This window comes from Jujubicoccus corallicola (genome assembly GCF_047345645.1).
GTDB lineage: Bacteria > Pseudomonadota > Alphaproteobacteria > Rhodobacterales > Rhodobacteraceae > JBLEFH01.
The window spans coordinates 1-56,526 of record NZ_JBLEFH010000008.1; the positions used below are offsets into that span (position 1 = coordinate 1).

Here is a 56,526-nt window from a genome sequence, read left to right on the forward strand (position 1 = left end):
GGACAATCTGCTGACCGGCGAAGGCTATCTCGCGGTCTGTATCGATCCCGAGGGCGATCTCTTCACCGTCGAGGACTCGCCGCGTCCCGAGGATGCGCTGGTCTATTGCGTCGATGAGGCGCTGCCGAGCTTCATCACCGATGTGCTCGACCAGAGCCGTCTCGACGAGGCGACCTGGCTGCTCAATCAGGCCGAAGGCCTGCTCGGCAGCACGGTCGACACTGATGGCGATGGCATCGATGAGACGACCCTCGATTTCCAGGATCTCTTCTACGCCACCTGGCAGCTCGTCAACGAAGACACGCTCAAGCCGGGTCAGATGGACACGATCGATGGCTATCCGGGGGCCGGCTACATGGTCGATCTCGCGCTGGCCAATGGCGATGGCTTCGTGCCGGGCGAGGGCGATCTCGTCGGCGTGGTGGTTGCGCCGATGATCGAAAGCAATGGCGACGGGCTCATTGACGAGACCGATGCCAATGTCGGTCAGATCATGCTGATCGGTGTGCCGTGGGATGAGCTCGCACAGGATTGCGTCTGCGGCTGATTGCCACGGGCTTGAGAGAAGGGACGGCCAAGGCGTTGTTTTGCCGTCCCAAACTCCCTCCCTTGGCGTTGATGCAGCGCAAAAATACCTTGGGGCGGATTTCCGCTTATGTTAGTTAAGAAATCGTTGACGCGGCGGCCTGCGATGAGCGCAAGGCCAAGGCGCAACGGGTGAGGAAAGAGGACATCATGTTCAAACAGTTTATCGCAACCGCTGCTGTGATCGCCGCTCTGCCGGCCGCAGCTCTGGCCGCGACCGAAGAGGCGACCCTGGTGGGGGATGCATCGCTCAGCACAACGTCGATCGACGCGCTCGACCGCACGTTTACCTTCAACAAATTCGACGAGCAGGGCGGCGATCGCACCCTGACCGGCGCGACATTTACCTTCGAATTCGACTATTCGGCGCAGCTCCAGATCACCAACACCTCGCGGGTCACGCTGAAGACCGACAAGGCGCAGGACTGGAATTTCGGCCGCACGGTGTACCCGGATTTCGATGCGAAAACCTATGCGACCGGCGAGAGCGTCATCACCGGCTCGGAAGGCGGGGAAGAGACCGCGTTCACCTTCAACAACTATGATGAGCTGGTGATCACCGGCCTCGACCAGATCGGCATCGGCGAAACCGCCAATGCCAGCACGTCCATCGGCGGCACGGCGACCGTGACCTTCGAGATCGATGCGGCGGATCTGGCCAGCTACATTGCCGCGAGCGGCGATGACAGCGTGTCCTTCGACGTGCTGAGCACCGCGGATCTGCAGAACCCGCCGATCCGTTGGGCCGCGGGCGGCACCGCCTCCTATGGCTGGCTGGAATCGGCGCTGGTCTCCGGCTCGGGCACCTACACCTACACCTCGAACGTGGCCCCCGTGCCGCTGCCCGGCGGCCTCGCGCTCCTCGGCCTCGGCATCGCCGGCCTCGGCCTCGCCCGCCGCAAACGCAGCGCGTAAGCGAGACGGCCAAAGGCGCGCGCAAACCGCGCCTTAACCAACACAGAGAGACCGCCCAAGGGCGGTCTTTTCTTTTTTGGTTTTTACTTTCCTTTTCTTCCCAATCACTCCGCGACACAGGAATCGCAAAGGTGATTCGTATTCTGGTTTTTGGACGCCACTCATCACCCTTTATTTTCTGATGTTTGGTCAGACACCCTCGGACATATATAAATTATTACGCGCGATCCATATCCATTTAGTTATAATATCACAGTTTTGCCTAATTTTTCACCATAAATGCTTAATATTCATGCAGGTTTGATACCAGATACCAATTGTGTGGCAGGCAATCCGATCTATACTCAGGTTTATGCGAATAGTGACCATTACATCGGGTAAACGTGGTATGTTAATGATATTTACATCCAGATACTGCGTTTCCATGATTTTTAACAAGTAAATATCGGCGCCACCCCACCCGGCGCCGATACCTAGTATAATATAACAAGGACCCATCTTATGGCGGTAATCAAGGGAGATGGCGGCAACAACGCTGTTGCACCCGGAACGAATAATAACGACGTCATGACCGGCGGCGGCGGCAATGATCAGGTTTGGGGCAATGCCGGTGACGACTATATCGGCGGCGATTATATCGGCACCCATATCCCGACACGCACAGGGGGAGCCGGCTATAGCGTCGCAAATGCGGTGGATTCTCAGCTTGGCTCCGCCGCGACCAGCACCTCAGGCAGTACCACTTCATTCTATACCTTCAGCAACACGACGTCAGGTGCGCAGGCTGTCAATTATGACATCTATTATGTCGAACCGGATGGCACAATCACCTGGATGACACAGGTCATCGCTGGTGCGACACGCAGCATCGCGGTCCGGTCTGCCGAAGGCAATTTCATCGCTGTGGACACCAGTTCCGGCGAGATCCATCATCATTTTTCCGCCACCGCAAGCTCATCGACCCCGCTGGACGCGGTTGTTAGCGGCGATGACAATCTTGCAGGCTATGCCGGAAACGATACCATTTTCGGCAATGAAGGCGATGATACGATTTATGGCGAGCGCTTTCAGGCGAATGACAATACCCTTACGGGTGACGACTATCTCGACGGCGGCGAAGGCAACGACACCATCTATGGCGGCGGCGGCAACGACAAGATCGGCGGCGGCACGGGTGATGACACAATTTACGGCGAGAACGGCGCAGACAACATTGTCGGTGGGGCAGGGCAGGACACCATCTTCGGCGGTGCCGGCAATGACACGATCCGCGGCGATGGCTACATAATCATCGACCGCAATGCCACCGCCGGCACCTATAGCAAGGTTTTCGGAACAGGTCTCTCCGCCGCCAACTCTCAGAGCAACACGAACACCGTCACATATAATTTCACCCATCAGGCGTCGGGCGGGTTTGAAGTCTATTATGTTGAACCAAACGGCGATCTTCGTTTTCTGGCGAGCGTCACGACGGGCAACGTCACCACGCTTCAGCTACCAGCAGATACGACCTTCGCCATTGTCAAAGACAACGCCATTGTCGGGCTGATTGACCGCAGTGAAACAGGCACAGGCGGCACATTCAACATCGCCAATTATGCCGATCCCGAGTTTGGATCCACCGCACCGGGCGCCGCCGCCGATATCATTGATGGCGGCGCGGGCAATGACACGATCTATTCCGAAGGCGGCGATGATCGCGTCGACGGTGGCACCGGGGCAGATTTTATACATACCAGCACGGGCAATGACACGGTCATTGGCGGGGAGGGGGCTGACACGATCCAGACAGGCACGGGCGATGATATCATCTATGGCGAGTCCGAAAGTGGCGCGCCGGTCGCGGGCAGCAGCTTCAACGATCACATCACCGCCGGCGAGGGCAATGACACCGTCTATGGCCAGCAGGGCGATGATGCGATTTCGGGCGGCACCGGGGCGGACCAGCTTTATGGCGGGGAGGGTGCGGACACCATCATCGGTGGCGGTGATGCGGATTATATGGAAGGCGGCACCGGCGATGATGTAATGATCGGCGACGGACTCGGTCTCGTTCCCTTGCGCACGACGGCCAGCCAGACCGTCGCAAACTTTATCGGCAGCGACGCAGGGTCTGCGACCGCCTTCACCGGCCCGTCGAACGGTGCGGGGAAAACCGCCGTCACCTTCACCAACAACAACACCGGCGGCCAGGGCATCACGGTGTATTACATTGAGCCGGATGGCACACTTCAAACCGCATCCATGGGTGTCCCGCTCAACCAGTCCCGCACCTTCTATTTTCCGGATAATTCCAATGTGCTGCTTGCCGAGAGCGGCACCGGGCGCGTGCTCGGCTATTACGAAAATGTCGAGGATCAGGGCAGCATCACGCTAACCACCGGTAATGACGACGCGCTGCAATTCGCGCCGCCGGGCGGTGCTGACGAGATGTATGGCGGTGATGGCGACGACATGATGATGGGCCGCGATGGCAATGATCTCATCTATGGCGACGCCGGCGCGGACACGATCGACGGCGGCGCGGCAGATGATACCATTTATGGCGGCGCGGATGACGACACCGTGCGCGGTGGCACGGGTGCGGACACCATCGAGGGCAATGCCGGCCAGGACACGCTGCTCGGGGAAGCGGGAACCGATACGATCTCCGGCGGGGCCGGGGACGACATCATTGATGGCGGGGAAGGGGCTGACACCGTTTCCGGCGGAAGCGGCAATGACGACATCACCGTCGGCGGCGGCGACATCGCCTCGGGCAATGACGACCGGGATGCGTTCATCATAGACCGCGACCAGCTCGCGCCCGGTGACAGCATCACCATTGACGGCGGCACCGGCTCGACCGCCGCGGGCGATGTGGATGATTATGACAGCATTGATCTGTCGGGGCTTACCATCACCGATTACAGCCTGACACGGGATGCCGACGGCAATTCATGGTCCGGTATCGTCAATGTCAGCGATGGCACCAACAGCTACAGGCTGGATATAGTCGAGATTGAGGAGCCGATCTGCTTCACGCCCGGTGTGCTGATCGAGACGGATCAGGGGCCGCGCGCGGTGGAAACGCTTCAGATCGGTGATCTGGTGCTGACCAAGGATCACGGGCTGAAACCTGTGCGCTGGATCGGGCGCAATCGCCTGAGCGCGACCATGCTTGACGAGAACGAAAACTACCGGCCGATCCGCATCCGTGCCGGGGCGCTCGCACCGGGCTATCCGGCGGCGGATCTGATCGTGTCGCCGCAGCATCGCATCCTGATCCGCTCACGCATCGCGGCACGGATGTTCGGCGCGGATGAAGTGCTGGTGGCGGCCAAACAGCTTTTGCAGATCGACGGCGTCGAGCAAGTCAACCACAGCGATGGCGTTGACTATATTCACTTCCTGCTCGACCAGCACGAGATCGTTTACGCCAACGGCGCGGAAAGCGAGTCGCTCTATACCGGCCCGCAAGCGCTCAAATCCGTCGGCGCCGAGGCCCGCGCGGAAATCCTGTCGCTGTTCCCGGAACTCAGGGATATCGACTACCGCGCCATCTCTGCGCGCCAACTGCCATCCGGCAAACTCGCCCGCAAACTCGTCACGCGCCATCAGCGCAACAGCAAGCCGCTGGTGATGTGAAACGCGCGGAAACTCTCCCTTGGAACCTCAGGGGAGAGCTACCTCCATTATTCCAATAATCAGTATTATGTAAATTAAGGAGATGGATCAGGACGACAGTTTCTCGAATTGTGCCTTGTCCTTCTCGGTCCACGACACGTTGAGAACGCTGCGCTCGCCGTCGTGGCGCTCGTCGGTCACGAGATGATGCGCGTAAAGCCAGGCGCGTTTCGCACCTTCAGTCGGCCCGAGTTTCAGCTCATCCTCACTGCGCACGCCCATCAGTTGCTCTTCCATCGCCTCGACCAGCGTATCGAGACCGGCGCCCGTGGACGCGGAAATCGCGACGACATTCTCGTCACGCTCGGCCACCGCTTCGTGGGCTTGCCGCGCGGCGTCGTCCAGAAGATCGATTTTGTTCCAGACTTCGAGCATCGGCCGCGTCTCATCGACGCCAAGCGCGGTCAGGATCGCCTCGACATCCGCCTTTTGCTCCTCGGTCTCGGGATGCGCCACGTCGCGGACATGGAGGATGAGATCAGCGTCGAGCACTTCCTCCAGCGTCGCGCGGAACGCGGCGACAAGCTGTGTAGGCAGATCGGAAATGAAACCCACCGTGTCCGACATGATCACTTTACGGCCATTTTCGAGCTCAATCGCGCGCATCGTCGGGTCCAGCGTGGCAAAGAGCATGTCCTTGGCCAGCACATCCGCACCGGAGAGACGGTTGAACAGGCTCGATTTGCCCGCGTTGGTATAGCCAACCAGCGCGACAATCGGAAATGGTACTTTTTTCCGGGCCTTACGGTGAAGTGTGCGAGTTCGCACGACCTTCTCAAGCTGGCGTTTCAGCCGCGTGATCTGCTCGTCCAGCGCACGCCGGTCGGCCTCGATCTGGGTCTCACCAGGGCCGCCCATGAAGCCGACACCGCCTCGCTGGCGCTCAAGGTGGGTCCAACTGCGCACAAGGCGCGATTTTTGGTAACTCAGATGCGCAAGCTGCACCTGCAATACACCCTCACGGGTGGCCGCTCGGTCGCCGAAAATCTCCAAAATCAGCCCCGTCCGGTCGAGAACCTTCACCTTCCATTCACGCTCCAGATTGCGCTGCTGGATCGGCGACAGCGGCCCGTCCACGATCACGAGGCCGATCTCGTCAGCTTCGATTTTCTCGTGAATTTCCGCGAGCTTGCCGGTGCCAATTAAAGTCGCTGCACGAATAGAGTTAAGGGTGACAACCTCCGCGCCCATGATCTCCAGATCCAGCGCGTCGGCCAGCGCAACAGCCTCGTCGAGCGCGTTTTCAGGCGCCCGGCGGGTGTCGCGGTCGTTAAAATGCGGGTGTAGGACGAGTGTGCGCAAGCGGCTTAGCTATCCCCGTCGCCTTCGTAAAGCTGCACAGGCTGCGACGGCATAATCGTCGAAATGGCATGTTTATAGACAAGCTGGCTCTGGCCATCACGGCGCAAGAGCACGCAAAAATTGTCAAACCAAGTGATAACGCCTTGAAGTTTCACGCCATTTACCAAGAACACCGTCACCGGAATCTTGGCTTTGCGGGTTGCGTTAAGGAAAGCGTCCTGGAGGTTCTGTTTATCAGCCATTTTGTGCCTTTTTGTCGCGCCTCTGACGGGCCGTTACGTTATTGACATCATAATAATCAGGAATGTCGGAATTTAAAGGGTCAACGCCAAGACATTGGGTTGAGAAGTGCGATCAATGCAAGAGATTCGACCCGTCCCATCACCATCGCGATGGCAAGAACGGCTTTTACCTCACTGGAAAGATAGCCGTAATCGGTAACGTCGGTGCCCATGGCGGGCACCAGTTGGCCCGTGGTGGCGAGCGCCGCGATGGCATGGGCGATGGCCTCGACGAAACCGAGCCCGAGGAGGGTTAACACCAGCATCAGGCTGGCGAGCGTCACCAGAAAGAGCATCAGGAAAATCCAGCTAAGATAGGCGCCCTGCCGGCGCATCTGCCGGTGCCCCCTGCCCTCGGACGGCACGGAATGCGGCTCGGCGAGGATCTGCACTTCGCGCAGCCCATGGCGGTAAAGCCCGTAGACTCGCAGCAATTTGATGCCGCCCGCCGTGGTCGCGATCCCGCCGCCGATCACCGAAACGCCCATAAAAATCAAGCCAGTCGTCTCAAGGCCGGACCAGTCCCGCGCAGCCATCCAGTCCGCGCTGACAAAGCCGGTGGTGGTCACGAAGGACAGCACCGTGAAGAACGTCCCCCAGACCGCGCTGGCCATTGCGCCGATATTTTCCTGATCGGCGAAATCGAAACTGGCAAGCCAATGGCGCATGAAGAGGAGTAAGGTCAACGAGCAGACCGCGATGGCCGCGAGGATCAGTTCAGGATCGTTAATGCCGCGATCGCTTTTGATGCGTGTTTGCGGGCGGTAAACGCGATGTGTCAGCGCAAAGATGAAGAAAAACATCACGATGACTTCGCCAACGCGGCCAGAAAGGCCGTTTTCGAGCCCGCCCACAGGAGACGCGCCGGTGGTGGAAATCACCGACATGCCGTGGCAGAGCGCGATCAGTGGCCCCTCCCCGGCGAGGATCAGCAGCAGTGTTAACGTTAATGTGCCGCCGGTATAGATCGGGACGATGATCGGCACGTAGCGCGACCACAAAGTTTCGCCCGCCGAAATCGTTTGGGTAAAAAAGGATTCCGATCCCGGCGCGCCCTTTTGCAAGAGTTCGAACCCGCCGAGATTGAGCGGCTCGAAGATCACGAAGGCGGCGAGAACGATCAGCAGTCCGCCGGACCATCCCGCAAAAGCGCGCCAGAGATGCAGCGTCGCGGAGAGGTCCACCGCCTGCTCGAATTGCGTCGCCCCGGTGGTGGTAAAACAGGAGACCATTTCGAAATAAGCGCCAAAAAATCCGAGACTTGGGACGAGGTGCGCCACCGGTGCGGCCATCATGAGCGGGAGCAGCGCATAGGCCGCAATCAGCGTGATAAGATCGCTCCGCACCTGACTTTGCCGCTTGCGCTGCGGGCCAATCGCGAGGCCGATGGCGTAGCTGCCGAGCCAGAAAATCAGCCCATGGTAGAAGAAGGTCCGCGCCGTTTCCCAATCCTGGTAAACCGCCGCGTTGAGCATGGGCAGCACCATGCCCGCGGAGGTCAGCAGCATCAGGTTCACCGCAAGCGGGAAGCGCCGGACCACCATCATCAGAAAAAGTCGATCCCGACCTGGAACAGCGCCTCGACCTGAGCGATGTCTTCTTTCATGCAGAACACGGCGAGAATGTCGCCCACCTCGATCCGGGTGGAGCCGCGCGGCATGACCAGTTGCTCGCCCTTGAGGATCCCGCCGACGAGCGCGCCTTCGGGAAAATTCACCTCAGACAAGGACTTACCGGCGATTTCGGACGTGGCGAGAACCTGCGCCTCGAAGATCTCCGCCTCGCCATCGCCGATGGAATAGACCTGCCGCACCTTGCCGTGACGAATGTGCCGCAGGATCGAGGACACCGTCACCGCACGAGGGTTAATGGTCGCGTCAATCCCGAGATGGGGCACCAGTTCCTGCATGGACGGATCGTTCACCAAGGCGATCACCATCGGGCACCCAAACGCCTTCGCGCGCGCACAGGACAGCAGGTTCGTTTTGTCGTCATCCGTCACGGCAATAAAGCTGTCCGCGCGGCGAATATTGGCCTCTTCGAGAATGTCGCGGTCGAGCCCGTCGCCATTCAGCACAATCGAGCGCTCCAGAATATCCGCCGCCGCCTCTGCCGTGCGCCGATCTCGCTCGATAACCTTAACGCGGGTGCGCGGTGTGCCATTTTCCAGCTTAATCGCGATCTCGCGACCCACGGCCCCTGCCCCGACGAGGATCGAGCGATCACCGCGGCGCTGCGTTTTGCCGAAAATTTCCAGCGTGCGGTCCACATCGCGGGAATCGACCATGAGGTAAAGCGAGTCGCCGGTATAGATCTGGTCCGACGGCTCCGGCGCGAACAAACGCCCGTCGCGGCGCACGCCAACGACGACCGAGCGCAGCGTTGAGAAGAGTTCCGTCAATTGATTCAGGGGCGTATTAGAAACTGCTGCCCCTTCATCCACCACGATCCCGAGCATCTGGGATTTGCCCTCAAGAAAGGTTTCGGAGTCAAAAGCCGCAGGAATTTTCAGCCGGTCAATTGCCGCCTCGGCGACCTCCTTTTCCGGCGAAATCACCACGTCAATCGGCAGGTGATCGCGGCGATAAAGGTCGGAATAAATCACGTCGAGATAGGAGCGCCCACGCAGACGCGCGATCTTGCGCGGCACGCCGAAGACCGAATGGGCGACCTGACAGGTGACCATATTCACCTCGTCGGACTGCGTCGCGGCGATGATCATGTCCGCGTCGGATGCGCCGGCCTTATCAAGCACATCCGGGTAGCTTGCGAAACCAATTACGCCTTGCACATCAAGGGTTTCCGTCGCGCGGCGCACAAGCGCACCATTATTGTCGATCACGGTGACGTTGTTGCGCTCCTGCGACAAATGCCGCGCAATCTGCGAGCCGACCTGACCCGCGCCGCAGATAATCACCCTCATGAATCATCCTTTTTCTTGCTCGCAACGCCGAGGCTTTTGAGCTTGCGGTGCAGGGCCGAGCGCTCCATGCCGACGAAGCTTGCCGTGCGGGAGACATTGCCGCCATAACGGTTAATCTGCGCGATGAGATAGTCGCGTTCGAAGAGCTCGCGCGCCTCGCGGAGCGGCAGACCAATGAAATGCGGCGCAAGGCCGGTTTCGACCTCGCCGCCCGTCGCATCGCCCGCCAGCTCTTCGGCAGAAATTTCGCCGTTTTCTCCGCCCATTATGAGCGCACGTTCAAGTGTGTTGCGAAGCTGGCGGATATTGCCCGGCCAGTTCATGCTTTGCAGCATCACAATGGCCTCTTCGCTCAAGGATTTTCGCGCAAGCCCTTGGGTTTTAATGATCTCTTCCATGAAATGCTCGGCGAGCAGTGGAATGTCCTCGCGCCGCTGCTCCAGCGACGGCACAGCAATCGGGACCACGTTCAGCCGGTGATACAGTTCTTCCCGGAAACGCCCTTCGGTAATTTCCGTTTTCAAATCGCGGGTTGTGGCCGAAATCACCCGTGCGTCCACGCGAACAGTCTCCGAGCCGCCGGGCCGGGTGAAACTCTGATCCACCAGAACGCGCAGCAGTTTCGACTGCGTCATCAACGGCATATCGGCGACTTCATCTAGGAAAAGAATGCCGCCATGCGCCTGTTCTAAAAGACCTTTTTCGCCGCCCGTCCCGAACAGCACATCCTCCATCCGCTCCGGCGAAATTGTAGCGGAGTTGACCGACACAAACGGCTCCTCCGCCCGGTCGCTCTGCGTATGGATATAGCGCGCCGCGATCTCTTTACCCGCGCCAGACGGCCCTGTGAGCATGATCCGCCCATTGCCACGCGTCACCTTATCGAGCTGCGATTTCAACGACTTGAAGGACGAACTTTCACCGATCATCTCGGTCCTCGTGACCTCGCCGCGCCGCAGTTTCGCGTTCTCCCGCCGCAACCCGCTCGTCTCCAGCGCTCTGGTAATAACCACCATCAACTGGTCGATATTGAACGGTTTTTCGATGAAGTCATAAGCGCCCTGCTTGATCGCCGCGACCGCAATTTCGATATTGCCATGCCCCGAAATGATCACAACCGGCACGTCCGGGTTGTTTTGCTTGCAGTTTTTCAGGATGTCGATTCCATCCATCCGGCTGTCTTTGAGCCAGATATCAAGGATAATCAGATCCGGCGCTTCGGCATTCATCTGCTCGATATAGCTGTCCGCATCCCATCCGAGGCGCACCTCATGCCCCTCATCCTGCAAGATGTCCGCGATCAGGTCGCGAATGTCCTTTTCGTCGTCAATGACCAGAATGTCGCTCATACTACTCGCCTCTTTCCTCCACGGGATATACCGGCAACACGATACGCGCCAGTGCTCCCTGATGGGCGCTGCCTTCAAATTCCGGCGCGTCCATCAAATCGAGCTCACCCCCATGTTCTTCTATGATTTTCTTGACGATGGGCAGGCCGAGGCCCGTCCCACTCGCCCGTGTCGTCACATAGGGCTCGAACAGCCGGGCGCGGTCCTCCGGAAGGCCGATCCCGTTATCACTGATCGCGATAATTGCGCTTTGCCCCTCGGTCTGCAAGCTCACGATCACCCGCGGCGCGTAATCGGCATCCGGATGCTCCTCGCGATAGCTTTGCGTCGCCTCGACGGCGTTTTTTGTCAGGTTTGTCAGCGCTTGGCCAATCATTGTCTCGTCGAGATGGGCGGTCACGATGTGCTCCGGCAGCGCGAGGTCAATCTGCACGTCGCCCTCCCGCTGAAGCGCCACCGTGTCGCGCAGCACCTTGCCGAGATCTACATCCCGCCGCTGCGGCTCGGGCATCCGCGCGAATTTCGAGAACTCATCAACAATCCGGCGCAAGTCATTGGTTTGACGCACGATAACGTCCGAATACTGCTCCAGCGCGTCGCGATCCTCATCGCCGAGCATCTTGCCGAATTTCCGCTTCACCCGCTCCGCCGAAAGCTGGATCGGGGTGAGCGGGTTCTTGATTTCATGGGCAATCCGGCGCGCCACATCACCCCAGGCGGCCATGCGCTGCGCGGCGACGAGATCGGTCACGTCGTCGAATGTCATCACATAGCCCTCAATCGCGCCATCATCGCGATAGCGTCGCGCGAGGCGGGTCAGCAGCGTCTCGCCACCCCCGCTTTGCAGCCGGATTTCCGCTTGAACAGAATTGCCTTTCTTCTCGGAAAGCTTGTCAAAAAGCGGGGCGAACTCCGGGACGACTTCGGCAATCTGCGCGCCTTCCAGCCCGTCGCGATCCAGCATCCGCAGCGCGGACCGGTTCGACAGCTCCACACGGCCCTCCGCATCCAAACCGATGACGCCCGCAGACACACCTGACAGCACAGAGTCGAAAAGCCGCCGCCGCATTTCCGTCTCATCATGAGCGGTGACGAGCGCGTCCCGCTGGTTTTTCACCTGCCGTGTCATGCGGTTAAACATGCGTCCTAACAACGCGATCTCGTCATCGCCCTGCTCTTCAGGCACTTTGGCGTCGAAATCCCCGGCCCCGACCCGCTGCGCCGCGCCCGCAAGCCGACCGACTGGCCCTGCGATCCGCTCCGCCAGCACCAGCGCGAGCCAGACCGAGGCGAGGATCACCACCAGCGCAAAGCCCAGATAAATCAGGCCAAATTCGAAAAAGAGCCGCCCGCGCTCGCGCTCCAGCTCGTTATAGAGGGAGATGGAATCCTTGGTCTCATCGAGCAGGTTCAGGATCTCGCCATCGACCGTGCGCGCGATATAAAGATAGCTGTCCGGCCAGCCCGCCAGTTTCACAAGTGCGCGGAACTCATTGTTATCCCAGTCTTCTATGATCGCGACCCGGCCTGCATTCGCCGCCTCAAAAGCCTCCGGCGACGGCGCATCAAAGTTGAAAAGATAGCTGCGCTCGCCTCGCGCCGTGATCTCGCCCGCGCCGTCGATCACAAACGCCTCTTTCAGCCCGCGCTGCATCTGCGCCTGCCCTTGGCTCAGATACTCACGCAGCTGACCACCCGAGAGCAGCGGATCGCGCCGTTTCCGCTCCTGAAGAAACGCGGCCAGAATGTTGATATCGTCGGACAAATCGACCCGGTGTTCATCCTCATAAGCGGTCGCCGCGGCGAGCGATGTGCCGACCACATTTTTAACCCGGTCGGAAAACCAACCCTCCAGCCCGAGATTGAGCGTCAGCGTGGCAAAAATCGCGAGCAGCACCGTGGGGATCAGCGCCACCATGGCAAACACGGTGACGAGCCGCGTGTGAAGACGTGAACCCGCCGAATGCGCGCGCCGCTGCGCTACGATCTGCACGATCCGCCGCGCGACAAGCGCCGCAACAACAAGTACATAGGCCATATCGAGCAGCAACACGCCGCGCAGCGCAAAGCTGATCGACGCCTCGTCGCCGCGCGCCAGCAGCGTGATCGTGAGCAGCGCCAGCAGCGGGCCGACCGCGAAGAGCACAAGCGTCAGCCGCCCGCGCCAAGGGCTCTCACGCCACCAGCGCCGCAGCGCAAGCTGCATGGTCATGATCGGTGTCTGTGGCAAATCTGCTGCTCGCTGTTGCTCTTTGGCGGCAGGTTACATCATCTTCCGGCTGCGAGTCACGGCTATGTCGTAATTCGTGATCTTCTTTCGCAGCGTATTTCGGTTGAGGCCCAGCAGTTCCGCCGTGCGGATCTGATTCCCGCCGGTCGCATCCAGTGAAAGCTCTATAAGAGGTTGCTCCAACTCGCTGAGAATACGGTGATAAAGGCCGGCCGGCGGCAGCGCTTCGCCATGCAGCGCGAAATAGCGCCGCAGATGCGCCTCGATCGCGCCGCGCAGCGAACCGTTGTCGCGCGACGGCATGGCGGGGGCATCGTCCAGCGCCTCGGCAACCATCGCTTCCGTCACCTCGTTGCCGCCCGCCAGCGCACTCAGCCGGACCACAAGATTTTGTAATTCCCGCAAATTTCCGGGCCAGCTATAAGCCCGCAGCCGGTCAAGCGCCTCATTGCTGAACCCGCCGCTCTCACTCGGCGCGGATTGCAGGAAATGGCGCACAAGATCGGGGATGTCGTCGAGCCGTTCGCGCAGCGGCGGCAGGTCGATCGGCATCACATTGAGGCGGTGAAACACATCCTCGCGGAACACTTTTTCGGCCACCTTCTTGCGCAGGTTCCTCTGGGTCGAGGCAAGGATGCGCGGGCTGTTCTCCGCCGTCAAAATCGCGAGAAGCCGCCCTTGAAGCGCCATCGGCAAGTCCCCGATTTCATCCAAAAAAAGCGTCCCGCCGCGCGCCCTTTCCAGCGCGCCGTTCGGCCCGAACAGCGCTTCGCCCAAACTCTCGGCATCCGCGGCGGCGAGGTTTACGGTGATGAAGGGCGCCGAGCCGCTATCCCCGTAATCATGCAGCGTTTTCGCGACCAGCCCCTTGCCCGTCCCGGACTCGCCCGAAATCAGCACCGGCATATCGAGCTGCATCGTCCGCGCCATCAGCTTGTAGAGCTTTTGCATCGCGTCCGACCGCCCAATGAGTGGCAGATTATCCGGCTGCGTATTCGGCACGGTCTTGGCCGGACGGCGATCCAGCGCGCGCTTCACATGACCGATAAGCGCCCGCAAATCAAAGGGTTTCGGGAGATACTCAAAGGCCCCCTGCTCTTCCGCACGGATCGCGGTCACGATCGTGTTCTGCGCGCTCATCACGATGATCGGCAGATCCGGCCGCGCGGTTTTCAGATCGCCAAGCCGCTCCAGCATGTCGCCATCGGGCATCAGCACATCGGTGATCACCACATCGCCCTCGCCCTCCTCGGCCCAACGAAGCAGCGTCGTGATCGTCGCCGTCGCGCGCACCTTGCAGCCCGCCCGCGTCAGCGCCTGCGTCAGCACCGTGCGAATGGTGCGGTCGTCATCGGCAATGAGGATCGTTCCGTCCATCTCTCCCCCTTAACGCCCCGTCCAGACCGGCAGCAGCACGCGAAACGCCGTCGCGCCCGGTTTGGTCTCCGCCTCGATCCGCCCGCCATGATCGGACACCAATTTGGAGACGAGACTGAGCCCGAGCCCGCTCCCCGCCTGTTTGGTTGTGATAAACGGATCGAACATCGTGCTCATCACCTCATCGGGGATCATCGGCCCGTCATCGAGCACTGAAATCTCCAGCGGCACGGCCTGGCTGGAGCCGTCGCGCATCACCCGCATCCCTGTTCGATAGGCGGTCTTGAGCGTGATCGTCCCGCCCGGCTCCATCGCCTCGGCGGCGTTTTTGATCAGGTTTTGAAGGATTTGCAGAAGCTGGTCACTATGGCTCCGCGCCTCGGGCAACGACGGATCGTAATCAAGCACAAAGCGACAATGTTTGGCAAAACCCGCCTCGGCCATCATCTTGGCGCGGTCCAGCACGTCGTGGATATTGACCGGCTCCATCTCCACCGCGACGCCGCCCGCGAAACTCTCCATCCGGTCCACGAGACGGCCAATCCGCCCGGCCTCCTGCTCGATGAGATTGGCCAGCCCCGCATCATCCTCAGGCAGCCCCATTTCCAGAAGCTGCGCCGCGCCGATAATGCCGGCCAGCGGGTTGCGGATCTCATGGGCCAGCATCGCCGCCATGCCCGAGACCGACCGCGCGGCGCTGGCCTGCGCCCGCCCCTGATCGGTCTGCTCCACCATGCCGCGCGGATGCACCAGCAACAGAACCGCGCCGTCGTTCATCGGCGAAAGGTGATAGCGCGCTTCGCCGCAAATATGCTCACCCCAACTGGCCGATTCGAGATGAAGCGTCATCTGTTGGCCGTCCGCCGCATTGATCAGCGCATGGGAAAGCTTGCTATCCGCCCCTAAATGCACCTCGGCGCGGCGCTTTTTCATCATCTTTTCGGACATGGAAAAGAAGGCTTCGGACTCGTCATTCGCCATGACGATCTGCCCACGCCCATCCACGATGACCGCCGGGTAAGGGATCGCGCTCCACGCCTCTTCGCCCCAAGTCATGCCGCCATCTCCAACGGGTTGCGAATGAGGGCGAGCACCTCTTTCGGATCTTCAGAGCGCAAGAGTTTTGCGCGGGTTAGCGGCTGATCTTCAAAATACCACCCAAGATGCTTGCGCGCGGTGCGCAGGCCCAGTTCCCGCCCGTAAAATGTCAAAATCGCCTCGTAATGCTCGGAAATCACGTCGTCTTTTTCGTCAGCGGTCAGCGATGTGATGGGCCGCCCCGCAAGATCGTCCGCTATCTGCTTCAAAAGCCACGGTGTTCCCTGCGCACCGCGTCCGATCATCACCGCATCGGCACCCGAAGCATCCAGCGCCGCCCGCGCGTCGTGACTGCTGCAAATATCGCCATTCGCGACCAATGGTACCGTGATCGCCTCGCGCACACGCCGGATCGCAGCCCAGTCGGCTATGCCCTTGTAAAACTGACAGCGCGTCCGCCCGTGCACGGTGATCATCTGCACGCCCGCCGCCTCCGCGCGCCGCGCAATCTCCGGCGCATTCAACATGTGGTCGTCCCAGCCGAGCCGCATTTTCAGCGTCACCGGGACGCTTACCGCCTTTACGGTCGCCTCAATGAGCGACAGCGCATGGTCAGGATCGCGCATCAGGGCCGAACCGGACAACCCGTTCGTGACCTTCCGCGCCGGACATCCCATATTGATATCAATGATTTCCGCGCCATTGCTCTCACAAAGCCGCGCCGCCTCGCCCATCCAGTAAGCCTCGCGTCCGGCAAGCTGCACCGCCGTCGCCACCTCGCCAAAGCCAAGCTCCGCCTTCGCCGCGCTGGTCGCATTGCCCTGCACAATCTCGCGGCTGGCCACCATTTCGGACACCACCAGCCCCGCCCCAAATCGCGACACGAGTCGGCGGTAAGGTAAATCAGTGATCCCCGCCATGGGGGCGAGGAAAACGGGATCTCTATGACCTATTTTTGACCAAATTTCGGACAATGCTTAACCTTTGTGCAATCACTCTCTTTTAACGCTTTCAAATTGCGATGACTAGAGGGTTGCGGCAAAAGGTCACCATGAGTTTTGACGCCATGATTGTTGCCGCTGGGCGCGGCACCCGCGCCGGAGATGGGCTGCCCAAACAATACCGTCCGCTTGGCGGTGTCCCCGTGCTGACCCACGCGGCGCAGCACCTGCTGGCCCATCCGGGTTTGAACCGGCTCGTCATCGTGATCCACGCAGAGGATCAGGCGCGTTTCGATGCGCTCGGCTTGCGCGATCCGCGCCTTGCGCCGCCGGTCATTGGTGGGGCAAGCCGTAGCGCCTCCGTCCGTGCCGGTCTCGCAGCGCTTTCGGGCGATCAGCCGATTCTCGTCCACGATGCCGCCCGCCCATTCCTGCCGCCCGAGGTAATCGACCGGCTTCTCATCGCGCTTGACAACGCGGAGGCCGCGATCCCCGTGTTGCCTGTCGTCGATGCCCTCTGGCGCGGCGGCAAGATTGCTGAACGCCCGGAGCCGCGCGATGCCCTCTGGCGCGCGCAAACACCCCAAGCGTTTCACGCAAAGACCCTGCGCCAAGCTCATGAAAAGGCGGGCGAAGCGGCGGATGATGCGGCCCTTGTGCACCAAATGGGCGGCAAAATTGCCCTCGTCACAGGCGATGAACGGCTCTATAAATTGACCTATCCCGCAGATTTTGCCCGCGCCGAGAAGGAGTTGTGAATGGATATTCGCGTTGGAAACGGCTTTGACGTCCACGCCTTCACGGATGGCGACCACGTGGTGCTCTGCGGCGTGAAAATCCCGCATAGCCAAGCGCTTAAAGGCCATTCTGATGCGGATGTCGGGATGCACGCCATCACTGACGCGATTTTCGGCGCACTGGCCGAAGGCGATATCGGCCAATGGTTTCCGCCGTCCGAGCCCGAATGGAAGGGCGCGGCCTCGCATATTTTCCTCGAAAAAGCCGTGGAGCGAAGCGCGGCGCGCGGCTTCACCATCACGCATCTCGATTGCACGCTGATCTGCGAGCGCCCGAAGATCGGCCCGCATGCTTCCGATATGAAACGCAAAATCGCGGAAATCACCCGGCTTGATGAGGACCGTGTGAGCGTCAAAGCCACCACCTCGGAAAAACTCGGCTTCACCGGCCGCGAAGAAGGCATCGCCGCCATCGCCACCGCAACTTTGGTGGCCGCATGAGACAGATCGCGACCCTTTTCGGCATCGGCCATCTCAAGCCCGCGCCGGGCACATGGGGCTCCGCCGCCTCGCTGATCCTCGGCCTGATCGCGCATCTCATCGGCGGCTTCCCCCTTCTCGCCCTGCTGACCCTCGCCGCAACCCTGCTCGGGTTCTGGTCCGTGGCGCAGATCGTCGGCGCAGGCCATGACGATCCGTCGGAAATCGTGATCGACGAAATGGCCGGCCAACTCCTCGCCCTCTGGCCCCTCTCCTTCGGTCTCTGGCACGCGGGTTTCGACACAAGCGTCATCATCTCCGCCTGGCCCGGCTGGGTCGGCGCGTTCCTACTGTTCCGCCTCTTCGACATCTGGAAACCCTTCCCCGTCAGCCGTGCCGACAATCTTCCCGGCGCGCTCGGCGTGATGCTGGACGACCTCGTCGCGGGCGGGATCGCCGCTCTCATCATCGCAATCGGAGCCCGTCTCGCCCATGGTTGACGCCGCCGCCATCCTCGATCTTTGCCGCAAACAGCACTGGAAAATCGTGACGGCGGAAAGCTGCACGGGCGGCCTGATCGCGGCGCGGCTCACCGATATCCCCGGCTCCTCCGACGTGCTCGACAGCGGGATCGTCACCTATAGCTATGAATCAAAAGCAGAACTTTTAGGCGTCTCCAGCGTCACCCTTGGCCAGCATGGCGCGGTGAGCGGCGAAGTCGTCGGCGAAATGGCCCGCGGCGCGCTCCTTCGCCGCCCCGAAGCCGCGCTCTCCATCGCCGTCTCCGGCGTCGCCGGACCGGGCGCTTCCGAGAGCAAGCCCGAGGGCCTCGTCTGGTTCGCCCTCGCCCTGCGCGGCAAGAAACCCACGGTGGTAAAAAAGGAATTCGGCGCGCTTGGCCGGGCGGCCGTTCGGGAAAAATCCGTCGATTTTGCGCTGCGGCTCATCGAACTCGCCGCCAAAAGCCATCAGCCGTAAAGCTCCTTCGCCCGCGTCTCGAAGGCCCTTACGATCCGCTGCATCGCCTCGCCGAAGACGACTCCAATAACGCCCGCCAAGATCCGGTTTTTGAACTCGAAATCGACCGAGAAATCGACATTGCAGCCGCCCTCGGCCGGCGCGAAATCCCAATGGCTGATGAGATATTTGAACGGCCCATCGAGATATTCCGTGTCGATCCGCTTCTGCTCGGGCTTGAGCGTCACCCGGCTGCCAAATTTCTCGCGGAACACCTTGAAGGCAATGACAAGATCCGCCTCGATCACCTCACCCTCGTCGAGCGGTTTACGGTCGCGAATTCGTGCGCCGGCACACCAGGGCAGAAACTCGGGGTAGGATTTGACATCCGCGACCAGATCATAAAGCTGGTCCGGCGTGTAAGGCATAAAACGGGTTTCAGCGTGCTGTGGCATGGGCCATGTCATACAAGACCCACAAGCGAGGGCAAGATGCATTGGCTGTTTCGGATGCGAAGATGGATCGACAATCCGCCGAGCGCGCGGCATGTGCGCTTCGTGTTGATTGTCATCGCCATCGCTGCCGTGATTGTCGCGATTGAGTATTTCGGGTTCTGGCCGGACTCGCTCACGGCGGAGCGCCAGCCGCGGACGCCGCGGCTTTAAGCCTCGTCCTCAATAGCCTGTTTCGGCAGCGGAATCGGACTGTCCTCACGGAAGGTCAGCGTGGTGTAGGGGAATGGAATTTCGATCTCCGCATCATCGAGCGCGCGTTTGATCGCGGCAACCACCTTGTCACGGCTGGAGCGGATGTCGATAGGACGCGAGCCCGTCCACCACGCCACTTCAAAGTCGATGGATGAGGCCCCGAATTCCTTGGCAAAAACCTGCACGTCCCGCACATCGTCGCGGACCATATCGACGGTTTTCACCGCTTCGTAAATGATCCCGCGCGCCTGATCGACATCCTCGGAATAGGCCACGCCGACCGTGATCGTCACCCGCCGCGTGTCGCGATCCGTGCGCACGATCACCGGGTTTTGAAAGAGATGCGCATTCGGCACAACAACCAACTGGCCATCCGTCTGGCGCACCCGCGTGTCGCGAATGGTGATTTCCTCGATATCGCCCTCAATATCGTCGGTCGCGATGAAGTCGCCGAGGCGGAAAGGTTCACGGATCAGAATAAGGATCCCCGCAAGGAAATTCTCGAACACATCCTTGAACGCAAAGCCGATGGCGACCGAACCAAGACCGAGCGCCGTCAGGGCCTTCGCGGGCGTGATCGACGGAAACACCACGGTCATGGCGATCAAAATTCCGGCGAACCAGATCGCCGTGCTGGCGATCATGCTCAGCACCTCGATGAGCGAACGGCGCAGGCGGGCGCGCTTTCCAACGCGGGAGATCACGAAACCGACGATGGCCACGAGGATCCAGATCAAGAGCAGAACGATCAGCGCGCCGAAGAGACGCGGCAGCGATTCCAGAAAGCCGTTCCAATAGGTGAGCATCTGGCTCACGGCGACCTCGGGGACCACCCCGTCGACGGTATCTTGCAACTCTTCCATGGGGTTAGCTGCCGAGCTGCGCCTCGCGGGCGGCGCGCAGACGCGCGAAATCATCCCCCGCATGGTAGGATGACCGGGTCAGCGGCGTCGCCGAAACCATCAAAAAGCCCTTGCCCCAAGCTGCTTTTTCGTAGCCGTTAAATTCTTCCGGCGTCACGAATTTTGCGACCGCGTGGTGCTTCGGCGTCGGCTGGAGATATTGCCCGATGGTCAGGAAATCGACATCCGCGGCGCGCATATCGTCCATCACCTGATGCACCTCGGCGCGCTCTTCGCCAAGGCCGACCATGATGCCCGATTTGGTAAACATCGACGGGTCCAGCTCTTTCACCCGCTGCAAGAGACGCAGCGAATGGAAATAACGCGCGCCAGGCCGCACTTCGGTATAGAGCGCGGGCACGGTTTCGAGGTTGTGGTTGAACACGTCGGGGCGCGCTTCCACCACCTGTTCAAGCACTTCGGGCGCACATTTCAAGAAGTCCGGCGTTAGGATCTCGATGGTTGTGTTCGGCGATTTACGGCGCACGGCCCGGATGGTCATGGCGAAATGCTCCGCCCCGCCATCTTCGAGATCGTCCCGGTCCACCGAGGTGATCACCACATGCTGGAGGCCCAGCTTTTCCACCGCATGGGCCACCCGGCCCGGCTCAAACACATCGAGCGCATCCGGGCGCCCGGTCGAGACGTTGCAGAAGGTGCAGCCGCGCGTGCAGACCTCGCCCATGATCATCATGGTGGCGTGGCCCTGGCTCCAACATTCGCCCACATTCGGACAGCCCGCCTCTTCGCAGACGGTCACGAGATTATGCTCCCGCATAATGTCGCGCGTCTCGAAATATCCCTTGGAGGTCGGGGCCTTGACGCGGATCCAGTCCGGTTTCTTCGGCTGGGCATTATCGGCGCGGTGCGCTTTTTCCGGGTGGCGATGCGGGCGGGCGCTCTTCTCGGTCATGGGCGGTCCTTTTCTTTCCAATGAGATATAGACCGCCCAGACCCTGTTGTCACCCACTCAACCGCTGAAAAGCGGGCTCAGCGGAAGAAGTATCCAAAGAGGCCCGCAAGCCCACTCTGGCGACGCTGAACGCGCGAGTGATAGTCGAAAGCCATCGCGCGGCGTTCTTCGCGCTCACGCTCGCGGGTCTCACGCGCCTCGTCTCGGGCAGAGCGCGTCTCCTGCGCCTCATCTGCGGATTTGGTGTCCTGCGTGTCCTTCGCCGTCGCGGCCGCATCAATCTCACGGAGCTTGGCCTCAACCGTGTTGGGCGCTTCGGGCGTCGTGGACGCAGTTGACGCAGCTTCAGCACTTTCCTCAACAGAAACCGATGGTTTCGCCGCCGCCGCTGCTATCTCTTCAGCCGCATTTGGCGTTGCCACGGCGCTGTTAAAGAGACCAAGCGCCGCCGAGCCATTGCCAAGCTGGGTTTGCGTTTCGCTCTCGCGCGCTGCTGTCACCGACTGCACAGCCGCGCCGCCGCTTTCCTCTGGCTTCGCCGCCGCGCCGGTGGCCCAGCTTAGCTCTTCTTCGGGCTTGTCCTGACGCCCTTCAAGCTCATCTGCACGTTGACGCGCCAGTTCGGCCAAGCGGCCATGCACCCGCGCCTGCAACGTCTCTGTCAGCGTCCCGCCCGTATTGAACAGCGGAAGGATTGCATCATCGTAATTCGAAGACATCTCTCACCTCATAGTTGTGATTTCAACAATGACAAGGATGCGCCTTCACGCTTCACAAAACCTTAACGCGTTCATCTTTCGTAAAATAGAGTTAACGCTCGGGCGTCTCCGCAGAAGGCGCAGGCGTGTCCGCGACCTCAATCTCTTCGGTTTCGGCCTCGACCGGCGTGTCGGCTTTCACTTCAACAGCTTCGGGCGCCTCCGGCTTGGCTTTCTCCGCATCGGAAAAGGACGCCACGAGATTGCCGCGCCCGCGATCATCGCTTTTCGCGACCACCGTCGCCTCGTTAACGATCAGCCCCAATGTGCCCGGAGACACCGCACGATGCGCCGCGAGCTCCGGGTTTTTCCCTGCCGCTTCCGCGCTTTGCCGCGCCCGCTCCGCGATGCGCTCAATGGCGCGCGCCCGCAGGATGTGATCGAGACTGCCCCCACCGGAATGGTGCAGGGAGTCGGCTATGCTTTGTATGTGTTCATTTGACATGACACCCTCCATTACCCACGGAGGCTACCATGCGCGCATTCCGCTAACGTCTTGTAAAAAATGACGGTTAACGACAGGGCTTTGTTGAATTTTTTTCGGCTGTGGCGTCGAGCGCGGCAAATTCACCGGCCTGACGCAGAAAGACGCGATAGTCCTGCCGCAGATTTGGCAAGATCTGGCGGCGGTCCCGCAGGTTCATCGCGCCGATGACACCGCTCGCGCTTGCCGCATAGATCGCGGTGGCCCGCAGGCTTTGCGGGGCCCAGATCGTCAGCAATCCAAGCGCCGTGCTACTGGCGAGAAGGCCGAGGCCGGTTTGCGCATAGCCCCAGCCCGGCAACCCGCGAAAGAGCGCCATACCCGGCGCGGCGCTGGCCAGCTGGATCTTGAGCGCGGCGGTGAAGGCGGGCGATCTTTTCACGCGCCGCCCGCGCATACTCAGCGCGTCCGGAAAGACATGCGCGTGCGGCCCGATCCATAATTTCACGCTCAAGACCTCCGGTTTCGCCGGGTCGAGAAACAAAATGATCCGCCTCGCGCCCAGAGACACCTCCGTGCGCCGCAACTCTGCTGACCCGTTCATGACCCACCTTATTCACCCGGGCGCCACCCTCGCCCAAAGGCGTAAAGGAGCCATGAAAAAAGGCGCAGCCGAAGCCGCGCCTTTCGCATCATCGTTAATGGCGCTTTAGATGTGGATCGCGCGCCCGTAAGCGGCCAGCACCGATTCATGCATCGACTCGGAGATCGTCGGATGCGGGAAGACGCTGTGCATCAGCTCTTCCTCGGTCGTCTCCAGCGTGCGGCCGATCACGTAACCCTGAATCATCTCGGTCACTTCGGAGCCGACCATGTGCGCGCCGAGCAGCTCGCCGGTATTCGCGTCAAAGACGGTTTTCACCATGCCGTTCGAGTCGCCCATGGCGATCGCCTTGCCGTTGCCGATGAAGGGGAAAGAGCCAACCTTAACCTTGTAACCCGCCTCTTTCGCCTTCTCCTCGGTCAGGCCAACGGAGGCGACCTGTGGGTGGCAATAGGTACAGCCCGGAATCGCGCCCGGCTTGATCGGGTGGACCTCTTTGCCGGAGATCATCTCGGCCACCATCACGCCCTCATGGCTCGCCTTATGCGCCAGCCACGGCGCGCCCGCGATATCGCCAATCGCCCAGACACCGTCGACGCCGGTGCGGCAATATTCATCGGTGACGACATGGGTTTTCTCGACCTTGATGCCGTTCTCTTCGAGGCCAAGGTTCTCGACATTGCCGACGATCCCGACAGCGGAAATCACCGTATCCACCTCAAGTTTCTCGGTTTTATCGCCCTTCTTGATATGGGCGATCACCTTGTCGCTCTGGCGGTCGAGCTTCTCGACAGTCGCACCGGCCATGATCTTCATGCCCTGCTTTTCGAACTGTTTCTGCGCGACGGCGGCCACATCCTTGTCCTCCACCGGCAAGACGCGGTCCGCCACTTCCACCACAGTCGTTTCCGCGCCCATGGTGTTGTAGAAGCTGGCAAATTCGATGCCGATAGCACCCGAGCCGATCACCAGCAACTTCTTGGGCATATGCGGCGGGTTGAGCGCGGCTTTATAGGTCCAGACGCGCTTGCCATCGGCCTCCAGTCCCGGCAATTCGCGGGCCCGCGCGCCAGTGGCGAGGATGATGTTCTTCGCCTTCACCTCTTCGCTGCCCTTGTCGGTCTTGACGGAAATCTTGCCCTTCCCGGCGAGCTTCCCCTCCCCCATGATGACAGTCACTTTGTTCTTCTTGAGAAGGCCCTTCACGCCCGCCGAAAGCTGACCCGCAACCTGACGCGAGCGCTTCACCACATCTTCGAGCTTGAAGCCCGGTTTGACTGGCTCCAGACCGAAATTCTTGGCGTCTTCCATCAGATGGTAAACCTCCGCCGAACGCAGCAGCGCCTTGGTCGGAATACAGCCCCAGTTGAGACAGATCCCGCCCAAATGTTCCCGCTCGATCACGGCCACTTTCTGGCCAAGCTGCGCGGCGCGGATCGCCGCCACATAACCGCCCGGACCGGACCCGATCACCACCGTTTCAAATTCCTGCGCCATCACGCTTCCTCCTTATATTGCTTGAGGAATTCCCCATAGCCGTTGGATTTCAAATATTCTTTCTCGCCTTCGGTCGACTCGCGGCCAAGCGCGGCATTGCGCGCCGGGAACCGCCCGAACGCCTCGATCACCGCGCGGTGCGCCTTGGCGTGGGCGAGATTGTCCGCGCCGGTTTCGGGCAGCCGCTCCGCCATCAGATCAATGCAGCGATCCTGCCCGGCAAGGGTCGGCTCATGCATGAAGGGCAGATAGAAAAACTGGCGCTCGGGCTCGGCGATGTTCATGTCATGCCCGGCGGCAATCGCCTTACCGGCCACCTCCCGCGCCTTGGCATCCGTGGCGAAGCTGTCGCCTTGCCCCCGAAACATATTGCGCGGAAACTGATCGAGCAAAATGCAAAGCGCCAGCGCGCCTTCCGGGGTCTCCAGCCAGTCGTCATGCTGACCGTCCCGCGCCTCTTCCCAAACGCTTTGAAACTTGTCGCGGATCTCGGCGTCAAACGCCTCATCCTGCGCATACCACATTTTCGGACCGGCCTGATCTATCCAGAAATCAAGAACTTCTTGGGCTGTCTTCACATGCGGCTCCTTTCGCTCCCGCCATTCTTTGACGGAAGCGCAGGCGCATGCAACCCGAAAACCTGCGAAATTTTACGTGGCGTCGGCTTGCGGCGTCTCGGGGGGTGTCTCGTCGGGCGTGTCCGCCGCGTCCTCATCGCCCTGCTCCGCCGAATATTCCCCCGCCACCGTGGTCAGAACCGGTGTATAGGTCGGCGTGACTGCGACATATGCGCCCTGCTCGTCCACCGGGATCGCCGCACGCTTGGTCGAGCGGTAGACCGCATAGCTCGCGATCAGCAGCAGCAAAACGGCGGTAAACGGGAAATACACATTCGGCCCGAAGCGCCCCATGAGCCAGCCGACCATGAGCGGCCCGAACACCGCGCCAAGCCCGTTGACGAAAAGCGCCCCGCCCGATCCTGCGGCCATATCGCCGGGATCAAGCAGGTCGTTGGTGTAGGAAATCAGAAGCGAATAGAGTGGGTTCAGCAGACCGCCGAAGAGCATGGAGAGCCCCAGCACCACCCAGTAATTGTCGAGGATCGCGGCGCAGAGGATCGTCGCGACCACGCCGATCAGCGCGACATAAATGATCAACTGACGGCGATCCATCCGGTCGGAGAGATAGCCGATCGGGAATTGCAGCAAGAGCCCGCCCAGATAGGCCGCGCCCACAAGGGTAGACACCTCGGCCGCGCTCAGGCCAATCGAGGTGCCGTAAACGGGCGCCATGCCGAAGAACCCGCCGATGCCTGCCCCGAGGATGAAGAGGCCAACAATTCCAAGTGGCGAGATTTTATAGAGTTCTTTCAGCGTCATGCGGCGCGTGCTTCCGAACACCGGCGTCGGCGCGACGGTCAGCAAAATCGGCGCGAAGGAGAGCGAGACGAGGACCGAGATCAGCACGAAGAGCTGATAGCCCGTCGGATCGCCGAAGCCCATCACCACCTGCGCGATGATGATGCCGCCCATTTGCATGAACATATAGGTCGAGAGGGTGATGCCGCGCGTTTCATTGGTGGCGGTATCGTTGAGCCAGCTTTCCGCCACCACATAGACACCGGAAAAACAGAGGCCCACCACGAAGCGCAGCGGAATCCACGCCCAGGCATCGGGGAACGCGCCGTAAAGGATGAATGCCGCCGAGGCGACCGAGCCGAGCGCCGCGAAGACCCGCACATGGCCGACCCGCGAAATCATCACCGGCGCGAGCCGCGAGCCCGCGAGAAACCCCGCGAAATAGGCGGTCATGACGAAGGACATCGTGCCCGCGGACAGCCCCTCGATGGCGCCGCGCACACCCAGAAGCGTGCCCTGCAACCCATTGCCGATCATCAAAAGGAGAACGCCAAGCAGCAGCGTCCAGGTGTTAAGCAGAACCGACTTCACGAATTACAGCCCTTTCGGCAACAGCAGCGACGAATCGCCATAAGAGAAAAAACGATACCGCGCATTTATGGCATGCGCGTAAATCTGGGTGATCCGCTCGCGCCCCATCAGGGCAGAGACGAGCATCATCAGCGTGGATTTGGGCAGGTGGAAATTCGTCATCAGCCCGTCCGTCGCGTTAAAAGAAAAACCGGGGCGGATGAAAATATCCGTCTCGCCGCGCCAAGGGGCGATGGTGCCGCTCTGCGCCGCCGTCTCAATGAGCCGCAGCGCCGTGGTGCCGACCGGGATGACCCGCCCGCCATTCGCCCGCGTCTCGCGGATCGCGGCGGCGGTGTCCTCACCAATCACGCCCCATTCGGCATGCATCTTGTGATCCTCGATGCGGTCGGTCTTGACCGGAAGGAAGGTGCCCGCCCCGACATGCAGGGTCACGAATTTCCGGGAAACCCCTTTGGCGTCAAGCTGCTGCAAAAGATCGTTATCAAAATGGAGCGACGCGGTCGGCGCGGCCACGGCCCCGGTCTCACGCGCGAACACCGTCTGGTAATCCTCGCTGTCCTGCGCGTCCACCTTGCGCCGCCCGCCGATATAGGGCGGCAGCGGGATCTCGCCCTGCGCCTGAAGCGCGTCGTCGAGCGCCGTGCCCTGCCGGTTGAAGCGCAGCTCCACCTCGCCTTCGCTCCGGTCCAGAACCTGCGCCTCCAGCCCGCCGGCGAACTCCACCATCTCGCCCTGCGCCAGTTTGCGCGCGGGTTTCGCGAGCGCCATCCAGTCGCCCGAGGGCCGCAGCGAGATCAGCGTGATCTCCACCCCGGCCACCGCTTCGCCTTGCGGCGTCTGGCGGCGGCGCTGCCCTTTAAGACGCGCCGGGATCACCTTGGTATCGTTGAGGATCAACAGGTCCCCGTCACGCAACAAACCCGGCAGATCCGCCACATGCTGATCGACCATCGGCGCACCAAGATCCGCCCCATCTGCCACCAGCAAACGGGATGCGGGCCGCGGCTTCAGGGGCCGCAGCGCGATCAGCTCTTCAGGGAGCGCGAAGTCGAAATCACTCAATTGCATGGCGCGCGAATGCACCAGCCCGCGCGCCCTCGCAAGCGCAATTTTCAGCCCTCTTGATTTTTTGAGCGGAAGCGTCACTCTCGCCCCATGACTTTAGAGATTGGCACCCCTGCCCCCGACTTCACCCTTCCCGATCAAGACGGCAATGACATCGCCCTCAGCGATCTGCGCGGCGCGCCCGTGGTGCTGTTCTTCTATCCCAAGGACGACACCCCCGGCTGCACCATCGAAGCCAATGAAATCAGCGACATGATGAGCGATTTTGACAAAACCGGGGTGAAGGTTTTCGGCATCTCCAAGGACAGCCAGCGCAATCACCAGAATTTCATTCAAAAGCATGATCTTAAAACCACGCTTTTAAGTGATGCGGACAGCGATGTCTGCGAGCTCTACGGTGTCTGGGCCGAGAAGAAGATGTATGGTAAGACCTTCATGGGCATCAATCGCACCAGCTTCTTAATCGATGGTGAGGGTCGAATCGCGCAGGTTTGGGAGAAGGTGAAACCCGAAGGCCACGCTCAAGAATTGCTAAGCGCCCTGAAAGACGCGACATAATCCGGCAACAGTTCCCAAAATTCATGTCTCGCTAAGGAATTTCGGCGGTATTTCGCCGAAATTGCCAAACCCGAACATGAACGCTCGAAAAGGAATTGAGGGTTAACGATGCGCCGGGTAAGGACTCCACGCAATCATGCGGTGCATCACAGTCGCGCCCAGATTTAGTAGAATTTGACCACAAGGATGGCCTATGTCGCGCTTCGCAACAGCGGTAAACCTGATGCTTGCCAAGTTGTTTCCGGAGAAACAGCTCTATTTGAAAGCCGAGGACAAAACGCGGATGATCCGCGTCACCCCTGCAAAACAAGCCATGTTGACCACTGCGCTCGTGACCGCCACCGGCTGGACCTGCTTTGCCACCGCCAATTTCGCCATCGACACGCTGCGCCCGACCGATCCGGATGCGCAGGAACGTGTGTTAAAACAGGCTTATGAAGCGCGGATCGACCAACTCACCGCCGAGCGGGACCAGCGCGCGCTCGAAGCCAGCAGCGCCCAGACCCGGTTCCGCACCGCGCTTGGGGAGCTGTCGAACCAGCAGGACGACATCCTGAATGAAGTCACCGCACGGCAGGAAATCGAAGCGGCGATGGCCACCCTGCGCGGCCATCTGACCGAAGCGATTGCCGAGCGGGATGCGGCCAACACCCGTATTCAGGAACTCGAAACGCAACATGCCAACACCGAGATCGGCGCGGCGCAGGATGTGGAAGAGACGCTGACGACCATCAGCGCCGCCCTCACCGACACCGTCACCCGCCGCGATCAGGCCGTGGCGCGCATGACCGAGCTGGAGCGCAAGCTGACCAAGCTCGAAGCCAAGACCGAAGAACGCGACGAAGCGCAAGCGGCGCTCCTTTCTCAGCTTGAAGAAGCGGTCGATGTGGCGCTCTCGCCGCTGGAGACGGTCTTTTCCGACTCAAACATTAACGTCGAGAGCCTGCTCTCGGATATTCGCCGCGATTATTCTGGCTCGGGCGGTCCCTTCATCGACGCAGGGGTCTCCTCCAAAACCTTCGCCACAGATGAGCAGGCGATGCGTTTTGACAAGGTTATGAATGACATGGACCGGATCTCCATGCTTCAGGTCGCGGGCAAGCGCATCCCCTTCGCCATGCCGGTGAAAGCCGCGCATCGCTTCACCAGCGGCTATGGTGTGCGCCGCGATCCGATGAATCGTCGCCTCCGCCGCCATAACGGGATCGATTTCGCCGCACCGCTCAACACGCCGATCTATGCGACGGCGGACGGCGTTGTCACCTATGCCGGGTGGCAGTCGGGCTTTGGCAAGGTTGTGAAAATCCGCCATGCCTACGGCTATGAAAGCCTTTATGCACACCAGAACGCGCTGCTCGTAAAGACCGGCGATCAGGTTGCAATGGGGCAGCAGATCGGCAAGATGGGAACTACAGGTCGGAGCACCGGCGTGCATCTTCACTATGAAGTGCGGGTCAATGGCTCTCTGATCAACCCCATGAACTACATCAAGGCAGCACAAAATGTTCTCCAGAAGTAAAGGCGACGGTCAGGGCCAAACCCCGCAGCAACCGTCGAAACAGCAAGACGTGAAAGATTACTCCACCCCGCCGAAACCGGCCGCATCGACGTCCTCCAGCGACAGCAGCGCATCGAGCGCCCCTGCTCCGGCCGCGCCGAAATCCAAAGCCGCGGCGTCGCTCCTGTCCTCGGACATCACCATCGAGGGCAACATCTCCTCGACCGGCGACATCAACATCGAGGGCGTCATCAAAGGCGATGTGCGCGCGAATGTTCTCACCGTGGGCGAGAACGCGACCGTGCATGGCGAAGTCATGGCCGACGATGTGATCGTCAATGGCCGCGTCGTGGGCCGTGTGCGCGGTCTCAAGGTGCGTCTGTCGACATCGGCGCGCGTTGAGGGGGACATCATCCACAAGACCATCGCCATTGAGAGCGGTGCGCATTTCGAAGGCTCGGTCCAGCGTCAGGAAGACCCGCTGAAAAGCGCTGGTCAGCAAGCGGCGGTCAGCAGCGCTGCCTCCGCGCCGCAGAGCCCGAAAAGCGACAGCTAATCTTTTCGCTTAGAAAAAAGTTTGAAACCCGGCCTTTGCGCCGGGTTTTTTACGTGAACGCGGGTTGATTGTGTTGCCGGGGCTAGCAGATCGTTATTTGAAAACAACGGCTTCGGGACGGGATTTTATCTCAGCCATACACGCCCTGAGGCGGAAGAAATGCGTCGAGGAAAGACATTCGAAAGCAAAGACTTCCACGCCATCCCTAACGTGAAGATCTTTTGCAACGACGCAACTTCAGGTTAGCTTGAGAGACCCTTTGCGGGCACCTCCCGCAAGACGCGCTGGCTAAGAATGACACCGCCTCTAAGATCGAGCGGTCTACTTTATCCTTGAAAAACAACACTGCGCGAGCCGTTCTTTACGTGAAGGTCGTAAAGCGAAGAACACCACCCGAAATTCCCAAAGAAAAACCCGGCGCTTAGGCCGGGGTCTTCACGTGAAGAGCGAGGCAAGCTTACTCTTCCTGCGCCTCGGCGCGGCTTTTGCCGGAGACATCCATTGCCAGCGTCGCGGCCATGAAACCGTCGAGATCGCCATCGAGAACGCCCTTTGTGTCCGACGTCTCATGACCCGTCCGCAGATCCTTCACCATCTGGTAAGGCTGAAGCACATAGGAACGGATCTGGTTGCCCCAACCCGCATCGCCCTTGGCTTCATGCGCTTCTTGGATGCTTGCCGTGCGCTTCTCCAGTTCCATCTGATAGAGCCGCGATTTCAGCGCTTTCATGGCGATGTCGCGGTTCTGGTGCTGCGACTTCTCGGAGCTCGTCACCACGATCCCGGTCGGGTTGTGGGTGATCCGCACCGCCGAGTCGGTGGTGTTGACGTGCTGCCCGCCCGCCCCTGAGGAGCGATAGGTGTCGATGCGAATATCGGCGGGGTTCACCTCGATCTCAATATTGTCGTCCACCACCGGGTAAACCCAGACGGAGCTGAACGAGGTGTGCCGCTTGGCCGCGGAATCGTAAGGCGAGATGCGCACCAGACGATGCACGCCGCTTTCCGATTTCAGCCAGCCATAGGCATTGGGGCCGGAAATCTTGTAGGCGGCGGATTTGATCCCCGCCTCATCGCCCGCGCTTTCCGATTGCAATTCAACTTTGTAGCCATGCTGCTCCGCCCAGCGAACATACATCCGCGCCAGCATCGACGCCCAGTCACAGCTTTCCGTGCCGCCCGCGCCGGCATTGATCTCCAGAAAGGTGTCGTTGCCATCGGCCTCGCCATTCAGAAGCGCCTCAAGCTCCTTCTGCGCGGCGCGTTCCCTGACCGCCGCGAGCGCCGTTTCGGCCTCTTTCACCACATCCTGATCGCCCTCGGCCTCGCCCAGCTCGATCAATTCGCGGTTGTCGTCGAGATCCTGCTGGAGCCCCATGTAGCCGTCAATCGCATTGACAAGCTGCTGGCGGTCCCGCATCAGCTTCTGCGCCTTTTCGGGATCATTCCACAGCTCGGGATCCTCGGACATGGCGTTGAATTCCTCAAGTCGATGCTCCGCCGTCTCCCAATCCATGCGCTGCGCCAGCAAGGCCAGCGACTTCTCGATATCGTCAATAATGTTCTGCGTCTCTGCGCGCATAGTCGTCTCCGGGCCTTAGGGCCTCTTGGTTAATAAACGCCGCCGCTCGACATATTGCCAAAGCTCGACTTCGAGGGAAGCTGCTTTGTCTTGCCAGTGACGGACTGAATGGTTTTCGGCGCCTCTCTCGAAATGCCTTCCTCGAAATTCGGCTCCTCGATGATGCGGTCGTAATTCTCTTCCGCTTCGAAGCCGCCGTCAATCTGGATCCCGCCTTCACCCACACGCGGCACGACATTGTTGCGGAAAAATTCGCTGACAACATTTTCGCCGGTGGCACTGTCGGGCAGGCGTTCGCCCGTGATCCGGTCCATCTTGATGAAACGCCCGCCTTCGGGCACGCGGAACTGCGCCGAGCCCTGACGGGCTACAACGGTGCGCATGAACTCGTTGAAAATCGGAGCGCAAAGCGTGCCGCCATAGGCGCTGCGGCCCAGGGTGCGTGGGTTGTCATAGCCCATATAGCAGCCCGCCGCGACACTGGGCGAATAGCCGACGAACCACACATCTTTCGCGTCATTGGTCGTCCCGGTCTTGCCCGCGATCGAGGTGTTCACGCTGATCTGGCCCGCCGCCGAGCCACGCCGCACGACGCCCTGCATCATCGACGTGAGCTGGAACGCAGTGATCTCGTCCATCACCTGCTCGCGGTCATTGGTCAGGCGCGGGCCATCGGTCGCGTTCATCCCGTCATCGGCGTTACAGAGAAGGCAATCACGGTTGTCATGTCGGTAAACGGTCTCGCCGAAGCGGTCCTGCACCCGGTCGACCAGCGTCGGCTCCACCCGCTGCCCGCCATTGGCGAACATCGCATAGGCCGCGACCATCTTGTAAAGCGTCGTCTCACCGGCGCCGAGCGCGTAGGAAAGATAGGGCAGCATATCGTCGTAAACCCCGAAGCGCTCTGCATAATCCGCAACGCGCTCCATGCCGATATCCTGAGCGATCCGCACGGTCATGAGGTTCCGCGACATCTCGATTCCGGTGCGCAGCGGCGTCGGCCCGTAGAACTGGTTGGACGCGTTTTTCGGCGCCCAGAGGCCGTCCGGCGTGTTCACCTTGATCGGCGCGTCCACCACCGAGGTCGCAGGCGTATAGCCATTGTCGAGCGCGGCAGCATAGACGAAGGGCTTGAACGAGGAGCCCGGCTGACGCGTCGCTTGCGTCGCGCGGTTAAACACCGACGCCTGATAGGAGAACCCGCCCTGCATGGCGAGCACGCGGCCCGATTCCACATCCATGGCCATGAAACCGCCCTGCACTTCGGGGATCTGCCGCAGCGACCAGCGGACAAAATTGCCTTCCGCGCCGACGCCGTCCGTCACATCGCGGATCAGGATCACGTCGCCCACATCCAGAAGGTCATCCGGCGAGGTGGCACGTCCGCCGACGCTGCCGTCCACCATGGGCCGCCAGCCGGTCATATCGTCCATCGGGATGTAATGGCCGTCCTCATCCTCGGGTACGCCCTCGATGCCGATCCGGGCCGAACTCGCGCCAAGCTCCAGCACGACCGCCGGTTTCCAGCGCGGAATGTCGCGCGGCAGGGCCATGCCTTCGAGGGCCGCGCGCCAAGCCTCTTCGGTCTCATATTGCGCCGGATCGTCAAGTTTCGCGAGCGGGCCGCGATAGACACCCTGCACCCGGTCGTAATTCTCCAGCCCGCGCCGCAGGGCCGCTTCCGCCGCGTCCTGAAACTCCGGGTCCATCGTCGCGCGGATCGCGAGGCCACCGGAGAACAGCTTCTCCTCGCCAAAACGCGCGGCCAGCTGGCGGCGGATCTCGTCGGTGAAATAATTGCGCGGCGGCGCTTCGGCGATCTCCGCCGATTCCATATCGCCGGACTGGATCGTGCGAAGCGGTTCATCCATCTCCGCCTGCGCCGCATCGCGCGAAATATAGCCATTCGCCGCCATCTGCCCCAGAACGTAATCGCGCCGTTCCTCGGCCCGCTCGCGCTCGCGCACCGGGTGCATGGTCGAGGGCGATTTCGGCAGACCGGCGAGATAGGCGACCTCACCCGGCTCCAGCTCTTCGAGCGGCTTGCCGAAATAGGTGCGCGCGGCGGCGGTCACGCCATAGCTGTTCGCGCCGAGATAGATCTCGTTGAGATAAAGTTCGAGAATCTTCTCCTTGCTCAGGGTCTTTTCGATCTCGACCGCAAGGATCAACTCCTTGATCTTCCGCTCCAAACGCCGCTCGCCCGAGAGCAGGAAGTTCTTGACCACCTGCTGCGTGATGGTCGAGCCGCCCCGGAAATTGCCCTGCGCCGTGTCAATCGCCGCAGAGACCAGCGCGATCGGATCGAAGCCGAAATGCTCATAAAAACTCGCATCCTCAGCGGAGATAAACGCCTGTTTCACCAGATCGGGAATCTCATCGACGGGGGTGAAGAGACGCCGCTCGACGGCAAACTCGTCCATGACCCGGCCATTGGTGGAGTAGACGCGGCTGATCGTCGCCGGCTCGTAAGCCGCCAGACTGTCATGATCGGGCAGATCCTGCCGATAATAAAAGATAATCGCCGCGACCACCACGGCGGCGAGCGCCAGCCCGAGGGTCAGATAGCTGAACAGAAAACCTACAAATCGAAAAATCGCACGGATCACTTGGAGAACCCCATCTCATCTAGCGCCCTGCTATAGACCAGAGGACACAGCGGGTCAAAGCGCGTAAGACCGGTATTCACCTAACGTAAGCGTCGCGCGGTATCGGCCCGATCTTCCTCCACCCAGCCTAACACAGCCGCCGCAATGGCCTGAGCCATTTCGCCGCGCCATTGGTCCGACTGGAAGCGCGCCCGATCACCTTCATGTGACATGAACCCAAGCTCAATCAGGGCAGAGGGAAAATCCGGCGCGGTCAGCACCTGAAATCCGGCGGAGAGGTGGTCGCGGCGGCGACGCTCGCCGTAGACATTGGCAATCGCTTCGGTGAGATGCTGGGCAAGCCGCTCGGAGCGTGGCAGGCTGTCGCGCAGCGCCATGTCGATCAGCGCGCCGGTCACATCATCGCCCGAACCGGTGAGGTCCGCCCCCTGGATCATCAGCGCTCGGTTCTGCTGGGCCGCGAGCCGCTGCGACAGGCCATCCGCCGTGCCTTTGGAAAGGGTGTAGACCGTCGCACCATGGGCGTCGGGATCGTCGATCTTGTCCGCATGGATCGACAGAAACGCCGTCGCGCCGGCCGCGCGCGCCCGGTCCACCCGCTCGCTGAGGCCCAGAAAGGTATCGCTGTCACGCACCAATACCGCATCCGCGCGCTGCGTGGCGTTGATCGCGCGGGCCAGCTCGCGAGCGAAGGTCAGCACGACGTTTTTTTCCTGCACCCCGTCCTCAATCGCGCCGGGATCAATCCCGCCATGCCCGGCGTCAATCGCGATGATCGGCCGGGTCAGCGCGGCTTCAGTCACGGCTTTCGGCGCAGGCAGCAGCGCCCCCTCAAACGCCGTCACCGATTGCGGCGTGCCTTGGGTCAACCGCATTTCGAGCACCGCGCCTTCGTCGCTCACATGCATCTGGCTGCGCGCAATCCGCATCGGATGTTTGAACGCCAGCACAAAGCGCGCCCAGTCGGACTCGGCAACGCCGGTGCGCGCGCCCATCACCGCGCGAGACGAAAGATCAAAGCCCGAGAGCCCGCTCCCCCAATGCGCGCCTTTGAAATCAAGGACCAAACGCGGCGCGCCCGCACTCATCGCGACGCGATACGGCACCGGGCCGGAGAAGGCCAGCACCACATCGACATCGCCAAAGAGCCGCGTTGTGACTGAGGACTCCGCCGGAATGAAAGCCGCGCCGGAGGGCGTTTCCTGCGCCCATGCCGCCCCCGATCCGAGCGCCAGACACAGAAGCGCAAGCGCATAAATTCGCGCAAAAAACTGCCGGACCTGCCACCATGTAAAAAGCAATTGTGTTCCCCCTCGGCCCTTGTCTATGATGGCGAGTGAAAATGTAAAGATCGGAGACAGTCCATCTTGCATATTCGGTTTTTCGCTCCCCGTCCCTTACGCGGGACCCGGAGCAGGCCGCAAGGCCAAGAGTTGGCGGTGCGTGGAAAATCACCCACGAGGCCCCAGAAGTGACGCCCGGTTTGCCGGGCAATGAGAACAAACGGTGCTTCGCGCACCGGGAAGAAACGCGATGGCAGAGCAGTTGACATTGATGTCTCACAGACCCGCATCTCCGGGCGCTGCGCGTTGCCACGCCCGAACCTCCCGCCTGCCTCTCGGGGCCGCGGGCAAGAGACAATATGGCCAAGAAAATGCTAATCGATGCGACCCATGCGGAAGAAACCCGCGTGGTGGTCGTGGATGGAAACAAAGTTGATGAATTCGACTTCGAATCGCTGAACAAGCGGCCCATTGGGGGCAATATCTATCTGGCAAAAGTGACGCGGGTCGAACCCTCGCTCCAGGCCGCTTTTGTGGATTACGGCGGCAATCGCCATGGCTTCCTCGCCTTTAACGAGGTTCACCCGGATTATTACCAGATCCCTGCCGCGGATCGGCAAAAGCTGATCGAGGAAGAGGAGCAGGCGGAAGCCGCGCGCAAGAAAGCCGATGGCGACGGTGCGGACACGCCTGAAGAGAACGGTGATGAGGGCGGCGAGAAGAAGCGCCCCCGTGTGCGCCGCTCGCGCAAACGCGCCAAGGCGGAGGATGCGGAGAACGGCGATGCGGTCTCCAGCGACGAGAATGGCGAGAGCGGCCCCGATATCGAAAAGGTCGGCGCCGAGGATGTGAAGGAAGAGATCGCGCCGCGCGCACAGCCGCGCCGCAAATACAAGATCCAGGAAGTCATCAAGGTCCGCCAGATCCTGCTCGTGCAGGTGGTCAAGGAAGAGCGCGGCAACAAAGGCGCGGCGCTCACGACCTATCTGAGCCTTGCGGGCCGCTACTGCGTGCTGATGCCGAACACCGCCCGCGGCGGCGGCATCTCGCGCAAGATCACCAACGCGACGGACCGCAAGAAACTCAAGGAGATCGCGGGCGAGATTGAAGTGCCGAAAGGTGCCGGTCTCATCATCCGCACGGCGGGCGCCAAACGCACCCGGACCGAGATCAAGCGCGATTATGAGTATCTATTGCGTCTCTGGGAGCAGATCCGCGATCTGACCATGGAAAGCCACGCCCCCTCGAAAATCTACGAGGAAGGCAGCCTGATCAAACGCTCCATCCGCGATCTCTATAACCGCGAGATCGACGAGGTGATGGTCGAGGGCGAGAACGGCTATCGCGAGGCCAAGGACTACATGAAAATGCTCATGCCGTCCCATGCCCGCCGCGTGAAGCATTACAACGACCCCCTGCCCCTTTATGCGCGCTATCAGGTGGAAAGCACGCTCTCGGGCATGTTCGACCCGACGGTGCAGCTCAAATCCGGCGGCTATATCGTCATCGGCGTGACCGAAGCGCTGGTGGCCATCGACGTGAACTCGGGCCGCGCCACCAAGGAAGGCTCGATCGAGGAAACCGCGCTCAAGACCAACCTTGAAGCGGCGGAAGAAGTCGCGCGGCAACTGCGCCTGCGCGATCTCGCCGGCCTCATCGTCATCGACTTCATCGACATGGATGAGCGCAAGAACAACAATGCGGTCGAGAAGAAGCTGAAAGACGCGCTGAAAAACGACCGGGCGCGGATTCAGGTGGGCCGCATTTCGGGCTTCGGCCTTCTGGAAATGAGCCGCCAGCGTCTGCGTCAGGGCATGGTCGAGGCGACCACCGCACCTTGCGCCCATTGCCACGGCACCGGGGTTGTGCGTTCCGATGACAGCCTCGCGCTCAACATCCTGCGCCAGCTTGAGGAAGAAGGGGTGCGCAAGCGCTCCGCCGAGGTTCTGGTCCGCGCGCCCGTGCATGTGGCCAACTACATTCTCAACGAGAAACGCGATCACCTGATCCAGATCGAACAGCGCTACGGCCTTGTCGTGCGGATCGAGGGCGACACGCATCTCATCAGCCCGGATTACGCGATTGACCGGTTCAAGGACGCGACCAGCGAGCGCGCCCCCGCGACGAGCGACAGCCCGGTGATCTCCAGCGCCACCACCGCGCCGCTTCCTATGGAGGAAGAGGACGAGGCGGAAGAGGTGCAGGAGGACGCACCGCAGCAGGAGGCCCGCGAGACGCAAGACAGCGACGAGCAGCCCCGCAAGAAGCGCAAGCGCAAGCGGCGGCGGAAGGGCAAGAACGGCGACGGTCAGGCGGACGGCCAGAATGGGGACGGCCAAGAGGGCCGCAGCCAGAATGGCGAGGTGCAAAAGTCTGACGAGGACGACACGCCGAGCGATAAGGCTGAGGATCAGGGCAAGGAGGCTGACACCGCCGACGCGCCCGCCGAGGCCGCGGAAAGCGAGGGCAAGAAGCCTCGTGTCTCCCGCTCGCGCAGCCGCCGTGGGTCCAAGAAAGATCAGCCCGCACCTGCGCTTGAGGCGCCCGCCGAGAGCGAGGATGCGGCCGCGCCCGCAGCACCGCTCCCGGAAGCGGTTGAGGCGCCGAGCGAAGCCGCCGAGATCGTGGAAGCCGCTGCGCCCGCCAATGATCCGGTGTCCGTTCCCGAGGCCGCGCCCGAAAGCGCGCCTGCCCGCGAACCGGCAGCCGATAACAGCCCCGAAGCGCCGCAGGCCGCCGCGCCTGCGCCTGAGGACAAGCCCGCCAAAGAGGTCAGCGACCCGAAGGCCCCGGCGGAAACCTCTGGTGAAACCGAGTCGAAGCCGAAACGGCGCGGCTGGTGGTCGCTCCGCTGATGCGATGTGAGGCGGGCCCGTCCCGCCTCGCCCCTCTTTGCCAAACCCAAAGGCCAGAGCCATGAAACATCTTCTTCTCGCCGCCAGCATGATTGCAGCGACGCCCGCCCTTGCATTCGACATCACCAATATGACCGATGCCGAGCGCGAAGCCTTCCGGTCCGAAATGCGCGACTATCTCATTGAAGACCCGCAGGTTCTGGCCGAAGCCATCGACGCGCTGCAAACCTGGCAGATGGAGCAGGCGGAGAACGAAGCCCGCGCCGCCCTCTCCGCCCGTCAGGATGATCTGTTGAATGACGGCTATTCCCATGTCGGCGGCAACCCGGATGGCGATGTCACGATTGTCGAGTTCATCGACTACCAATGCGGCTGGTGCAAACGCGCCCATGAGGATGTGATGGCGACGCTGGAAGACGATGGCAATATTCGCCTTGTTCTCAAGGAGTTCCCCCAGCTTGGTGACGCCTCCGTCGAGGCCGCGCGCATCGCGCTTGCGGTGCAGGAAATCGGCGGCGGCGAGGCTTATGCCAGCTTCAACGACATTCTGATGCGCGCGCAAGGGCGGCTCTCCGAGGAGGCCCTCGATGCGGCGATCACCGAAGCCGGGCTGGATCCGGCCGAGATCAAAGAGCGGGCGAAAAGCGATGAGATCGCAACGCGCCTTAACAAAAACATGGACTTGGCGGCGGCTCTTGGCCTGCAAGGCACCCCGCAATTCGTGATTGGCGACCAGATTTTCCGCGGCTATATCCCGCAGGATCGTATTGAAGAGGCCGTGGCGGACGCGCGGAGCTGACACACACATTCGCGTGTGCAGAGACACTTTTCCTAACGTCATTTAACGCCTATAAACGAGTCAAACAAAAATCTGAGGACTTATGAGCAAGCCCACACATGACGCAGACGTCGCCTTTATCGAAGCTCTGGCGAAACTCCTGCGCGACAACGATCTGACCGAGCTGGAAGTGCGCCGTGAATATGGTGAGGATGACGCGCTGGATGTGCGTGTCGCGCGCCAGTTCCCCGCAGCGCCCGCCCAGCAAATGACCTATGCACCGGCGCCCGCTGCGGCGCCGGCACCCGCGCAAAGCGCCGCGCCTGCCGCCGCCGAGAGCGCGCCCGAGGATCCGGCGCTCGATCCCGATGCAGTCACCTCGCCCATGGTCGGCACGGCGTATCTCTCGCCCGAGCCGGGCGCCGCGGCCTTTATCGAGGTCGGCGACAAGGTGAAAGAGGGCCAGACCCTGCTCATCGTCGAAGCGATGAAAACCATGAACCACATTCCCGCGCCGCGCGCCGGGACCGTGAAGCGCATCCTTGTCGAGGATGGCAACCCGGTCGAATATGGCGCGCCGCTGGTGGTGCTCAGCTGATATGTTCAACAAGCTGCTGATCGCCAACCGAGGCGAAATCGCCCTTCGCATCCAGCGCGCCTGCCGCGAAATGGGGATCAAGACGGTCGCCGTCCACTCCACCGCCGATGCGGATGCGATGCATGTGCGCATGGCCGATGAGAGCGTCTGTATCGGCCCGCCCGCCTCCGCGCAAAGCTATTTGAGCTTCCCGGCCATCATCTCGGCGGCGGAAGTCACCGGCGCGGAAGCGATCCATCCGGGCTACGGATTCCTCTCGGAAAACGCCAATTTCGTGCAGGTGGTCGAGGATCACGGCCTCACCTTTGTCGGCCCGACGGCGGAGCATATCCGCATCATGGGCGACAAGATCACCGCCAAAGAGACCATGAAAAAGCTCGGCGTGCCCTGCGTGCCCGGCTCCGATGGTGGCGTGCCGGATGTGGCGACCGCCAAGAAACTCGCCAAGGAGATCGGCTATCCGGTCATCGTCAAGGCGACGGCGGGCGGCGGCGGGCGCGGCATGAAGCTCGCCAAGACCGAAGCGGATATCGAACATGCCTTCGGCTCGGCCCGCTCGGAAGCCAAGGCGGCGTTCGGCAATGACGAGGTCTATCTCGAGAAATATCTCGAAAAGCCGCGTCACATCGAGATTCAGGTCTTTGGCGATGGTAAGGGCAAGGCGGTCCATCTCGGCGAGCGTGACTGCTCGCTCCAGCGCCGTCACCAGAAGGTGCTCGAAGAGGCCCCGTCCCCGGTGATCGACGACGAAACCCGCGCGCGGATTGGCCAGACCTGCGCCGATGCGGTCGCCGCGATTAACTATATCGGCGCCGGCACGATCGAGTTTCTCTATGAGGATGGCGAGTTCTATTTCATCGAGATGAACACCCGCCTTCAGGTGGAGCATCCGGTGACGGAACTGGCCTATAATATCGACCTCGTGGCCGAGCAGATCCGCGTCGCGGCGGGCGAAGAGATGAGCCTCAACCAGGACGAGCTTTACCCGCGCGGTCACGCCATCGAGGTGCGGATCAACGCCGAGAAGCTGCCGAATTTCACGCCCTCTCCGGGCACGATCAAGGCCTATCATGCGCCCGGCGGCAACGGTGTGCGCATGGATAGCGGACTCTATCAGGGCTACACGATCCCGCCCTATTACGACAGCCTGATCGCCAAGCTGATCGTCAAGGGTGTGGACCGGCGCACGGCGCTCGCGCGGCTCGACCGCTGTTTGCAGGAGCTGATCGTGGATGGAATCGACACCACGGTGCCGCTCTTCCGCGCGCTGCTCGACGAAAAAGACATTCACACCGGGAATTACAATATTCACTGGCTGGAGAAGTGGCTGGCGGCCCAAGAGGCCGAATAATCCAATTTCTCATTTGAGAAGAACAAGATGCGCGGTTCTCTTCGACCCGCGCATCTTTTTTTAATCCGGCCCAGTTTAGCGTTCCAAAACGCGGCGTTCTCTCATATTTCTTAAGGATGAACGGTTTGATAACGCCTGCGGATCTGCTGACCGCCTATCGGCGCGGCTGGTTTCCCATGGCCGAGAGCGAGACCTCGCCGGATTTCAAATTCTACGAGCCGCGGATGCGCGGGCTGATCCCCATCGGCAAGTTGCATATCTCCCGCAGTCTCGCGCGCAGCATTCGCAAAAACGACTATGTGGCGCGGGTGGAGAGCGACTTTCTCAGCATCATGGGCCGCTGCGGGCAGCGCCGGGAAGGCAGTTGGATCAACGCGCCGCTGCTGGAGCTTTACAGCAAGCTCAATGAGATCGGCCATGCAGAGGCGCTTGGCGTCTATGATGGCGAGACCCGGCTCGGCGGTATTTACGGCGTGGTGATCGGTGGCGCGTTTTTTGGAGAGAGCATGTTTTCGGACGCTACGAACGGCTCCAAACTCGCGCTCGTCGCGGTGATGGACCGGCTCGTCGCGGGCGGCTTCATGCTGTTCGACACGCAGTTTCTGACGGACCATCTCGCCAGTATGGGCGGGGTTGAGATTCCGCAGCCGGATTACATGAAGGTTCTGCCCCATGGGCTTGAGAAGAAAGCGAATTTCTTTGCGCTGCCTCGCGAGACGGCGCTTCGGGACGCGCTGGTGCGGCTTACTCCTGAACCTCGCAGCTGATCAGCCAGACATCATAGCGCGGATGTTCCAGCGCATTGAGGGCCGGGCTTTGCGCGAAGATCCAGCCATCAAAAAGGCCCTCATCCTGCCGCTGATCCGTCACCTTGAGATGCGCGAGCGAATTGGTCGCCCGCTGCCCGCCAGGATAACGGCACTCCTCAAGGGTGAGGTTGAGGCGCTCAAAGCCGCGCGTCTCGCCCACATTCATGGTGAATTCCACCGTCCGCCCGGTCAGCATGTCGAGACCGCGCAGCACGGCGACATTCGCCTCATGGGTATTCATGGTCGAGAAATCCTGCGCGGTCACCGGCGAGGCGAGCAGCGCGAGGGCCATCAGAAAACGGGTCATTCGGGCTGCCATGCCTCGTATTTGCCTTCCACCTGCGGCGCGCCGTTATAAAGGCTGCCCGGCGGGTGATAGGCCAGCGGCGTGCCGGTCAGATTGGGCTGATGCGGCAGTTCCCATTCGCGGCGCACAAGCGGGCGCTCCGTCGGCGGCTCTTCCCATGTGTGATGCAGCCAGCCATGCCATTCGGGCGGCACGCGGCTGCCCTCGGCCTCGCCGTTATAAATCACCCAGCGACGCTTGCCATTCTGGTAATAGATATTGCCCTGCGCATCTTCGCCGACCTTGTTGCCCGCGCGCTTGGTGTAGAACCACATCGCAAAGCTCGACTCGTCCCACCACGCAAAGATTTTGGCCAGAATACCCATGGGATTCCCTCGCTAGTTTGCGCCTGTTATGCGCCGGTCGCGCCGCAAGGTAAAGCCTTACGACGCGGAGCTTTCCTTGGCCGCTTCCGCATAAATCAGGAGCGGCTTGGCTTCGCCTTTGAGCACATCGTCCTTCACCACGATCTCCTCAACCCCTTCCATCGAGGGCAGGTCGAACATGGTGTCGAGCAGGATTTCTTCCATGATCGAGCGCAGACCGCGCGCGCCCGTCTTGCGGGAGATCGCCTTCTGCGCGACGGCGGCAAGCGCGTCCTCGGTAAAGGTCAGCTTGACGCCTTCGAGATCGAAGAGGCGCTGATATTGCTTAACCAGCGCGTTTTTCGGCTCGGTCAGGATCGTGACCAGCGCGTCCTCATCGAGATCCGTCAGGGTCGCGATCACGGGCAGACGGCCGACAAATTCCGGGATCAGCCCGAATTTCAGCAGATCTTCCGGCTCCAGCTCGGTGAAGAGATCGCCGGCGCTGCGCGCATCCGGCTCTTTCACATCGGCGCCGAAACCCATGGACGTCCCCTGCCCGCGCTGCGCGATGATCTTGTCGAGACCGGCAAAGGCGCCGCCACAGATGAAAAGGATGTTCGAGGTGTCCACCTGCAGGAATTCCTGCTGCGGATGCTTGCGCCCGCCTTGCGGCGGCACACTCGCCACGGTGCCTTCCATGATCTTGAGAAGCGCCTGCTGCACCCCCTCACCCGACACGTCGCGGGTGATCGACGGATTGTCCGATTTGCGCGAAATCTTGTCGATCTCGTCGATATAGACGATGCCGCGCTGCGCGCGCTCGACATTGTATTCGCTGGCTTGCAGGAGCTTGAGGATGATGTTTTCCACATCCTCGCCGACATAGCCCGCCTCGGTCAGCGTGGTCGCATCGGCCATGGTAAACGGCACGTCGAGAATGCGGGCCAGCGTCTGCGCGAGCAGCGTCTTGCCGCAGCCCGTCGGGCCGATCAGCAGGATGTTGGATTTCGCCAGTTCCACATCGCCGGCTGTGCCGTTGTTCAGGCGCTTGTAATGGTTGTAAACGGCCACGGCGAGGACGCGCTTGGCGACCGCCTGCCCGATCACATAATCATCGAGAACCTGGAAGATTTCCTTGGGTGTGGGCACCCCTTCGCCGGACTTGATCGCGCCGTTTTTCTGCTCTTCGCGGATGATGTCCATGCAAAGTTCGACACATTCGTCGCAAATGAACACGGTGGGACCCGCGATCAGCTTGCGCACCTCATGCTGGCTCTTGCCGCAAAAGGAGCAATACAGGGTCTTTTTGCTGTCCGTCGTTTCGGTCATTTTCTCTCCACACTTCCCCTAATAGCAGAACCCATCAGGGGAAGCTTGTAAATGGCTTATTTATCGCCTTCGTCGTCGGTTTTTCCGCGTTCTTCGACGATTTCGTCGATCAGGCCCCAGTCTTTGGCCTTTTCTGCGGTCATGAAGTTGTCGCGGTCGAGCGATTTCTCCACGGTTTCATAGTCCTGCCCGGTGTGGTGGACATAGATATCATTGAGGCGTTTCTTCAGCTCGATGATCTCCTTGGCATGCAGCTCAATATCGCTCGCCTGCCCCTGGAACCCGCCCGAGGGCTGGTGGACCATGATGCGGCTATTGGGGAGCGAGAAGCGCATCCCCTTTTCACCCGCCGTCAGCAGGAGCGAGCCCATGGACGCCGCCTGCCCGACACAGAGCGTCGAGACCTTGGGGCGGATATATTGCATGGTATCATAAATCGACAGGCCCGAGGTCACGACCCCGCCCGGCGAGTTGATATACATCGAGATTTCTTTCTTCGGGTTCTCGGCTTCGAGAAACAGAAGCTGCGCCACGATCAGCGTCGACATACCGTCATGCACCGGGCCGGACACGAAAATGATGCGTTCTTTGAGAAGACGCGAGAAAATGTCATAGGCACGCTCGCCGCGGGCCGTCTGCTCGACCACCATCGGGACGAGGTTCATATAGGTTTCAATGGGGTCTTTCATCCTGCGCTCCTCAGTAAGCTTATCTGCCCGGATGCCGGGAAAATCTTTCTATTAGGTTTATGACCGCCGGAAAGCGGCTGCAAGGGCGGGCGGGAAATTTCGCCGCGCCCCTTCACTCATGGCAATAATCCGTCGATCTCAGCGAGGACGGCCGCCACGGTTTCGGGCTGGCTGGCGGCACTATGCGGGGCGGCGAAGGCCCCGCTGTCATTGTCGAAATAGCGGCCACTGGCTTCGGCAAAATCTGGGGAGAGCGCGGCGGTTTTCAAGATCTCCGCACCCACCGTCACCTCGCCATTCACCCGGCCAAAGCCTTCCTTCACCATTTTGCTCCCCAGAAGCGAGCCCGGATTGACCGCGATCATCACCGGCCCGCCATCGGCTTTGGCGGCCTCCTGCGACCACATGGTGAGCGCCAGTTTGCTTTGGGCATAGGCGTCGAAATCCTCCAGCCGCGTCTCGCCGCGAAGAGCCGCAAGATCGACCGGCGCTTGCGCGGCGGAGGAGAGGTTCACCACACGGCTGTCCGCCTTGAGCGCGGGCGCCAAGCGGCGGGTCAGCAGGATCGGCGCGAGGGTGTTGACCACGAAACGCGTGTCCTGACCGTTCGCGGCAACAGGCTGCGGCGTTTTGAACACGCCCGCATTGTTGATGAGCACGTCGATCCGGTTGTGTTTGGCCAGCACCTCACCCGCCAGCGCTTCGACCGCCGAAAGATCCGCCATATCCGCCAGATAGCCCTCGCGATCGCCGCCGATCTCCGCCAGCGCCGCGTCGAGCTTTTCCTTGCTGCGGCCATGGAGCAGCAGATGATGACCCTCCGCCGCGAGCATCTTGGCGGTCGCAAGCCCGATCCCATCGGTCGCGCCGGTGATCATGATCGTCTTTGTCATCGCGCATCCTCCCTTTGCCGCGCACCCTGCCCGAGCCACCGGGCGACCACCACCCCAAAATGAAAAAGCCGCCCAAGCTGGGGCGGCTTTCTCGGATCACTCGGACCGGCTTACGCCTCGTCCATTTCCTCGATCAGCTTTTGCAGATCGTCTTTGGAGATCGCTTTCTCGTCCACTTTCGCCTGCTCAAGGATGTGGTCGACAACCTTGTCCTCGAAGAGCGGTGCGCGGATCTGGTCGAGCGCCTGCGGGTTCTTCTGAACGAATTCAAAGAACTGACGCTCCTGACCCGGATATTGACGCGCCTGGTTCATCACCGCTTGCTGCAGCTCGGCATCGGACACGCCGATCTCTTTCTTGTTGCCAATATCGGCGAGCAGAAGGCCGAGACGCACACGGCGCTCCGCGATTTTCTTATGCTCATCAGTCGGCTCGATCTCGCCATGGTCATGACCCTGATGATCCGGGTTTTCCTCATGCCAAAGCTGATGCGCGATCTGGTTGGCTTCCGCGGTGAGCAGCGCCGGCGGCAGTTCGAAATCGACCTTGCCATCGAGCGCATCCATCAGGCGGCGCTTCACGACCTGACGGGCCGCGTTTTCATATTCCGCACCGAGACGCTCTTTAACCTGCGCCTTGAGCGCGTCAAGATCATCCATGCCGAACTGTTTGGCCAGCTCGTCATCAATCTCCGCATCTTCCGGTGCTTTGACTTCTTTCGCGGTCACGGAGAACACAACCTCTTTGCCGGCGAGATTCTCGGCGCCGTAGTTTTCCGGGAATGTCACGTTGATGTCTTTTTCATCGCCGGTTTTCATGCCGACAACCTGCTCCTCGAAGCCCGGAATGAACGAGCCCGAGCCCAGAACCAGCGGGTAATCTTCGGCGGTGCCGCCTTCAAACGCTTCCCCGTCGAGCTTGCCGACGAAATCAATCACGACCTGATCGCCGTCTTTCGCTTTATGGGTCTTGGCGCGCGGCTTGTAGTTCTTGGCCGAGCCGGCGAGGTTTTGCAGCGCTTCGTCCACGGCCTCGTCCTCGATCTCGACGACCGGCTTTTCGATGGTGATGTCGCTGACATCGACATCCGGAACCTCGGGCAGCGTTTCATACTCAAGGGAGACGACCACATCGTCGCCCTCTTTCCACTCCTCATTGGTCATCTTGACATCAGGCTGCTGCGCCGGGCGATCGCCGGTCTCTTCGAAATGCTTGCCCATGGCCGCGTCAATCGCTTCCTGGAGCGACTCGCCCAGAACCGATTTGCCGAACATCTGCTTCATCAGCGAAAGCGGCGCCTTGCCTTTGCGGAACCCTTTCATCTGGAAGTCCTTGCGGGCGGTTTCCAGCTTTTCGTTCACCTTGGCATCGAGATCGGAGGCCGGGAGGGTCAGCTCATATTTGCGCGTCAGCCCGGAGTTTTCGATTTCTTTAACCTGCATGTCTTTGTCCAATCCTCACTGCCGAGTCCTCCCCGGCGGTCTGTCATCTGGTGCGGGTGGAGGGACTTGAACCCCCACGCCTCGCGGCGCCAGAACCTAAATCTGGTGCGTCTGCCAATTTCGCCACACCCGCTCGCGCCCGCGGTGAGGCGGGCGATTTAATCGGTCGGGTGATACTAGCCCTTCCCCGCAAACGCAATGGCGATCTCACCTCAATCGCAACCGCTTGCCCGGCGCGCGCCGCCTTTAGAATTCGGCAAGGAGTTGTCAGTAACCTGACATCCGGTCTATGTGGGGCAAACTCGGTAAAGAAGGCTAAATTATGGCGATTGTTGTCCTGGGCGGATCCAACTCACTCTATCAAAACGGCTGGGTCAGTCACCTCAGTGAGAAAACGGATCAGGAGGTGCGAAATTTATCTGTTGGGGCGTCCTCCTCTCTTGCGGCGCTTTACAGGTTTCTCGGTGACAACGGGCCGACTTCTGGCGATTTGGTCGTCTGGGAATATGCGATCAACGATCTCAACCATCATCTCATCAGCGACTATTCTTATGATTTGCTGATGCATAATGTGGAGCACCTGATCCGTCTTTGCCGCGAACGCGGGTGCCCGCTTGTTCCTGTCATCATGACCGCGCGCGAACAGGAGGTGAGCAAGTCCCGGGACCCATATTACGAGCGTCTGGCCTCCTTGTTCGATGCTTACGGCCTTAGCAGCTTCGACGTATCGCAAGCGTATCGAAAGTCAATCTGGCCTTGGCGACGGCGTGGTATGGGACGCGATGCCTACTCAGACGCAGCGCATTACAAGCGCGATCCCAAAATCATGAAATTTGTCGTTCAGGGATTTTTGAAGGCGATGGAGACCGCAACAGTCCCCGCGAAAATCGAGCCTCTCTATACGGGCGACGCCACGGTGCGTCTGCTCTCAGAATTTCCCTCTGGTGAGCGGTTTACAAACAGAGTAATTGACGTTCCCGCAGATCCACTTCCTCTGAAGGTTGCATCGCCGGTGGATGGTGCTCTCATCGGCGTCTACTACATATGCTATCCCGCGAACGAAAGCGGAGTGGTTGTTTCGTCGGGTAATGCAGACAACAGCGCGACGTTCTCAACCTTCCGCGATGGCAATTTCAGACGTCCCCTCATGAAATCCCTCAGCATCGTGAATCTGCGCGGCGAAGGCTTGGCGGTGGCGGCGGAGGCGCCGATCAGCCTCACCCCGATCACCGAGCCGGGCAAATATTATTGCGAGCCGGAAATCAGCGCGGTGATCAACACGCCCGCTGAAGACCCTGCAACCAAAATTGCGGGGCTGCTCTTCGAGATCCCAGCCGCGTAAAGCGAAGCGATTCCCGGCGCGATTGCGCGGAATTGAGGCAGGCCCGCACCGGCGCTGCACATTTCCGCGCCACATTGCCTAATTTTTAGGCATTCACGCCGGATGCGCGCGGATAACCGCCGCGAGAGGCGCAGCGCCGCTTGCCCTCCCTGCCCCCGCAATGGCCTAACGGCTCCAGACACGTGAGACGGTTTCCATCCAAGGCAGCCGCGAAACACGCGCGTGACAACACACAAGGAGGCGCAGCCCATGAAGAAGATCGAAGCGATCATCAAGCCTTTCAAACTCGACGAGGTGAAAGAGGCTCTGCAGGATATCGGTGTGCAAGGTCTCACCGTGACGGAAATCAAAGGCTTCGGTCGTCAGAAAGGCCATACGGAGCTTTATCGCGGCGCGGAATATGTGGTGGATTTTCTGCCCAAGGTGAAGGTCGAAGTGGTGCTCGCCTCCGATCAGGTGGATGCCGCGATCGAAGCGATTGTGAACGCTGCGAAAACCGGCAAGATCGGTGATGGCAAAATCTTTGTCAGCCCCGTGGAGCAAGCCATCCGCATCCGCACCGGCGAGGATGGCCCGGACGCGCTCTAAACCACTGCGTTCCCTAACGAATTTCGGCGCAGCGGCCCAAGATCGCGGCGCAGGAGGAAAAGGCCCAAACAGGCCGCAACCAGACCCCTAAGATGGGGCGAGTAAAAAACTGAGGATACAGAATGAGTGACATTCAGGACCTGATCAAACGGCTGGACGACGAAGAGATCGCCTATGTCGATGTGCGTTTCACCGATCCGCGCGGCAAGCTTCAGCATGTGACCCTGATGCGCAACCAGGTTGATGAGGATTTCCTTGAGGAAGGCTTCATGTTTGACGGCTCGTCGATTGGCGGCTGGAAATCCATCGAAGCCTCCGACATGAAGCTGATCCCCGATGCGGCATCGGCCTATATCGACCCGTTTTATGCGGAAAAAACCATGTGCGTGCATTGCAATGTGGTTGAGCCGGACACGGGCGAGCCCTATGGCCGCGACCCGCGCGGCACGGCTGTGAAGGCAGAAGCTTATCTCCAGTCGAGCGGCATCGGCGATGTGGCCTATTTCGGCCCGGAGCCGGAATTCTTCCTCTTCGACGATGTGCGTTTTTCCAACAAAATGAACAAGGTCAGCTTCGAGGTTGATGCGGCTGATGCGTCCTGGAATAGCGACACCGAGTATGAGATGGGCAATATGGGCCATCGTCCCGGCGTCAAAGGCGGCTATTTCCCGGTGAACCCGGTCGATGCGGCGCAGGATATTCGCGGCGAAATGCTGACCACCATGGCCAATATGGGCATGGATGTGGACAAGCATCACCACGAGGTCGCGTCCTGTCAGCACGAGCTTGGTCTGATCTTCTCCTCGATGGTCGATGAAGCCGACAATGTGCAGAAATATAAGTATGTTGTGCATAATGTCGCCGCCGCTTACGGCAAATCCGCGACCTTCATGCCCAAGCCCTATAGCGGCGACAATGGCTCGGGGATGCATGTCAACATGTCGATCTGGAAGGACGGCAAGCCGCTCTTCGCCGGCGACAAATATGCCGATCTCAGCCAGGAAGCGCTCTATTTCATCGGCGGGATCCTGAAGCACGCGAAAACGCTGAACGCCTTCACCAACCCGACGACGAACAGCTATAAGCGTCTGGTGCCGGGCTTTGAGGCGCCGGTTCTGCGAGCCTATTCCGCGCGCAACCGCTCGGGCTGTGTGCGTATTCCGTGGACCGAGAGCCCGAAAGCCAAGCGCGTCGAGGCCCGTTTCCCGGACCCGGCGGCGAACCCCTATCTCGCTTTCGCGGCGCTGCTGATGGCTGGTCTTGACGGGATCAAGAACAAGATCGATCCGGGCGAGGCGATGGACAAGAACCTCTATGACCTGCCGCCCGAAGAGCTCGAAGGCATCCCGACCGTCTGCGGCTCGCTGCGTGAGGCGCTGGAGGCACTGGCCAAGGATCACGACTTCCTGCTCGCAGGCGACGTGTTCACCAAGGACCAGATCGAGGGCTATATCGACCTGAAATGGGACGAGGTTTACGCCTATGAGCAGACCCCGCACCCGGTCGAGTATCAGATGTATTATAGCTGTTAAGCTTTAAGACCAGACGCGAAGGGCCCCAAATCGGGGCCCTTTTTTCGTGTCTGTCTGAAACCGCGCGCCTGCGCCTACTCTTAAAGCGACGCAAAAGCGCCTGCTTTCAAACGAAAACCCCGACCTTGTGGGGCCGGGGCGAACAGTTAAACGTGTTTGTCGAGAACTTCCGAAGCATTTTCAAGATGCTGCGCAAATTCGTCCTGACCGTAGCGCCGTGACCGCGCGATCAGGGATTTCAGCTCCTTGCGAAGCTTCTTTTCACGTTTTTCTGCGGTTTCGCGCTCTTCGCGCTCTTCGGATTTTTTGTCTTTGGCCATGATCCTGCCTTACAGCTCCATTCCGCAATGAGGAGTTTCAATCCACGGCGAATGTTAAGGCATATGGAGTTTGCATGACAATGCTATATTAACCATAGAAACAAAATTAAGATGCGGTGCAGCATTTTTCACCTTTGCGCCAAGGCGATTGAGCCCCTTCGCGTTTCGGGCTAAAAGATGGGAAAAATCACGAGCAGAGAATGACCGATCTTTTTGCGGCACAGGGTGCCGATGACGAGTATAACGCTTCCCAAATCGAGGTTCTTGAAGGGCTTGAGCCCGTTCGCAAGCGCCCCGGCATGTATATTGGCGGCACGGATGAGCGCGCGCTGCATCACCTTGTCGCAGAGGTGCTGGACAACTCGATGGACGAGGCCGTGGCGGGTCACGCGGACCGGATCGAGGTCACGCTGAACGATGATGGCTCGGTGACGATCCGCGACAATGGCCGCGGCATCCCAGTCGATCCGCATCCCCGCTTCCCGGACAAGTCCGCGCTCGAAGTCATTCTCTGCACCCTCCATGCGGGCGGTAAATTTTCCGGTAAGGCTTACGAGACCTCGGGCGGCCTTCACGGCGTCGGGATTTCGGTGGTGAACGCGCTCTCGGACGTGCTGGTAGTCGAGGTCGCGCGGAACCGCGAGCTTTACCGCCAAAGCTTCTCGCGCGGCATTGCGCAAGGCCCGGTCGAAAAAGTCGGCGCGGCCCCGAACCGCCGCGGCACCACCGTCACCTTCCATCCCGATGCGGAGATTTTCGGCAAACTGGCCTTCAAGCCCGAGCGCCTGTTCAAAATGGTCCGCTCGAAAGCTTATCTCTTCTCGGGCGTCGAAATCCGCTGGAAATGCCCCGAAGAGCTGGCGGGTGAGACCCCGGCAGAGGCCGTGTTTCACTTCCCCGGCGGGCTTGCGGATTATCTCAACGAAACGCTCGGCAATGCCGCAACATATTCCGATAAGCCCTTTGCCGGTAAGGTGGAATTCAAAGAACGCTTCGGGCCGGACACGCCCGGCTCCGTTGAATGGGCGGTGAACTGGACGCCCTCACGTGACGCCTTCACTTCGTCTTATTGTAACACGGTCCCGACCCCGCAAGGCGGCACCCATGAGAGCGGATTCTGGTCGGCGATCCTCAAGGGCATCAAGGCCCATGGCGAGCTGATCGAGAACCGCAAGGCCGCAAAAATCACCCGCGACGACATTCTCGCGGGCGGCTGCGCGCTGATTTCTGTATTCATCCGTGAGCCGGAATTTGTCGGCCAAACCAAGGACCGGCTGGCGACCACCGAAGCACAGCGCCTTGTGGAAAACGCCGTCCGCGACCATTTCGACAACTGGCTCGCGGCGGATCCGAAAGCGGCGGGCGCGATCCTCGACTATTTCATCCTGCGCGCCGAAGAGCGGATGGCCCGCCGGGCGGAGAAGGAAACCGCGCGAAAGACGGCGACCAAGCGCCTGAGATTGCCGGGAAAACTCGTTGATTGCTCCGCGACCGACCGCGCTGGCACCGAGCTTTTCATCGTCGAGGGCGACTCGGCGGGCGGCTCGGCCAAACTCGCGCGGGACCGCAAGACGCAGGCGCTGCTTCCCCTCAAGGGCAAGATCCTGAACGTCCTCGGCGCGGCCTCCTCCAAGCTCGGACAAAATCAGGAAATCAACGACATATGCCAGGCTCTTGGAGTTGGCATGGGCACGAAATTCAACCTCGAAGACCTGCGCTACGACCGCATCATCATCATGACCGACGCGGATGTGGACGGCGCGCATATCGCCTCGCTGCTCATGACGTTCTTCTTTACCCAGATGCGCCCGATGATCGACGGCGGCCATCTCTACCTCGCCCGCCCGCCGCTCTACCGCCTCACGCAAGGCTCGCGCCGCGAATACTGCCTTGATGATTTTGAGAAAAACGAGCTGATGGAGACGGGTCTCGGCGGCCGTGGCAAGATCGAGGTGAGCCGGTTCAAGGGGCTTGGCGAAATGGACGCCAAAGACCTCAAGGAAACCACGATGAACCCGGAAACCCGGAGCCTCATCCGCGTGTCGATCGACGAGGACACGCCGGGTGAGACCGGCGATCTGGTGAGCCGCCTCATGGGCAAGAAACCCGAAGAGCGCTTTGAATATATTCAGGAAAACGCCCGCTTTGCCGAGGAGATCGACCTGTGAAGCTGATCAAATCTCTACTCGCCGTGACCGGCCTCACCGCGCTCGCGGGCTGTCTCGAGGACGACGCGCGGATCGCCCAACAATTCGATTTCGGCAATTACAGCCCGACCTTTTTTAACGCTGATGGCGGCATCCCGGTGGTGATCCACAACAGCCCGTCCGCCAATATGGACGCGAACCAGATCGTGCCGCTCCTGCATGTACCGAACGGGTTTCGCGCCGATATGGTGTGGAATTATCTGCCGCCGGGCACGCGCTCGAATGCGGTGCGCCAGCATGTGGTGCTTGTGTTCAACTGGAGCGACACGCCGGACCCGAGCCGCGCCTGCGTCGCGAATAGCACTTTGCCGTCAAAGGGTTACTATCAGGAGGGCTATACGGCCTTCATGGTGGTCTGCCGCGGATCGACGCCGCTCAAGGGCGCGAATATGGTGGTGAATGAGATTGATCCGAACAACCCGGACGACATCAACCGCACGATGAAGCATCTGATTTTGAACCTGAAACTAGATCGCGAGTCGAAATAATGTTCTGGCGGCGCGCACCGAAACCGGTGACACGCTATGCGCTGAAACCGCCGACCCCTGCCCCGGATCGTGCCGGCTTGGCGATTGTGACGATTGCCAAAGGCGAAGCGCCGTTTCTGGCGGAGTGGCTCGCGTTCCATCTCGCGGGCGGTGCGCGCCATATCTACCTTTACGACGATGAGGATGGGGCCGCGCAGAGAGAGATCGCTGAAAAGTTTGAGCGGGTTACGGTGATCCCTTGGAGGATTAACCTTGAGACCCGCGAGGGCCAGCGCCTGTCGCGTCAACCCATGGCCTATGCCCACGCGATCCAGTCTTTCGGCGCGGATTATCGCTGGATGGCTTTCATTGACGTGGACGAATTTTTGGTGACGGTGACGGCGCAAAACTACGATGAAGCGCTCGCGCCGCTGGCGCATCTGCGGCATCTCTTGCTGCCTTGGCGAATGTTCGGCCGCAACGGTGTGGGCGCGCGCCCCGCCTCGACGCTGGATGCGTTCACGACCCGCGCGAAGGACGGCTATGGCGGCGAAGCGGCGAAGTGCAAAAACCTTTTGGACCCTTGCGATTGCACGGTGATCGGGGTGCATGACGCCCGCACGGCAAGCCATGACAAACGCGGGTTTAACGATGCGGGAGTGCGGCTTGAAGAGGCGCGCCCGTGCATAGAGGAAATGTCTTTCGCGACCTTCGCGCTGCATCATTACTACACCCGCAGCGATGCGGATTTTCAGGCGAAGCTGAAACGCGGCGGTTTTGGGGACAAGTCGGATTACGTGCGCAATGTCACTGCGCGGGCGGAGTCGATTGAGGCGGACACGGTGGAAGATCGCAGCGCCATCGCGGCACGGGAGCGATTCAAGGCTCAGCCTTCCAGCGCCTCGCGCTCCATCTCGATCTCCAACCATTCCTCTTCGGAAGCCGCCAGCTTTTCCTGACGTTCTTCAAGCGCTTCGGTGGCTTTCTTGAACTTCACTGGCTCGCGGGCGTAAAGGTCCGGATCGGCCAGCAGCTCCTCCAGCTTGGCAATTTCCGCCTCTAACCGGCTCATTTCCTTCGGCAAATCCTGAAGGCGCTTTTCCTGCTTATAGGACAGCTTCGAAACCGTTGATTTCGAACGCGATTTTACTTCGGCTTTCGGCGCGGTTTTCTCCGGAGCGGGCGCCGCCTCTTTCGGCTTCATCGCCCGATAATCCGACCAGCCGCCTGCATAGACGGTCGCGCGGCCATCGCCCTCCATCGCAATCGAAGTACTGGCGACGCGGTCGAGGAAATCGCGGTCGTGGCTGACCAGCATAACCGTGCCGTCATAGGCGTCGATCAGCTCTTGCAGCAGATCGAGCGTTTCCACATCCAAATCGTTTGTGGGCTCGTCGAGGACCAGAAGATTGCTCTCTTTGGCCATGATTTTCGCGAGCAACAGCCGGGCGCGCTCGCCGCCGGAAAGCGCCGAGACGGGGCCGCGCGCCTGCCGTTCATCGAAGAGAAATTCCTTGAGATAGCCGACCACATGTTTGGGCTTGCCGCGCACGAGGATCTGGTCGTTCTTGCCGGAGATCCCGAGTTCCGCGTCGTCGGTCAGATTCTCCCAAAGGCTTTTCTCGCCAAGGAGTTGCGCGCGGGTTTGATCAAAGACGGCGGGCACGAGATTGGTGCCGAGACGGATATGGCCCGCATCCGGCGCGAGCTCGCCTGTCAGCATCTTCAGCAGCGTCGTTTTGCCCACGCCATTCGGGCCGATCAGCGCCACACGGTCGCCGCGCATGATCCTGAGATCAAAATCCTTCACGATGGGTTTGCCGCCGAAATCTTTCGAGATTCCGGTGGCTTCGGAGACGAGCTTGCCAGAGTTCGGCCCGCTTTCGAGCGCCATCGCCGCCGGTCCCGCGCGGCGAATCTGCGAGGCGCGTTCGGAGCGCAGATCCTGTAAACGGCGCACCCGGCCCTGATTGCGTTTGCGACGGGCGGAGATGCCTTCGACGGCCCATTTGCCCTCGGATTTGATGAGGCGATCCAGCTTGTGGCGCTGCTGGTCCTCCTCCTCAAACACCTTGTCACGCCAGTCCTCGAACCCGTCAAACCCGTGCGGCGCGCTGCGGACCTGCCCGCGATCCACCCAAAGGGTGCGGTTTGTCAGCTCTCGCAGGAAGGCGCGGTCGTGGCTTATCAAGACAAACGCCTTACGCGTTGATTTCAAATGGTCTTCCAGCCAGGCGATCAGGCGAATGTCGAGATGGTTGGTCGGCTCGTCGAGCAGCATGAGGTCGGCATCCTGCGCCAGCAAACGGGCCAGCGCGGAGCGGCGGCGCTCCCCGCCCGACGCTTTGGCCGGGTCCAGCGTGCCATCGAGCGCAACGCCTTCCAGCGCCATTTCCGCCTGATAATGCGCCTCGACCGGCAAGCCTTCAGCCACATAATCAAACAGTTGCGCATAGCCCGAGAGGTCCGGGTCCTGATCCATATAGGCGACGCTCGTGCCGGGCTGGACAAAGCGCGTGCCCTCATCGGCCTGGACGAGCCCCGCCATGATCTTCATCAGCGTCGATTTGCCCGACCCGTTCCGCCCGACAAGGCAGATCCGCGCGCCCGGTTCGATCACCAGAGAGAGGCCGGAAAACAGCGGATTGCCGCCATGGGTGAGCGAAATATCGGTGAGCGTGAGCAAGGGTGGTTGAGCCATGGCTTCCACATAAACCGCCCGGCGCGGCAGTCAACGGCAAACGCGCCTTGTCGCGCCCCGATTGCGCCATTAGAACGGGCCAAGGATTTCGGAGGATATCATGGCGAAACGCTCCATCGGCTCGGTTTTCATGTGGATCATCATGGCGCTGCTCGCGGTCAGTCTGGTCGGGTTCGGCGTGGTCGGCTCGGTCGGCAGCACCGGGACGACGGTGGCGAGCGTCGGCGATAGCGACGTCACGATGAACGACTATGACCGCAATCTGCGCAACCAGTTGCAACG

At 60.7% G+C, this 56,526-nt stretch carries 53 protein-coding genes and 1 tRNA gene (1 of these 54 only partly in view); 23 read left to right on the plus strand and 31 right to left on the minus strand.

What is annotated here, in order from left to right; genetic code table 11:
- The 3 genes from ACMA5I_RS12070 to ACMA5I_RS12080 all read left to right on the plus strand — a co-directional run.
- Positions 1 to 547, plus strand: a 547-nt coding sequence (locus ACMA5I_RS12070) for a hypothetical protein (RefSeq protein ID WP_525886530.1), incomplete at its 5' end; no start/stop codon positions are given.
- 188 nt (positions 548 to 735) lie between these two features.
- Positions 736 to 1,500: a choice-of-anchor E domain-containing protein gene (locus ACMA5I_RS12075; RefSeq protein ID WP_525886531.1), complete on the plus strand. Its 765-nt coding sequence runs from the start codon at positions 736 to 738 to the stop codon at positions 1,498 to 1,500.
- 501 nt (positions 1,501 to 2,001) lie between these two features.
- A complete protein-coding gene (locus ACMA5I_RS12080) occupies positions 2,002 to 5,127 on the plus strand; it encodes a calcium-binding protein (protein WP_525886532.1) in 3,126 nt (1,041 codons plus the stop codon).
- A gap of 87 nt (positions 5,128 to 5,214) precedes the next feature.
- Here the strand turns inward: ACMA5I_RS12080 and hflX are convergent, their stop codons facing one another.
- The 9 genes from hflX to dusB form a co-directional block, all read right to left on the minus strand.
- Positions 5,215 to 6,468 (minus strand): GTPase HflX, encoded by a 1,254-nt coding sequence (gene hflX, locus ACMA5I_RS12085; RefSeq protein WP_525886533.1) that lies wholly within the window; start codon positions 6,466 to 6,468, stop codon positions 5,215 to 5,217.
- Between the two features lie 5 nt (positions 6,469 to 6,473).
- A complete protein-coding gene (hfq, locus tag ACMA5I_RS12090; protein WP_525886534.1) occupies positions 6,474 to 6,710 on the minus strand; it encodes an RNA chaperone Hfq in 237 nt (78 codons plus the stop codon).
- Positions 6,711 to 6,790: 80 nt separating this feature from the next.
- Positions 6,791 to 8,257 carry a potassium transporter TrkG gene (locus ACMA5I_RS12095; protein WP_525886535.1) on the minus strand — a complete coding sequence of 489 codons (1,467 nt, stop codon included), beginning with the start codon at positions 8,255 to 8,257 and terminating at the stop codon, positions 6,791 to 6,793.
- A gap of 38 nt (positions 8,258 to 8,295) precedes the next feature.
- Entirely contained in the window at positions 8,296 to 9,672 is a 1,377-nt protein-coding gene (gene trkA, locus ACMA5I_RS12100) for a Trk system potassium transporter TrkA (protein WP_525886536.1), read from the minus strand.
- On the minus strand, positions 9,669 to 11,021 hold the full coding sequence (ntrX, locus tag ACMA5I_RS12105; RefSeq protein ID WP_525886537.1) for a nitrogen assimilation response regulator NtrX: 1,353 nt from the start codon (positions 11,019 to 11,021) through the stop codon (positions 9,669 to 9,671). The genes trkA and ntrX overlap by 4 nt, the downstream gene beginning before the upstream one ends.
- A gap of 1 nt (position 11,022) precedes the next feature.
- The gene (locus tag ACMA5I_RS12110) at positions 11,023 to 13,233 is read right to left on the minus strand and encodes a sensor histidine kinase (protein WP_525886538.1); all 2,211 of its coding nucleotides are present in this window, start codon (positions 13,231 to 13,233) and stop codon (positions 11,023 to 11,025) included.
- A gap of 51 nt (positions 13,234 to 13,284) precedes the next feature.
- Positions 13,285 to 14,628: a sigma 54-interacting transcriptional regulator gene (locus ACMA5I_RS12115; protein WP_525886539.1), complete on the minus strand. Its 1,344-nt coding sequence runs from the start codon at positions 14,626 to 14,628 to the stop codon at positions 13,285 to 13,287.
- Positions 14,629 to 14,637: 9 nt separating this feature from the next.
- Positions 14,638 to 15,684, minus strand: a complete 1,047-nt coding sequence (locus ACMA5I_RS12120) for a two-component system sensor histidine kinase NtrB (RefSeq protein ID WP_525886540.1) — start codon at positions 15,682 to 15,684, stop codon at positions 14,638 to 14,640.
- Positions 15,681 to 16,640: a tRNA dihydrouridine synthase DusB gene (gene dusB / locus ACMA5I_RS12125; RefSeq protein ID WP_525886541.1), complete on the minus strand. Its 960-nt coding sequence runs from the start codon at positions 16,638 to 16,640 to the stop codon at positions 15,681 to 15,683. The genes ACMA5I_RS12120 and dusB overlap by 4 nt, the downstream gene beginning before the upstream one ends.
- Before the next feature lie 77 nt (positions 16,641 to 16,717).
- On the opposite strand from dusB, the gene ispD reads away from it, so the two are divergent.
- Genes ispD through ACMA5I_RS12145 form a run of 4 tightly spaced genes read left to right on the plus strand, consistent with a single transcriptional unit; the run spans position 16,718 to position 18,802 of the window.
- Positions 16,718 to 17,365 carry a 2-C-methyl-D-erythritol 4-phosphate cytidylyltransferase gene (ispD, locus tag ACMA5I_RS12130; RefSeq protein WP_525886542.1) on the plus strand — a complete coding sequence of 216 codons (648 nt, stop codon included), beginning with the start codon at positions 16,718 to 16,720 and terminating at the stop codon, positions 17,363 to 17,365.
- Positions 17,366 to 17,845: a 2-C-methyl-D-erythritol 2,4-cyclodiphosphate synthase gene (gene ispF / locus ACMA5I_RS12135; protein WP_525886543.1), complete on the plus strand. Its 480-nt coding sequence runs from the start codon at positions 17,366 to 17,368 to the stop codon at positions 17,843 to 17,845.
- Positions 17,842 to 18,324 (plus strand): phosphatidylglycerophosphatase A family protein, encoded by a 483-nt coding sequence (locus ACMA5I_RS12140; protein ID WP_525886544.1) that lies wholly within the window; start codon positions 17,842 to 17,844, stop codon positions 18,322 to 18,324. The genes ispF and ACMA5I_RS12140 overlap by 4 nt, the downstream gene beginning before the upstream one ends.
- Positions 18,317 to 18,802: a CinA family protein gene (locus ACMA5I_RS12145; protein ID WP_525886545.1), complete on the plus strand. Its 486-nt coding sequence runs from the start codon at positions 18,317 to 18,319 to the stop codon at positions 18,800 to 18,802. The genes ACMA5I_RS12140 and ACMA5I_RS12145 overlap by 8 nt, the downstream gene beginning before the upstream one ends.
- On the opposite strand, the gene ACMA5I_RS12150 is transcribed toward ACMA5I_RS12145, so the two are convergent.
- Positions 18,793 to 19,236: a type II toxin-antitoxin system RatA family toxin gene (locus tag ACMA5I_RS12150; protein WP_525886546.1), complete on the minus strand. Its 444-nt coding sequence runs from the start codon at positions 19,234 to 19,236 to the stop codon at positions 18,793 to 18,795. The two genes, ACMA5I_RS12145 and ACMA5I_RS12150, sit on opposite strands and share 10 nt — an antisense overlap.
- Before the next feature lie 36 nt (positions 19,237 to 19,272).
- On the opposite strand from ACMA5I_RS12150, the gene ACMA5I_RS12155 reads away from it, so the two are divergent.
- Positions 19,273 to 19,446: a hypothetical protein gene (locus tag ACMA5I_RS12155; protein WP_525886547.1), complete on the plus strand. Its 174-nt coding sequence runs from the start codon at positions 19,273 to 19,275 to the stop codon at positions 19,444 to 19,446.
- On the opposite strand, the gene ACMA5I_RS12160 is transcribed toward ACMA5I_RS12155, so the two are convergent.
- The 9 genes from ACMA5I_RS12160 to queA form a co-directional block, all read right to left on the minus strand.
- Entirely contained in the window at positions 19,443 to 20,351 is a 909-nt protein-coding gene (locus ACMA5I_RS12160) for a mechanosensitive ion channel family protein (RefSeq protein ID WP_525886548.1), read from the minus strand. The two genes, ACMA5I_RS12155 and ACMA5I_RS12160, sit on opposite strands and share 4 nt — an antisense overlap.
- Before the next feature lie 4 nt (positions 20,352 to 20,355).
- Positions 20,356 to 21,303, minus strand: coding sequence for a lipoyl synthase (gene lipA / locus ACMA5I_RS12165; protein ID WP_525886549.1), 948 nt, complete (start codon positions 21,301 to 21,303; stop codon positions 20,356 to 20,358).
- Positions 21,304 to 21,380: 77 nt separating this feature from the next.
- Positions 21,381 to 22,022: a hypothetical protein gene (locus tag ACMA5I_RS12170; RefSeq protein WP_525886550.1), complete on the minus strand. Its 642-nt coding sequence runs from the start codon at positions 22,020 to 22,022 to the stop codon at positions 21,381 to 21,383.
- A gap of 91 nt (positions 22,023 to 22,113) precedes the next feature.
- A complete protein-coding gene (locus tag ACMA5I_RS12175) occupies positions 22,114 to 22,506 on the minus strand; it encodes a hypothetical protein (protein ID WP_525886551.1) in 393 nt (130 codons plus the stop codon).
- Positions 22,507 to 22,573: 67 nt separating this feature from the next.
- The gene (locus ACMA5I_RS12180; protein ID WP_525886552.1) at positions 22,574 to 22,927 is read right to left on the minus strand and encodes a hypothetical protein; all 354 of its coding nucleotides are present in this window, start codon (positions 22,925 to 22,927) and stop codon (positions 22,574 to 22,576) included.
- 267 nt (positions 22,928 to 23,194) lie between these two features.
- The gene (gene lpdA, locus ACMA5I_RS12185) at positions 23,195 to 24,586 is read right to left on the minus strand and encodes a dihydrolipoyl dehydrogenase (protein ID WP_525886553.1); all 1,392 of its coding nucleotides are present in this window, start codon (positions 24,584 to 24,586) and stop codon (positions 23,195 to 23,197) included.
- Entirely contained in the window at positions 24,586 to 25,164 is a 579-nt protein-coding gene (locus tag ACMA5I_RS12190; RefSeq protein ID WP_525886554.1) for a DUF924 family protein, read from the minus strand. The genes lpdA and ACMA5I_RS12190 overlap by 1 nt, the downstream gene beginning before the upstream one ends.
- 72 nt (positions 25,165 to 25,236) lie before the next feature.
- Entirely contained in the window at positions 25,237 to 26,535 is a 1,299-nt protein-coding gene (locus ACMA5I_RS12195; RefSeq protein ID WP_525886555.1) for an MFS transporter, read from the minus strand.
- 3 nt (positions 26,536 to 26,538) lie between these two features.
- Positions 26,539 to 27,606, minus strand: a complete 1,068-nt coding sequence (gene queA, locus ACMA5I_RS12200; protein WP_525886556.1) for a tRNA preQ1(34) S-adenosylmethionine ribosyltransferase-isomerase QueA — start codon at positions 27,604 to 27,606, stop codon at positions 26,539 to 26,541.
- An 87-nt stretch (positions 27,607 to 27,693) separates the two neighbouring features.
- Between queA and bcp the strand changes: the two genes are divergently transcribed.
- The 3 genes from bcp (at position 27,694) to ACMA5I_RS12215 (ending at position 30,215) form a co-directional block, all read left to right on the plus strand.
- Complete coding sequence (bcp, locus tag ACMA5I_RS12205) at positions 27,694 to 28,161, plus strand: thioredoxin-dependent thiol peroxidase (RefSeq protein ID WP_525886557.1); 468 nt, start codon at positions 27,694 to 27,696, stop codon at positions 28,159 to 28,161.
- Positions 28,162 to 28,354: 193 nt separating this feature from the next.
- Positions 28,355 to 29,680 carry a M23 family metallopeptidase gene (locus ACMA5I_RS12210; RefSeq protein WP_525886558.1) on the plus strand — a complete coding sequence of 442 codons (1,326 nt, stop codon included), beginning with the start codon at positions 28,355 to 28,357 and terminating at the stop codon, positions 29,678 to 29,680.
- The gene (locus tag ACMA5I_RS12215) at positions 29,664 to 30,215 is read left to right on the plus strand and encodes a bactofilin family protein (RefSeq protein WP_525886559.1); all 552 of its coding nucleotides are present in this window, start codon (positions 29,664 to 29,666) and stop codon (positions 30,213 to 30,215) included. The genes ACMA5I_RS12210 and ACMA5I_RS12215 overlap by 17 nt, the downstream gene beginning before the upstream one ends.
- 457 nt (positions 30,216 to 30,672) lie before the next feature.
- Here the strand turns inward: ACMA5I_RS12215 and prfB are convergent, their stop codons facing one another.
- The 3 genes from prfB to ACMA5I_RS12230 all read right to left on the minus strand — a co-directional run bounded on the left by prfB (position 30,673) and on the right by ACMA5I_RS12230 (position 35,707).
- Complete coding sequence (gene prfB, locus ACMA5I_RS12220) at positions 30,673 to 31,797, minus strand: peptide chain release factor 2 (protein ID WP_525886560.1); 1,125 nt, start codon at positions 31,795 to 31,797, stop codon at positions 30,673 to 30,675.
- Between the two features lie 29 nt (positions 31,798 to 31,826).
- Positions 31,827 to 34,406, minus strand: coding sequence for a penicillin-binding protein 1A (locus tag ACMA5I_RS12225; RefSeq protein WP_525886561.1), 2,580 nt, complete (start codon positions 34,404 to 34,406; stop codon positions 31,827 to 31,829).
- Between the two features lie 80 nt (positions 34,407 to 34,486).
- Positions 34,487 to 35,707 carry an N-acetylmuramoyl-L-alanine amidase family protein gene (locus tag ACMA5I_RS12230; RefSeq protein ID WP_525886562.1) on the minus strand — a complete coding sequence of 407 codons (1,221 nt, stop codon included), beginning with the start codon at positions 35,705 to 35,707 and terminating at the stop codon, positions 34,487 to 34,489.
- 341 nt (positions 35,708 to 36,048) lie between these two features.
- Here ACMA5I_RS12230 and ACMA5I_RS12235 point away from each other — a divergent pair, with 341 nt between their 5' ends.
- From ACMA5I_RS12235 to aat, 5 genes are all read left to right on the plus strand, one after another.
- Positions 36,049 to 38,544, plus strand: a complete 2,496-nt coding sequence (locus ACMA5I_RS12235; protein WP_525886563.1) for an Rne/Rng family ribonuclease — start codon at positions 36,049 to 36,051, stop codon at positions 38,542 to 38,544.
- 61 nt (positions 38,545 to 38,605) lie between these two features.
- A complete protein-coding gene (locus ACMA5I_RS12240; protein ID WP_525886564.1) occupies positions 38,606 to 39,343 on the plus strand; it encodes a DsbA family protein in 738 nt (245 codons plus the stop codon).
- 82 nt (positions 39,344 to 39,425) lie between these two features.
- Entirely contained in the window at positions 39,426 to 39,920 is a 495-nt protein-coding gene (accB, locus tag ACMA5I_RS12245) for an acetyl-CoA carboxylase biotin carboxyl carrier protein (protein ID WP_525886565.1), read from the plus strand.
- A 1-nt stretch (position 39,921) separates the two neighbouring features.
- Positions 39,922 to 41,271 carry an acetyl-CoA carboxylase biotin carboxylase subunit gene (accC, locus tag ACMA5I_RS12250; RefSeq protein ID WP_525886566.1) on the plus strand — a complete coding sequence of 450 codons (1,350 nt, stop codon included), beginning with the start codon at positions 39,922 to 39,924 and terminating at the stop codon, positions 41,269 to 41,271.
- 116 nt (positions 41,272 to 41,387) lie between these two features.
- A complete protein-coding gene (gene aat, locus ACMA5I_RS12255; protein WP_525886567.1) occupies positions 41,388 to 42,038 on the plus strand; it encodes a leucyl/phenylalanyl-tRNA--protein transferase in 651 nt (216 codons plus the stop codon).
- Here aat and ACMA5I_RS12260 read toward each other — a convergent pair.
- The 7 genes from ACMA5I_RS12260 to ACMA5I_RS12290 form a co-directional block, all read right to left on the minus strand.
- Positions 42,016 to 42,387, minus strand: a complete 372-nt coding sequence (locus tag ACMA5I_RS12260) for a DUF2155 domain-containing protein (RefSeq protein WP_525886568.1) — start codon at positions 42,385 to 42,387, stop codon at positions 42,016 to 42,018. The genes aat and ACMA5I_RS12260 overlap by 23 nt on opposite strands.
- Positions 42,384 to 42,752, minus strand: coding sequence for an NADH:ubiquinone oxidoreductase subunit NDUFA12 (locus ACMA5I_RS12265; RefSeq protein WP_525886569.1), 369 nt, complete (start codon positions 42,750 to 42,752; stop codon positions 42,384 to 42,386). Before ACMA5I_RS12265 ends, ACMA5I_RS12260 begins: the two co-directional genes overlap by 4 nt.
- A 57-nt stretch (positions 42,753 to 42,809) precedes the next feature.
- A complete protein-coding gene (gene clpX, locus ACMA5I_RS12270; RefSeq protein ID WP_525886570.1) occupies positions 42,810 to 44,063 on the minus strand; it encodes an ATP-dependent Clp protease ATP-binding subunit ClpX in 1,254 nt (417 codons plus the stop codon).
- A 56-nt stretch (positions 44,064 to 44,119) separates the two neighbouring features.
- A complete protein-coding gene (clpP, locus tag ACMA5I_RS12275; protein ID WP_525886571.1) occupies positions 44,120 to 44,752 on the minus strand; it encodes an ATP-dependent Clp endopeptidase proteolytic subunit ClpP in 633 nt (210 codons plus the stop codon).
- Positions 44,753 to 44,868: 116 nt separating this feature from the next.
- Positions 44,869 to 45,645, minus strand: coding sequence for an SDR family NAD(P)-dependent oxidoreductase (locus tag ACMA5I_RS12280; RefSeq protein ID WP_525886572.1), 777 nt, complete (start codon positions 45,643 to 45,645; stop codon positions 44,869 to 44,871).
- 110 nt (positions 45,646 to 45,755) lie between these two features.
- A complete protein-coding gene (gene tig, locus ACMA5I_RS12285) occupies positions 45,756 to 47,087 on the minus strand; it encodes a trigger factor (RefSeq protein WP_525886573.1) in 1,332 nt (443 codons plus the stop codon).
- 48 nt (positions 47,088 to 47,135) lie between these two features.
- Positions 47,136 to 47,220: transfer RNA gene (locus ACMA5I_RS12290), tRNA-Leu, on the minus strand.
- A 189-nt stretch (positions 47,221 to 47,409) separates the two neighbouring features.
- On the opposite strand from ACMA5I_RS12290, the gene ACMA5I_RS12295 reads away from it, so the two are divergent.
- The 3 genes from ACMA5I_RS12295 (at position 47,410) to glnA (ending at position 50,549) form a co-directional block, all read left to right on the plus strand.
- On the plus strand, positions 47,410 to 48,429 hold the full coding sequence (locus ACMA5I_RS12295; protein WP_525886574.1) for an SGNH/GDSL hydrolase family protein: 1,020 nt from the start codon (positions 47,410 to 47,412) through the stop codon (positions 48,427 to 48,429).
- A 249-nt stretch (positions 48,430 to 48,678) separates the two neighbouring features.
- Complete coding sequence (locus ACMA5I_RS12300) at positions 48,679 to 49,017, plus strand: P-II family nitrogen regulator (RefSeq protein ID WP_525886575.1); 339 nt, start codon at positions 48,679 to 48,681, stop codon at positions 49,015 to 49,017.
- Between the two features lie 122 nt (positions 49,018 to 49,139).
- Entirely contained in the window at positions 49,140 to 50,549 is a 1,410-nt protein-coding gene (glnA, locus tag ACMA5I_RS12305) for a type I glutamate--ammonia ligase (RefSeq protein WP_525886576.1), read from the plus strand.
- A 146-nt stretch (positions 50,550 to 50,695) separates the two neighbouring features.
- Here glnA and ACMA5I_RS12310 read toward each other — a convergent pair whose 3' ends face one another.
- Positions 50,696 to 50,869 carry a hypothetical protein gene (locus ACMA5I_RS12310; protein ID WP_525886577.1) on the minus strand — a complete coding sequence of 58 codons (174 nt, stop codon included), beginning with the start codon at positions 50,867 to 50,869 and terminating at the stop codon, positions 50,696 to 50,698.
- A 200-nt stretch (positions 50,870 to 51,069) separates the two neighbouring features.
- On the opposite strand from ACMA5I_RS12310, the gene parE reads away from it, so the two are divergent.
- Genes parE through ACMA5I_RS12325 form a run of 3 tightly spaced genes read left to right on the plus strand, consistent with a single transcriptional unit; the run spans position 51,070 to position 54,502 of the window.
- A complete protein-coding gene (gene parE, locus ACMA5I_RS12315; protein ID WP_525886578.1) occupies positions 51,070 to 53,037 on the plus strand; it encodes a DNA topoisomerase IV subunit B in 1,968 nt (655 codons plus the stop codon).
- A complete protein-coding gene (locus ACMA5I_RS12320; RefSeq protein WP_525886579.1) occupies positions 53,034 to 53,564 on the plus strand; it encodes a hypothetical protein in 531 nt (176 codons plus the stop codon). The genes parE and ACMA5I_RS12320 overlap by 4 nt, the downstream gene beginning before the upstream one ends.
- On the plus strand, positions 53,564 to 54,502 hold the full coding sequence (locus ACMA5I_RS12325) for a glycosyltransferase family 92 protein (protein WP_525886580.1): 939 nt from the start codon (positions 53,564 to 53,566) through the stop codon (positions 54,500 to 54,502). Before ACMA5I_RS12320 ends, ACMA5I_RS12325 begins: the two co-directional genes overlap by 1 nt.
- Here the strand turns inward: ACMA5I_RS12325 and ACMA5I_RS12330 are convergent.
- Positions 54,430 to 56,244, minus strand: coding sequence for an ABC-F family ATP-binding cassette domain-containing protein (locus tag ACMA5I_RS12330; RefSeq protein ID WP_525886581.1), 1,815 nt, complete (start codon positions 56,242 to 56,244; stop codon positions 54,430 to 54,432). The two genes, ACMA5I_RS12325 and ACMA5I_RS12330, sit on opposite strands and share 73 nt — an antisense overlap.
- 100 nt (positions 56,245 to 56,344) lie before the next feature.
- On the opposite strand from ACMA5I_RS12330, the gene ACMA5I_RS12335 reads away from it, so the two are divergent.
- Positions 56,345 to 56,526: the 5' portion of a peptidylprolyl isomerase gene (locus ACMA5I_RS12335; protein ID WP_525886582.1), read on the plus strand. The gene runs 1,624 nt beyond the window's last position; 182 of the gene's 1,806 nt are visible here — the first part of the coding sequence; it begins with the start codon at positions 56,345 to 56,347; its stop codon lies beyond the right edge, outside the window.

What these genes read in the sequence shown, in the direction of transcription:
- ACMA5I_RS12140 (WP_525886544.1), top strand. Translation starts at nt 17,842, where the DNA reads ATGAGACAGATCGCGACCCTTTTCGGCATCGGCCATCTCAAGCCCGCG.
- accC (WP_525886566.1), top strand. Translation starts at nt 39,922, where the DNA reads ATGTTCAACAAGCTGCTGATCGCCAACCGAGGCGAAATCGCCCTTCGC.
- tig (WP_525886573.1), bottom strand. Translation starts at nt 47,087, where the DNA reads ATGCAGGTTAAAGAAATCGAAAACTCCGGGCTGACGCGCAAATATGAG.
- glnA (WP_525886576.1), top strand. Translation starts at nt 49,140, where the DNA reads ATGAGTGACATTCAGGACCTGATCAAACGGCTGGACGACGAAGAGATC.
- ACMA5I_RS12280 (WP_525886572.1), bottom strand. Translation starts at nt 45,645, where the DNA reads ATGACAAAGACGATCATGATCACCGGCGCGACCGATGGGATCGGGCTT.
- ACMA5I_RS12210 (WP_525886558.1), top strand. Translation starts at nt 28,355, where the DNA reads ATGTCGCGCTTCGCAACAGCGGTAAACCTGATGCTTGCCAAGTTGTTT.
- ACMA5I_RS12325 (WP_525886580.1), top strand. Translation starts at nt 53,564, where the DNA reads ATGTTCTGGCGGCGCGCACCGAAACCGGTGACACGCTATGCGCTGAAA.
- trkA (WP_525886536.1), bottom strand. Translation starts at nt 9,672, where the DNA reads ATGAGGGTGATTATCTGCGGCGCGGGTCAGGTCGGCTCGCAGATTGCG.
- ACMA5I_RS12235 (WP_525886563.1), top strand. Translation starts at nt 36,049, where the DNA reads ATGGCCAAGAAAATGCTAATCGATGCGACCCATGCGGAAGAAACCCGC.
- bcp (WP_525886557.1), top strand. Translation starts at nt 27,694, where the DNA reads ATGACTTTAGAGATTGGCACCCCTGCCCCCGACTTCACCCTTCCCGAT.
- ACMA5I_RS12300 (WP_525886575.1), top strand. Translation starts at nt 48,679, where the DNA reads ATGAAGAAGATCGAAGCGATCATCAAGCCTTTCAAACTCGACGAGGTG.
- aat (WP_525886567.1), top strand. Translation starts at nt 41,388, where the DNA reads ATGAACGGTTTGATAACGCCTGCGGATCTGCTGACCGCCTATCGGCGC.
- ACMA5I_RS12145 (WP_525886545.1), top strand. Translation starts at nt 18,317, where the DNA reads ATGGTTGACGCCGCCGCCATCCTCGATCTTTGCCGCAAACAGCACTGG.
- ACMA5I_RS12155 (WP_525886547.1), top strand. Translation starts at nt 19,273, where the DNA reads ATGCATTGGCTGTTTCGGATGCGAAGATGGATCGACAATCCGCCGAGC.
- ACMA5I_RS12080 (WP_525886532.1), top strand. Translation starts at nt 2,002, where the DNA reads ATGGCGGTAATCAAGGGAGATGGCGGCAACAACGCTGTTGCACCCGGA.
- ACMA5I_RS12215 (WP_525886559.1), top strand. Translation starts at nt 29,664, where the DNA reads ATGTTCTCCAGAAGTAAAGGCGACGGTCAGGGCCAAACCCCGCAGCAA.
- ACMA5I_RS12310 (WP_525886577.1), bottom strand. Translation starts at nt 50,869, where the DNA reads ATGGCCAAAGACAAAAAATCCGAAGAGCGCGAAGAGCGCGAAACCGCA.
- hfq (WP_525886534.1), bottom strand. Translation starts at nt 6,710, where the DNA reads ATGGCTGATAAACAGAACCTCCAGGACGCTTTCCTTAACGCAACCCGC.
- ACMA5I_RS12260 (WP_525886568.1), bottom strand. Translation starts at nt 42,387, where the DNA reads ATGACCCGTTTTCTGATGGCCCTCGCGCTGCTCGCCTCGCCGGTGACC.
- prfB (WP_525886560.1), bottom strand. Translation starts at nt 31,797, where the DNA reads ATGCGCGCAGAGACGCAGAACATTATTGACGATATCGAGAAGTCGCTG.
- clpP (WP_525886571.1), bottom strand. Translation starts at nt 44,752, where the DNA reads ATGAAAGACCCCATTGAAACCTATATGAACCTCGTCCCGATGGTGGTC.
- ACMA5I_RS12095 (WP_525886535.1), bottom strand. Translation starts at nt 8,257, where the DNA reads ATGCTGCTGACCTCCGCGGGCATGGTGCTGCCCATGCTCAACGCGGCG.
- ACMA5I_RS12240 (WP_525886564.1), top strand. Translation starts at nt 38,606, where the DNA reads ATGAAACATCTTCTTCTCGCCGCCAGCATGATTGCAGCGACGCCCGCC.
- ACMA5I_RS12150 (WP_525886546.1), bottom strand. Translation starts at nt 19,236, where the DNA reads ATGCCACAGCACGCTGAAACCCGTTTTATGCCTTACACGCCGGACCAG.
- ACMA5I_RS12075 (WP_525886531.1), top strand. Translation starts at nt 736, where the DNA reads ATGTTCAAACAGTTTATCGCAACCGCTGCTGTGATCGCCGCTCTGCCG.
- ACMA5I_RS12160 (WP_525886548.1), bottom strand. Translation starts at nt 20,351, where the DNA reads ATGGAAGAGTTGCAAGATACCGTCGACGGGGTGGTCCCCGAGGTCGCC.
- ACMA5I_RS12110 (WP_525886538.1), bottom strand. Translation starts at nt 13,233, where the DNA reads ATGACCATGCAGCTTGCGCTGCGGCGCTGGTGGCGTGAGAGCCCTTGG.
- ispD (WP_525886542.1), top strand. Translation starts at nt 16,718, where the DNA reads ATGAGTTTTGACGCCATGATTGTTGCCGCTGGGCGCGGCACCCGCGCC.
- clpX (WP_525886570.1), bottom strand. Translation starts at nt 44,063, where the DNA reads ATGACCGAAACGACGGACAGCAAAAAGACCCTGTATTGCTCCTTTTGC.
- ACMA5I_RS12170 (WP_525886550.1), bottom strand. Translation starts at nt 22,022, where the DNA reads ATGTCTTCGAATTACGATGATGCAATCCTTCCGCTGTTCAATACGGGC.
- ACMA5I_RS12175 (WP_525886551.1), bottom strand. Translation starts at nt 22,506, where the DNA reads ATGTCAAATGAACACATACAAAGCATAGCCGACTCCCTGCACCATTCC.
- ACMA5I_RS12115 (WP_525886539.1), bottom strand. Translation starts at nt 14,628, where the DNA reads ATGGACGGAACGATCCTCATTGCCGATGACGACCGCACCATTCGCACG.
- ACMA5I_RS12265 (WP_525886569.1), bottom strand. Translation starts at nt 42,752, where the DNA reads ATGGGTATTCTGGCCAAAATCTTTGCGTGGTGGGACGAGTCGAGCTTT.
- parE (WP_525886578.1), top strand. Translation starts at nt 51,070, where the DNA reads ATGACCGATCTTTTTGCGGCACAGGGTGCCGATGACGAGTATAACGCT.
- lpdA (WP_525886553.1), bottom strand. Translation starts at nt 24,586, where the DNA reads ATGGCGCAGGAATTTGAAACGGTGGTGATCGGGTCCGGTCCGGGCGGT.
- queA (WP_525886556.1), bottom strand. Translation starts at nt 27,606, where the DNA reads ATGCAATTGAGTGATTTCGACTTCGCGCTCCCTGAAGAGCTGATCGCG.
- lipA (WP_525886549.1), bottom strand. Translation starts at nt 21,303, where the DNA reads ATGACCGAGAAGAGCGCCCGCCCGCATCGCCACCCGGAAAAAGCGCAC.
- accB (WP_525886565.1), top strand. Translation starts at nt 39,426, where the DNA reads ATGAGCAAGCCCACACATGACGCAGACGTCGCCTTTATCGAAGCTCTG.
- ACMA5I_RS12120 (WP_525886540.1), bottom strand. Translation starts at nt 15,684, where the DNA reads ATGACTTGGGGCGAAGAGGCGTGGAGCGCGATCCCTTACCCGGCGGTC.
- ACMA5I_RS12330 (WP_525886581.1), bottom strand. Translation starts at nt 56,244, where the DNA reads ATGGCTCAACCACCCTTGCTCACGCTCACCGATATTTCGCTCACCCAT.
- ntrX (WP_525886537.1), bottom strand. Translation starts at nt 11,021, where the DNA reads ATGAGCGACATTCTGGTCATTGACGACGAAAAGGACATTCGCGACCTG.
- ACMA5I_RS12295 (WP_525886574.1), top strand. Translation starts at nt 47,410, where the DNA reads ATGGCGATTGTTGTCCTGGGCGGATCCAACTCACTCTATCAAAACGGC.
- ispF (WP_525886543.1), top strand. Translation starts at nt 17,366, where the DNA reads ATGGATATTCGCGTTGGAAACGGCTTTGACGTCCACGCCTTCACGGAT.